The sequence below is a fragment of the Microbacterium indicum DSM 19969 genome (assembly GCF_000422385.1).
Lineage (GTDB): Bacteria > Actinomycetota > Actinomycetes > Actinomycetales > Microbacteriaceae > Microbacterium > Microbacterium indicum.
Window position 1 is genome coordinate 1 of sequence record NZ_AULR01000005.1, and the last position, 56,984, is coordinate 56,984.

A 56,984-nucleotide genomic window follows, 5' to 3' on the forward strand; every position below is an offset into this window, starting at 1 on the left:
CTAGCGAGCTTACGTACCCGGTACTCCGCCGTCTCTGCGACCTCCGTCAAGTCATCGACCGCCAACGGCGCCTCGACGGTACCGAGCGGAGTCGCGAAGGTGCCGAAAACTCGCCAGCGCACATCGACGACGTCGGCAATCGGGCGACTCGCAGGGACCCCATCGCTCGTCGCCTCACGCAATGCGAACCCGCGACGTCGGATGTCGCCGTCCACCTCCCGCAGGAAGTAGACGCCGGTGACGTTCGTGTCGGATCCGAGCGAGACCGTGAGTTCGAGACTCTGTCGAAACACACTCGCCCGTGCCACCCCGGCGTCGAGGTACCGCGTCGTGAAGTCGCGACTCGCCGTGGGATCGAGCACACGCAGCGCGCCGTGGGACGTCGTGATGATGAGACGCTCCGCTGAGGAATCAGTCAGGAGCGACTTTCCATCGACACGGATCGCCCGTACAGGGCGGCTGTCCTCGGGCCCGTCGTAAACAGCGGCGAGCGCCAGGTCACCACTGTAGAACTCGGCGACTGAGAAAGTCGCACTCAAGCCGCCTTCGTCATCGGCAGTGACGGCACTCTCGAGCGTTACCGCTCCGATCGCGCGAATCGCCGCGATCGGCTGGTCGGACGTCGGCCGAATCCTCACGCGCAGTTCACCGCCATCGACGACTCCAGAGAGGAACTGCGGCCGTGAGGGCGTATTCTCGGCGAGCATCCACTCCGGCTCGAGATCGAGCCACGCGCGCACCGTGTCGACCACGTCACGTTTCGCGATGGTAATCCCCCGACGATCATCGCCCGCGCGGTCCTCGACGACGACCGCGCGTTTGGCCTGGATCGGTCGGCGAACCGCTACGTGCCCCTGAGCCGCACCTGCATGGCGCACGACGACAAGGTCGGCACGCACATCATCCTCAGCAAGGACCCGGACGAGCCGGTGGTCGTCGATCATCGCTTGGAGCACTTCGGAGATCGGGCCAGCGTTCTTCACTCCCGTCGCCGAGTCGGAGTGAAGGAGAGCGACCTTCATTCCCGACGCCTCAGCGAGAGCAATCTCGTCGGCGACGCCGTCAATGAACCAATGGCGAGCTGGGGTGCCATGCGCATCGACGATGATGAGGACGTCGACATCGACTGACGCATCTTCCCCGTACAGCAGCTGGCTCGGCGCAGTCAACGCACGTATCACCTGCGGAAAGTCGAATCGGCCCGAAACCTCGCCCGAACGCAAGCGAGTCTGATAGCGGCGGATCGAGCTGCGGTACGCCACGCGCGCCGCACTCGTCCAGAGCGACTTGCCGAAGTCGCCGCCGGACAGGCTGCTCTTGTCAGCCAGCATGAGTTCGAGCGGCGCTTCGGGCCCGACCACGGCAACAGGAGTCCCTGTCGCGATCTCGAGGCGCTGGCGGAACTCGGTGTCGGCGCCCTTTCGCGTCGTGTCGAAGTAGCCGGCGGCCTCTAGGACGGCCTCGCGCCGGAACATTATCGACGGCTCAGAGACGAACAATCTGGCACCGCGCGGGCTGACCAGGGAGAGATCCTCGGTCGTACGCGCGGCTCGAACGACGTTCGCATACCGGCCTGGCGAGGCGAGCAGATCGCGCACCTGAATCTCGAGCCTGCGTGGGTGCGACCAGTCGTCCGAGTCCTGGACCGTGACGAACTCTCCGCGAGCCTGTTTGATTGCCTCGTTGCGTCGCACGTACGTTCCAGCGTTCTCGGCGTTGCGAATGACGCGAATACGCGGGTCGAGCGCTTCGACGCGGTCGAGGATCGGCCCGTACTCCGGGTCCGACGCGTCGTCAGCGACGAGCAACTCCCAGTTGCAGTATGTCTGTCCGATCAACGAGCGGACGGCGGTGAATATCTCAGGCTTGGGCGACCATGAGGTCATGATGATCGTGACAAGCGGCCCCTGTGGTGCCGCACCGGTACCGACCGCAGTCACCTGAGCGAATGGGGTCGCCCCATCGCCATCGAGAGAAACGGTCTCGAGGCCGAAACGCCGATACGCCTGATTAAGCGTACCCAGCACGGCATCGAAGCTGCCGCCGAAGCGGGGGTGCTCGAGATCGATCGCGAACGCGTGACGGATCCAGGTGTCCTTCGTGAGCCTCGGAAACAGAGCACGTGCCTCGTCCCCGAGATCTGCGTTAAGCAGATTCTCGATGAGCGACTCAAGGTCGCCGTCGGAGAATTTCGCGCCGGCGATGACGCGCGCGGCGAGGAAACGCAGCAGTCCGCGCTCAGCGTCGGTATCCATCGTGCGAGCGTGGATCAGCTCGACGATGCGCCAGATGTCTCCGATCTTGATGCGATCGAGCGCGGCGTCGAAACCGACGGGGTTCTCGTCGAAGCGAACTGCGACGGAACGAAGGCTCGCCCAGTCGTGCAGACCGCCGCTCGCGCGATCAGCAAGAGCGTCGAGAGCCCACGTCGACATGTTGCGAGCACCAAACCCCTGCAGGTGACGTTCAGAGATCTTCGCCGACCTACGAACCGAAAGGCTCTCGTGACGTTCAGCGTCGGCGGCGATCAGCGTGAGCGACGGCGTATTGAGCGACACCTCCAGGGGGGACTTGGCGCGCGCGTCGAATACCTCGTGCGGCGCCGTGGGTTCAGGCAGCTCAGCGGACCTCAGCTCGTCGCAACGGAAAACCCGACTGACGAGGTCATTCGAGTCCCACAGACGTACAAAGCGGTTCTCTTGCGCGTTCGACACGGGCGCAAGCCTAACCGGTTGCGTGTACCGCGACGAGACGACGACTCCGGGTTTGCGTCACCTTGGATCGTTGTCTGCCGAGTAAGCAGATTGCTCAAACCCTGCCACGCACGTGCCGCGCCCCACGAGGCAGACTGGGGTGGTGATGAAGGCTTCTCCATCGGTTCTGATCCGAGCCATGAGCCGGCGGGTCCGCGCAATTCGGGCACCAAAGATCGACGCCGCCGCACTCCATGCGCATCTGCGCGCCACGGGTGCCTCCGACGGCCTGGACGACCTCGCTCAAGCCGCGTCATACGGTCGGTACGATCTCGACCGACTGCTGGCCGCACTGCGCGGCACGAAGGCGGACCGGGTCGTGAGATCCCTCGTGCCGAATGTTGCGCGCGACCTCGGCATGCTGCTCGCCGATCAGGGGCGTGAGGATGACGGGGCACTGATGCTCGAAGCGCTGATCCGGGTGCTCGGCGTGCGAAGTGTCGGCAAGGAGGGGCGGTTCGTCTCGGTCGAGCTCAAGCTCGACGCGGGCGATGCGACAGGCCTTGAATACCTGCTCGAATCGCGCCTCATCCGCCGCGATGATCCCGCGCAGGGCGACCTCGTCACGGCGAACGCTTTGAATCCCTTCTTCGACGACGCTCGCGACCAGGAGCCCTGGCTCGCCGCGTTGAACGCGATGTTCGCAGTCGACGACGCGGAGGCGATCGCGATCCGAGAGGGCGACGATGCGCCCTTCGACCGGATCCACGCCGAGTCGCCAACTGTCGACGGGCCCCTCGTGACGGTCATCATGCCGACCTTTGAACCCGACGCCCGCATCCGCACTGCGCTCGAATCGCTGATCGCACAGTCGCACCGCAATCTGCAGATCCTCGTCATGGACGACGCTTCGTCACCTGATGCCGCGGCGCGCCTCGACAGCTGGCGCAGCCGCGACGCCCGCATCGAGGTCGTGCACCTGCCCGAGAACAACGGCCCCTACCTCGCACGCAACATCGCGGTGTCAGAGCATGCGCGCGGTGCGTACGTCACGGTCCACGACGACGACGACTGGTCGCACCCGCGCAAGATCGAGCGTCAGGTCGCGCACCTCGAGCAGAACCCCGACGTCGTCGCGAACATGGTCAACGGCGTCCGAGCATCCGATGACCTCGTCTTCGGCCGGGTCAACGGCAACCCCGTGTGGACGCAGCAGGCACTCTCGTCGCTGATGGTGAGGCGCGAGGTGTTCGACACGATCGGCTATTGGGACGTCGTCAATCGTGCCGGCGACTCCGAGTTCAACGACCGGATCCGGTCCTGGACCGACGCACGCATCCCGATCGTCGGCCGCGTGCCGTTGATGCTCTACCGCATGCGATGGGGCTCGCTGAGCGATCGCGAGTTCCGCCGCGGATACATGGCCCCGGTACGCCGCGCCTACTTCACGGCGTATCGGGCATGGCACCAGATCTCCCGAGAGCGCGGCGAAGTGCCCTACATCCCGTTCGACGACCGTGGCGCACGCCCTTTCGAGGCGCCGGCAGATCTGGTCGGGCCCCGGAGTCAGAATCCCTCCTGATCGAGGACCGCCCCGTGCCAGAACGACCCTGGCGTTCGCTCCGAGGCACAGGTCGTCCGTTGCCACGGACCCGCTCCCAGCCCGTTTGCAGGCACAGTTAGGATTGACCTAGCCGTGCATCCACGGCCGGCAATGCGCCGCAGGTCGCCCCCTAACCACGGAGCACTTCTCAATGCAAACGCCCCCACGCGTCTCGATCGTGATCCCCGTTTTCGACGACGAGGAGTGGGTGGCGGCCTCGCTGCGCAGCTGTCGCGCGCAGACCGTGTCCGACATTGAGATCATTTGCGTGGACGACGCATCTACAGACGGCACGTGTGCCGTCATCGAGCAGTTCCAAGCCGAGGACCCGCGAATAAGGCTGATTCGCCAGCCAGTCAATCGGTCGGCGTTCCAAGCACGACGTGAGGGAATCCTCGCAGCCACAGCGCCGTTCGTCATGTTCCTTGATGGCGACGACGAGCTTGCGCCGACTGCTGTCGAAGCAGCGCTCCACGTCGCCGACACGAGCGGCGCCGACGTGGTCGGTTTCGGTGTCGATGTCATTGTCCCCGAGGGAGTGTCCGTCGGGCGGTTCGTGTCAGATATGCAACCCAAGCATGCTGAGCTCAACGGCACGGAGATCGTGCCCACACTGTTCCCCGTTGGGAAGGTCGCGCAGGGGCACCTGTGGCGGTATCTGTGGACGACCGAGTTGCTTCGCCTCGCGTACAACGGCATCGACGAAAACCTCGAGCTCTACCGGGCGAATGACATCCCGATCGCGATGTCGGCGCTCGCTCACGCCACAAAGTACGTTTCCACGGAAGATAAGCTCTACCGCTACTACTGGCGCCGAGGCGTTAGCGGCCAGGTCGTCGAATCAGTCGAAGACTTCGCGTTCTACCTTGGCGCACTTGATTCCATCGATTCCATCTCTGAGTCGATGCTCGGGATCGCAGCGACGCTCGACGATTCTGCTGGACTGCTCGACACCTACCACTCGGCTCGACTCTCAATCATCCAGATGATCCTGCGGTACTGCACGCCCATCATCGATGATGACCTGCGCGCGGAGTGCTTTGCTCGCCTCGAAAGCAAAGCTGGCTACCGCGAGATCCTACTCGCGGTCTCCATGTTCTACCGCACCGCACTCGAGTTCATCGCGCAATTCGCACCACAGGCGCGTGGGCTTTCGAGCGCCACCAAGACAGTTCTGATCACCACAGGAAATCTCGGTAGCGGCGGAGTGCAGGGCGTTGTCGTCTCGCAGGCGAAGTACCTTGCTGAAGCAGGTTTCCGCGTCATCATCGGCCTCCGAACGTTCGACGGCATAGTGCAGGAAGTCCCTGAGGGAGTCGAGCTCGTAGAACTCGCCGGAGACAACACTCGACAGAAGCTGGAGTCGCATTACCAGATCTTCCGCGACTATGAGGTCGATGCACTGATCGATCACTACATTCTTTATCACGACGATTGGCCCTACTTCACGCTTGCCGCCCGTTCGATGGGAATCCCGTCCATCGGGTGGATCCACAACTTCGCATTGCGGCCGGTCTTCGACTTCAACACTCGCACTTCGTTCCTCACCCGTCACCTCGAACTCATGGAGAAGGTGGTCGTCCTCTCGAAGACCGACGTCGCGTTCTGGAAGCTACGCGGTTTGGACAACGTCGTAGCTCTTCCGAACCCCGCGTCGCCGATGATTCTCGACCGCCCCCGTCGATCGGCGCCGCGGGATGCGCCGATCGACGGGGAGCCGATCCGTCTTGTGTGGTGGGGACGCTTGCAGCAGCGCACCAAGCGCGTACTAGAGCTCGTGGACGTCGCGGCTGCGTTGCGTGCGATGGGAGTTGAATTCTCGCTATCGATCATCGGACCGGACTCCGGGGATTTGAAGGCCCACGACATCCAGAGAGCGGCCGTCGCTAAGGGAGTCGAAGACGTTGTCGTCCTGCCCGGCACTCTGCACGGCGATGAATTGCTTGCAGCGATTGACTCTTCGGATGTCTTCGTGAGTACAAGTGCGATTGAAGGCTCTCCACTTGTTCTCATCGAGGCGCAGGCCATGGGGCTCCCTGTAGTGATGTACGAGCTGCCTTGGCTCGCGGCCCTCGAGAGCAACTGCGGCATCGTCTCATCCCCCCAGAATGAAGCTGGCATCCTGGCTCAGGAGATCGCACACCTCGCGAGCGACCCCGCGACTTACGTTGACCGGTCACGAGGCTCCATCGCCGCGACGGATCGGACCCTTAGCCTCGAATTTGGCGGGCTCTACACGCAGCTGCTGACAGGCCAGCTACCTACCACTGTGTCGCCCGAACCAACCATCGATGACGCGAAGCTCCTGCTCGATCTCACCGTGAACTTCCACGAAGCCAATGCTTCGCGCGAGGGCCGCTACGCGGCGCGTCTGCGGGAAGAACGTGACACCGCGAAGCGGCAGGCGAGGAGTCTCCAGCTCGATCTCGACGCCGAGCGCCGCGTCGCGACCGAGCGCGAGCTGCGCATCGCCAGGTTGTCGAAGCGTGTCAAGAAGTCCGCGAACAGCTCCCAACAGAAGGGACCGACGGATACCGCGCGCGAGCGCTCCAATGAGCCATGGGCAGTCCGAATCGTGCGGCCCATCGGACGCGGCACGCTTCGGCTGATTCCAGGTTTGCGCCCCGCAGCACGCAAGTTCAACCGGTGGGTGCGGGGCCTCTAAGCCAGAGCCTCAGCGAACGACCGGCTTTCGGCCTGCAGATCGCCCCAGAGCACCTCGCGTCGCTCGGCGATCTCGGCCGAGAGCCGCTCTTCGTTGTGGATGAAGTAGTTCAACTTGCCGACGAGCGAGTTCGCCATGTCATCAAGGCGATCACGTGACATGTGCTGGCGTCGCGGAACCTTCGCGAGGAAATAACCGTTTCCGAAGTAGTCGCTCGGCATCCCCTGCCGTGCGGTCATCCCGATGAACGCGGCGGGCTGGTCGAACGCCAGGAACGGCAGCCAGCCGTGCAAGCGCTTGCCGAACGCGAAGCGGCTGCCCGTGTAGCGGGCGCCGAAGTCGTCGACCTGCTGCAGCCGTTCGGTGAAGCCCGCGTTGAACTCCTTCGAGTCGGGCTCGGTCATGAGGAAGTCGTGGAACAGTGCCTGGTCCTGCTCGATGAGCGGGAAGAGGTCGAGCGAGTGCCTGTTGGAGTCGCCGTGCGCATTGACCATGCTGCGCACCTCGAGGCCCTCCGACTCGGCGTAGGCCTTGAACCGACGCAGCGGGTGATCGGCGATGTTCTCATCGGTGAAGAGATGCGCGTCGAAGTTCACGACGACGACGTCCTTCTTCTGCTTGGGCGTGCCGAGCAGCCGGTCGGTGAACAGAGATGAGCATGGCAGAAGCTGCGGGTCGGCGGTCGGCTCCACCTCGCGGATCAGCTCGGCCTCCTTGCCCGCCCGCACGACGATGCGGTCGGCCTTCTGCAGGATCTTGCGCACGATCGGCAGCTCGGCGTCGTGCGGCTCCTGGAGGATCCCCGACGACCAGATGAACATCTTCGACTTCTCGAACCTGTCCCACTGCGCCTCGAGCTTCTTCTGCACGTGGCGCGCGCTGTTCGTGCGCACGAGGATGCCGCCGGGCCCGATGATCACGTTGTCGGGCGCCGAGCGCGCGAACCGGACGTACTTCGCCTCACCGACCGTGCGGAAGTCGAGGTCGATGAGCCCCTCGAACAGCTTCTTGGTCGTCTGGTAGATCAGCGCGTCGCCCGCGTTCCCGCGCACGCCGAGCGTGATCCACATCGCCTTCTTCGGCACTCAGGCGTCCCCCTCCATCGCCGCGACGCGCTCATCGAGCATCGCGCGGTAGCGCTCGGCGAAGTGCTCGAGCGCGAAGTTCTCGTCGTAGGCGCGGCGGTTCTGGGCGCCCCACTCGCCGCGGTCGCGGCGGCGGATCCGGCCGGCCGCGTCATCGAGGTCGTCGCCCACGAACTCGACGTTGCCGAGCACGTCGAACTCGGGGTTGCCGCCCACGCGCGAGAGCACGAGGCCCTTGCCCGCCCGCATGGCCTCGAGCGTCGCGAGGTCGAAGATCGAGCGGCGGTGCAGCATCACGTAGACGTCGGCGTAGTCGAGCAGCGCGAGCAGCCGGTCATGGGTCATCCGCTCGCCGATCAGCCGGGCGTCGAACGACCAGCCCTTCTGCGCCTCCTGCGCCTCCTTGAAGCGACGCGGGTCGATCGCCGAACCCACCGCGATCCAGAGCACGCGTCGCCCAGTGTCGCGCACGTACGCGTCGAGGAGCGCGGGCACGCGGTCGAGGCCCTTATCGCCGTTCCAGTCGCCGACGCTCATGAACACATCGAGGTTGGCGCCCTTGTCGGGCAGGTCGAGCTTCTTCGTGAGCTGCTCGAGCAGCTCGGCCCGTCCCTCTCCCCCGGCGTGGTCGACCGCCGAGAGGGTGTTGTACAGAGGCACGTCGCCGAACGCGATCTTCTCGGCGAGCCCCGGCGCCGCCGAGTCGACGAACGCCTGACGCGCGCCGTCGCTCGGGAAGTACATGCGCTCGGCCCCGGCGCAGATCGTCTCCTCGAGCCGCGTCACGGCAGCGATCTCGTGCTCCGTCGGGGTGCGCCCGATCGAGCGCATCTCCTGCAGCGTCGAACCCTGCTGGTGGTACACGATCACGTACGGCACGCCCAGCTGCTGCGCGCCCAGGGCGCTGCCGAGATCGTGGCAGACCACGAGGATCCGCTTGCCCGCGTCGATCGCCGCCGTCACCTCGGGGTGCGTGCGCACGTACTCGGCGCCGAGCACGAGGTCGACGGGCTTGCCGCTCAGCCCCGCGGTCAGGTGCGGGAGGCTGCGCTTGAGCTCGCCCTTGTCGCCCGTGTCGAAGATGTACGACATCGTGTGCCCCGCGTGCTCGTCGCCGAGCGCGAGGCGCTGCGTCGCGAGGACGCCCGCAGGCCCGCCCGTGCGGCCGCGCGCGGGGTCGTAGTCGCGATACGCGCAGTTGATGATGACGAGCTCGTCGTCGGCCGTCGGGTCGGCGACGCCGAGGAGGCCGCGCAGGAAGGATCCCTCGCCGTCGACGTCGTGGCGCCGGCCCATGTCGCCGAGCTGGTCGAAGTAGTGCCCGCCGTCGCCGCCGTCGATCGTCGAGAAGCCGTACACGTCGACGCCGTCGAGGGATCCGCGCGCCTCGTGCAGCATCCACAGCACCTGCGCGCCGCTCGTCGGCAGCTGGACGCCCGACGCGTCGCGCAGCGACCGCTTGGCCGCCGTGCCGATGAAGCCCAGCTTCTCGGGAGCGACGAGGGCGTCGCGGTAGAGGATCTCGGCATGCGACTGCAGCTCGAGGAAGTTGCGGGCGAAGTCCATCTCCCAGAGCACGAGCGCGTAGGGCTCGATGAACGGCCTGTCGCGCACGTCCTGGTGAGCGCCCCGCACCCACACGTCGGTGCGCTCGCCGTAGTCGGCCGCGTGATCGGCGGGGAAGTTGTTGAACCGGATCACGACGTCGTGCCCGTCGACCTCTGCGCCGCGGCCCGTGCCGACGTTGCCCGGTCCGTTGCCGACGACCGCGACCGACTTGCCGCGGACGAGCTCGGCGAACGCCTCCTGCTCCGCGGTGAGCGCCTGCCAGATCGTCGCGGCACGGTCGATCTTCGCCGAGCGGATGCCGATCTCGCGCGCGAACGCCGCGACCGGCAGGACGACGTCGAGGCCGCCGGTGCCGAACTTCTCGACGTAACGGCGCAGCGCGCGCTCGGCCCTGTCGCGGTCGCCCGCCTCGAGGTGCACGGCCGCGAACAGGATCCACATGCGCGGCTCGACGATGTACGGCGCGACCGAGTTGTCGCCCAGTGCCTCGGCCTGCGCGAGGAGGTGCGGCGTCGCGCCGAAGTCGCGGAACTCGACGCGCAGCATGTCGAAGTCCTGCTCGCGCATGCCGCCCATGCGCGGCGGGGCGTCGGTCTCGACGCGCGGCTTGACCGACGCGACGACGCGCTTGACAGCCGCACGACCGGCCTCGGTCTTCTTGACCTGCCGGAGCGCCGCGCGCACCACCGGGTTCTTCTTCAACGACGACAGGTCCATGCGATCCCAGGTCTCACGAAAGCGCCGCACACGGCGCGGGGTCTGTGCGAGTTTATCCGAGGGGCGCGCCGGAGCCCCGGATAGCGTGGATCCCATGACAGGCCCCGAGACCGTCGCCATCATCCCCGCCCGCGGCGGATCGAAGGGCGTGCCCCGCAAGAACGTGCTGCCCGTCGCCGGGATCCCCCTCGTGGCCCGGGCTGTCCGAGCGGCCCTCGCGGCAGGGATCCGCCACGTGTACGTGTCGACCGACGACCCCGAGATCGCCGCCGTCGCGCGGGCCGCGGGCGGCGATGTCGTCGATCGCCCCGCCGACATCGCGGGCGACACCGCGACGTCGGAGGCCGCGATCCTGCACGCGATGGACGCGATCGCCGCCACGGGCGTCAAGATCGGATCCGTCGCCTTCCTGCAGGCGACGTCGCCCTTCATTCCCTCCGCGGCGCTCGCTGAGGCCGTCCGCATGGTCGCGTCGGGCGAGTACGACAGCGCGTTCTCGGCGTACGAGACCTACGGGTTCCTGTGGGGGCGCGACGGGGGATCCGCCGTCGCCATCAACCACGACGCCTCGTTCCGCCCGCGCCGCCAGGACCGCGAACCGCACTTCATGGAGACGGGCGCCTTCTACGTGCTCGACGCCGCCGGGTTCCGCGAGGCGAAGTTCCGCTTCTTCGGGCGCACGGGCATCGTCGAGGTGCCCGAGAACTCCGCCGTCGAGATCGACAACCTCTTCGAGTTCGAGATGGCGGGCGCGCTCGCGCCGCTCGTCGAGGGATCCGCCGAGATCCTGCCCGTCGACGCCGTCGTCACCGACTTCGACGGCGTGCACACCGACGACGCCGCGGTCGTCGACGGCACGGGCCTCGAGAGCGTCCGCGTCTCGCGCGGCGACGGGATGGGCGTCTCGCTGCTGCGCAAGGCGGGCGTGCCGTTGCTCATCCTCTCGACCGAGACCAACGTCGTCGTGCGCGCGCGCGCCGACAAGCTGCAGGTGCCCGTGATCCACGGGGTCGGCGACAAGGCCGCGGTGCTGACGCGGTGGGCCGAAGAGAACGGCGTCGACCTCGCGAAGACCGCCTACGTCGGCAACGACGTCAACGACCTGCCCGCGATGCTGCTCGTCGGCTGGCCCATCGCCGTCGCCGACGCGCGGCCCGAGGTCAAGCGCGCCGCGCGCGTGATCCTGCGGTCGGCCGGCGGGCACGGCGCCGTGCGCGAGGTTGCCGACCGGGTGCTCGCGGGGCGGTAGGCGAACCGGGCGCCGGGTCCGGGTGAGCGGATGGTCGCGGATCGGGCGTTCGGACGACCATCTGCGCACCCGGACGCTGCGCGCGGCCTACTGAGCGGGCTCGGACGGCGAGGGGTCGGCCGGTTCCGTCGGATCCGTGGTCTCCGTCGGCTCCGTGGTCGGCTCGGTGGTGGTGATCTCGCTGACCGTCGGCTCGGGCGTCGGCGTCTGAGTCTCCGTCGGGGTCTCCGTCTCGACCGGGGTCTCCTCGGTCGGGGTCTCCTCGACGGGAGGCTCCTCGACCGGAGGCACGTACGGCTCCTCCACGACGGGCGGCACGTACGGCTGCGGCTCCTCGATCGGGGCCGGCGTCTCGGTCGGGGTGGGGGTCGGCGTCGGGGTCTCGGTCGGCGTCGGCGTGGAGGTCGGGGTCTTCGTCGGAGTCGGGGTGGGCGTCTGCGTCGCCCGCACGACGGTGGGGCTCGGAGAGGGCGCGGCCTCGTTGCCCTCGCCGCCCGTGATCCCGAGCGCGATGTTCACGACGGCGATCGTCGCGGCGCCCGCGAACACCACGCCGGCGGCGATGACGCGCGTCGCAGCGCCCGCACGGCGGGGGCGTCGTCTCACGCTCCCGATCTCCTCGGTGTCGTCATCCACAGTCGTCAGACCTCCGCGTTTAGGATAGGTGCGAGTTCGCGCGGGTGCCCCCGGCGCGCGCAGACTCCCACCGCACGATACCGGCGCCCGCCTGACGTTCCCGGGGCGCCAGACGAGAGGCAGAGAATTGTCGACCGAACAGGTTGTCATCGGAGACCACACGATCGGCGACGGAAACCCCGTCTACGTCATCGGCGAGATCGGTCTGAACCACAACGGCGATGTCGAGAACGCCAAGAAGCTCATCGACGTCGCGGCCGAGGCCGGCGCGCAGGCCGTGAAGTTCCAGAAGCGCACGCCCGACATCGCGACGCCCGAGCACATGAAGAACACCCCGCGCGAGACGCCGTGGGGCACCATGACCTACCTCGAGTACCGCCACCGCGTCGAGTTCGGCGTCGAGGAGTACACCGAGATCGCCGCCTACTCGGCGTCAAAGGGCCTCGACTGGTTCGCGTCGCCGTGGGACGAGCCGTCGGTCGACTTCCTCGAGGACATGGGCGTCAAGGCGCACAAGGTCGCCTCGGCCTCCGTCACCGACCTCGGCATGCTGCGCAAGCTCGCCGCGACGGGCAAGACCGTGATCCTCTCGACGGGCATGTCGACGATCGAGCAGATCGACACCGCCGTCGAGACGCTCGGCACGAGCAACCTGCACATGATGCACGCGACGAGCACGTACCCCCTCCCGGCCGAGGAGGCGAACCTGCGCATGATCCAGACGCTCAAGGATCGCTACCAGGTGCCCGTCGGCTACTCGGGCCACGAGCCGGGCCTGCAGATCTCGATCGCCGCCGTCGCTCTCGGCGCCGTCTCGGTCGAGCGCCACATCACGCTCGACCGCACGATGTGGGGATCCGACCACGCCGCGTCGCTCGAGCCGCGCGGCTTCACGAGCCTCATCCGCGACATCCGCATCATCGAGAAGGCGCTCGGCGACGGCGTCAAGCGCGTCATGCCGGGCGAGCTCGCGCCGCTCAGCAAGCTGCGCCGCGTCGACGGTTGACCGACACGTCCTCCGATCTCGGGGAGCAGGCACTTCTCTGGTGCCTGCTCCCCGAGTTCGATGTGCAGCTCGCGCGGCCCCGCGCGCCGCGCCGGCTCGCCGCGCGCGTCGGATCGCGCGTGGTCCCGGGATCCCTGCGCCCCTTCCCCGCCACGCGCTTCGAGAAGTGGGGCGGCGGGCTCGTCGCGACGCGCTCCCCCAACGAGGAGCGCGCCCTCGCGCCGATCCTCGGCCGGGATCCGCTCGCGCAGCCGCTGACGACGACGTCGCGGCCCGGATCCGCCTCCCGCGCCGCCGCGCCGGTGCGCCGCCGGATCGACGCGTTCCTCGCCGCGCGGGGCCGCCCCGAGCTGCGCGCCTCGTGGCACCATGCCGCGAACATGACGGCCGCCGAGATCGCCTGCCTCGCCCGGACGGATCTCTCGAGCCACGACTTCGTGCTGATCTCGCGGCAGACGCACCCCCTCATGCGGGCGCTGATCCTCGCCGCCGAGCGCGACGGCGTGCCCACGGTGTACGTGCCGCACTCGCCGCTCACGCGCTTCCAGGCCGATCTTCCCGTCACGCACGCACTCATGCGCGGCGCCGCCGAGCGCGACTGGATCGCCGCCCAGGCAGGCGCCGACGCCGAGCGGATCGCCGTCGTCGGCAACCCCGCGACCGCGATCACATCCCTGCCCGCGCCCACGCTCGCCGAGCCCTGCGTCCTCGCGGTGTCTCCCGACGCCGAGCCGACCCTCCGCGGCCACATCGCGCTCGCCGCCGACGCGGGGCTGACCGACGTCGTCGTCGCGCCGCACCCGCGCAGCGACCTCGCCGTGCTCTCGCGCCTCGTCCCGGCGTCGTGGACGATCGACGGCGCGGGCCGCACGATCTCGCTGCTCGAGCGCGGACCGCGCTTCGTGCTGCAGGCGTCGAGCGGCGTCGCGTGGGAGTCGGCGAGCCTCGGGATCCCCACGGGCGATCTGCGCCTCGCCGGCCGCGCGCCCGACTACCCGTTCCTCGACAGCGTGATCCCGGCGCTCGGATCCCCGGACGACGTGGCCGCGTTCGCCGCGTCGGCCGCGACGACCGACCGCGACGCCCTGCGCGCGCACGCCGCCGCGTGGTGCGCGAGCGACGGATCCGACGCCGTCGCGGCCGCGCGGTCGGCGCTTGCCGGACTGCCGGCGGCGCGCGGGCGGATCACCGACCTCTGGGCGCCGGGCGGGTCCTTCCGCGCGGGGTCGGCGCTCGCGGGGCTGTGATCAGTCGGCCGTGACGAACTCGCGGATCCGCCCGATGAAGACCTGCGTGTCGAACTCGGCGGCGCGGGCGCGGCACGCCTCGGGGTCGGCCTGCGCGGCGAGCTCGACGGCCTCGCGGAGGTGCCGCGCCGACGCCCAGTCGCGGACGTGGGCGCCCGTGACGCCGTCGACGACCGACTCGGCCACGCCGCCCAGCGCGTTGGCGACGACCGGGGTGCCCGAGGCCATCGCCTCGACCGGGACGATCCCGAAGTCCTCGACCGCCGGGAACGCGAAGACCGTCGCGCGGCGGTAGAGGGCGCGCAGCACGGGCCGGGGCGGGTGCACCATGAAGGTCACGCGGCCCGGGTGCATGCGCTCGGCGAGCTCGCGCAGGCGGGCCTCGTCGGGGCCGCGGCCCGCGATGATCACGGGGAGGCCCGTCGCGGCGCCCGCCGCGATCACGTCCTCGAGCCTCTTGTACGGCACCCAGCGCGACACCGTGAAGATGAACTCGCTCGGCAGCGCGTCGACGACGGCCCGGTGCGAGGATCCGAGCTCGGGCTCCTCGGCGAAGCCTGCCGTGTCGACGGGAGGGTGGATCACCTGGGCCTCGCGATCCCAGTAGCGCGCGACCCGCTCGGCGACGAACGCGCTGTTCGCCGCGATCGCCCGCGCCTCCTGCGCACGGCGGCGGTCGACCGGCTTCGCGAACTGAGCGGCCATGCGCACGGGCAGGCTCGCGCCGCGGCGGTCGAGCTCGGGCGTCCAGATGTAGCGGGCCGGCGTGTGCGCGTAGACGAACTTCGGGATGTCGCGGCCCGCGCCGCGGAAGCGCGCGTGGTGCGCGAAGAGGTGGCTCGAGACGAGCATCCAGTCGGCGTCGATCTCGGGCAGCCGGCGCCACACGGGAACCATGAACGGCAGCGCGAGCGCCTTGCTGCGGCGCAGCGGCGTGCGGGCGAGGGCCGACTCGCGGACGCCCTCGAAGCGCCCCTCCGAGTCGTTCCAGAGGCACAGCGCGTCGGCGTTCGGGAACGCGTCGCGCATCGCCCCGAACACGTTCTCGGCACCGCCCGAGCGTTCGAGCCATTCGTGCACGATCACGCCGCTCAAGCAGTACTCCTCAGATCACTGCCCACCAGCCTAGGCGCTCACTCCTCGGGGGTCTCGCTGGCGCTGGGCGTCGCGCTCGCGGTCGGGGTCGGCGACGGGGTCGCGTCGTCGTCGGACGCGACGTCGGCGATGAACACGGGGTCGGCGCCCACCGTGATCGTGACCTGGCCGTCCTCGGGCTCGACCGTCGACGTGGAACCCCACATCGTCGTGACCGTCACGGGGCTGTCGGTCGCGATCGTCGTCTCGCGGTCGCCGTCGATCGACCACGCCGCGCGCACGAGGTCGCCGTCCTCGCCGTACTGGGATCCGTACACGCCGTCAGCCGCGTCGGCGAGGCCCGCGACGTCGGTCCTGCCACCGAGCTGCGCGATCATGAGCGCCTGCGTGAACGCCGCTGGCTTGGGCTTGAGGGCCGCGACGCCGTCCTGCTTCTGCTGGAAGATGCCGAAGTTGTCCTCGTGGCCGTTGGCGTCGGTGCCGTCGTTGATGAGGTCGTACGTGAAGTAGTGCTGCGCGCCGGCCGCGATCGCGGAGAGCTGGCCGCGCGCGATCCGGCTCGCCTGCTCGGCCTCGGTGACCGCCTGGCCCATCTCGTTGCCCGTCGTCCAGCCCCACTCGCTGATCCACACGGGCTTCGTCTGCCCCGCGAGATCCTGCATGCTCTGCGTCGTCTTCGCGATTGCCGAGCCGACCGACTCGGGCTGGTCGTAGATGTACTTGTTGTACGGGTGGAAGCTCACGGCGTCGCCCGAGTCGAGGGCGCCCGTCGAGTACATGCTGTTGAGCCAGGCCTCATCGTAGTTGGCCGTGGATCCGATGACGACGGGGATGTCGTCGACGCCCTTGATCGCCTGGTAAGCCTGCTGCGCGAGCGGCAGGTAGCAGTCGGCCGAGGTGCAGCCCTTGTTGCGGTCGGCGAGGTTGAACTCGTTGTAGATCTCGATCGCCATCGGGTGGTACTGCTGCGCGATCGCCGCGGTGTAGGCCGCGTAGGCAGCCCGGCCCGCGTCGTCCTGCGGGGCCGCCATCGCGTTGCCGTAGAGCGAGTTGCCGTAGGTCGCGATCGCGAACAGGCCGATCCCCGACGCGTTCCACTCGTTGACGTTGTCGGTGATCGCCTGCGGGAAGGTGTACTGCCCGCGGGTCGTCTCGACGCGCTCCCAGGTCATGTCGTCGCGCGCCGAGCCGAGGCCGATGCTGCGCATCGTGTCGGCGACCTGCACGTAGTAGTCGCGGTAGACGTGGGTCGAGGCGCCGAGGCGCGGGTCGGCCGCGAGGTGCGCGTCCTCGTAGTCGACGAGGCCGATCGGGGTCGACACCGAGGATCCGTCGGACGCCGTGACCGCGAACGTGTAGTAGCCCTGGCCGACGTCGGTGAGGGGGATGGATCCGATCCCGTTCTGCACCTGCGCCGTGCCGCTCGCGACCTCGTCGCCTCCCGTCGTCGAGACGGTCCAGTTCGCGTCGCCGTCGGGGAGCGAGACCGCCATCGCGGCGCTCTTCTGGCGCATGATGAGGGCGTTGTTCGCGATGCCCCAGTCGGCGCTGACCGTCTCGAAGCCGCCGTTGCCGACGACGTCGTCGCCGCCGCCCTCGGGGGTGAGCGCGACGTCGTCGACGCCCAGCGTCGTGACCTCGCCGTTGAGCACGACCTCGATGGCGATGTCGCCCGCGTCGCCCGGGGCCGTGTAGGTGCCCGTGACCTCGGTCCAGCCCGCGTCGATCTCGGGGATGTCGATCGTCTGCCCGCCCACGCGGAAGAAGGCGTGGACGTCGGCCGGGAGCTCGGATCCCTGGCGCACCTGAGCCGTGAAGTCGTACGTCGTGCCCGGCTCGACCGTGACGGTGCGGCTGAGGGCCGTGACGTCGTCGAGGGCGACGGGCGAGTCGATGTAGGCCGAGATCTGGCCGTTCGCCGCGTCGCCCGCCTGCGGCAGGACGTCGGCCACGTCGGCCTGCCCCGCGGCGCTCCACCCGTCGAACGTGCCCTGCAGCGGCGCCGAGGCCGGGAGCGCGACGGGCTCGGGCGTGGGGGTCGGGGTGGGCGTGGGCGTCGGGGTGGGGGTCGGCGTCGGGGTGGGGGTCGCGCTCGAGGCGACCGGCTCGGGGTCGCGGTTCAGGAGGAGCGCGGCGGTGGCGATCCCACCGCCCACGACGACCACGGCGGCGGCCGTGCAGATGCCGATGATCAGGTTGCGCTTGCGTCGTTCCATGGCCATGCGAGGGGACCCTTCCGGTCGCGGACCCGCCCATCCTCACACAGACCGCCGACAAGCGAACGACGCGGGAGGGGTATACCCCCGGTGGCGCGGGCAGTCGCCGGGCCCGGTCTCGGGCGCCCGCCCGGCAGGACTACGGCGGAAATCAACCGACCGGGCCGGACACGCCGAGATCCGGACCCCCGCCGACAGATCTGCCGTACTCGTGCGGTGGGGCCGCCGGGGAAGCCGCCGCAGGCCGCCTCCCGCCGCCGAGGCCGCCGCCGCCGACCGCCGGGCCCGGTCTCGGGCGCCCGCCCGGCAGGACTACGGCGGAAATCAACCGACCGGGCCGGACACGCCGGGATCCGGGCCCCCGCCGACAGATCTGCCGCACTCGTGCGGTGGGTATCGTCGGCACCATGCGCATCACGGTGTTCACGGGCTCATCCTCCGGCCGCGTTCCGGCCTATATCGAGGCGGCGCGGGCCGTCGGAACGGCGATCGCTGAGTCGGGCAGCGGGCTCGTCTACGGCGGAGGCAACGTCGGCCTCATGGGCGCCGTGGCCTCCTCCGCGCGCGACGCCGGCGGAGAGGTCATCGGCGTCATGCCACAGGCGCTCGTCGACAAGGAGATCGCACACGACGACCTGACCCGCTTCGAGGTCGTCGCCGACATGCACGAGCGCAAGCAGCGCATGGCCGAGCTCGGCGACGCGTTCGTCGCGCTCCCGGGCGGCATCGGGACGCTCGAGGAGTTCTTCGAGGTCTGGACCTGGCTGCAGCTCGGCATGCACCAGAAGCCCATCGCGGTCTACGACGTGCGCGGCTTCTGGTCGCCGCTGCGCGACCTCGTCGCCCGCCTCGTCGACGAGGGCTTCGTCGCCGACGAGTTCCGCCGCTCGCTCATCGTGGCGACGGATCCGCAGGAGCTGCTCGCGAAGATCCGCGACTGGACTCCCCCGACCCCCAAGTGGGTCGAGGCGCCCGCGACCGCGTGACCGCGCTGTAGCCAGATGACGACGACGCAGATCCGGGACGACGCCGTCCTGTTCCTCGACGGCGACGCCGTGCTCGCGCGCTACGAGATCCGACCGCGCACGGCCCCGCTCGAATCGCCGCGCCCCTACGTCCACCCGCTGCGCACGCGCGCGGGCCGCGAGGTGACGCTCTTCCGGCCCGACGACCACGTCTGGCACCAGGGCCTCTCGCTCGCGCTGCCCAACGCCGGCCCGCACAACTTCTGGGGCGGGCCGACCTTCACGCGCGAGGCGGGGCGCTACGTGCAGCTGCCCAACAACGGCGCGCAGGTGCACGCCGAGGAGCGCGACGCCGGGCCGGGCGCCTACGCCCACCGCCTCGCGTGGATCGCCGCGGACGGATCCGCGGTCTTCTCCGAGGAGCGCCGGCTGCGGGCCGCCGTGCTCGCCGACGACGCCTGGGCTCTGCGATGGGAGACGTCGCTGCGCAACGTCTCGGGCGGGACGCTCGCGATGGGATCCCCGACGACCCAGGGCCGCGAGAACGCGGGCTACGGCGGGCTGTTCTGGCGCGGGCCGCGGTCGTTCGAGGGCGGCAGGGCCGTGACGCCGGGCGGCCTCGTCGACGCCGACGCGCAGCGCGGAGGCACGGCGCCGTGGATGGGGCTCGTCGGCGACGGCGCGACGGTCGTGATGGCGGGTCTCGACCGGGATCCGCAGTGGTTCGTGCGCTCGGAGGAGTACGCCGGCCTCTGCCCCGCGCCGTTCTTCGACGAGGAGCTCGCCCTCGCCGACGGCGCGATCCTCGAGCTGCGCTGCGACCTCGTGATCGCCGACGGCGCCCTGGATCCGGCCCGCGCCGCGCACCTCGTCGAGGCGGCCCGCTTCGTCTGACGGACCACCCGCATACGCTTCCCCCATGCGATGGCAGAACGATGTGTCGGTGGGCGCGTGGCTGCGCGAGCGGCTGCCCGGATCGCTCGACGTGGTCCCGGGCGGGTTCGAGGCGTACGCGCGGATCCTCCATCCCGCGACACGCGAGCGGCCCGTCGGCGCGGCCTGGCCCAATGACGGCGACGAGGCGGGGTGGGCGGCGCTCGAGGGCGCCGAGATCGACGCCGAACACACGACCTGGGCGACGGCCGCCGATGCCTTCGGGCGCACGATGCACCCCCTCGCGCAGTGGCACCTGCTCGTCGGGGCGCCGTCCCCGTACGGCGACGGCGCGACGCCGCGCGACGCGGCGGGGTGGCGATACCTCGACCCCGAGACGGGATCCCTCCACCCGGGCCAGCTGGCGCACGTCGCCGGGGTCCTCGCGCGCCACACGACGTCGGGCCAGGGGCACGCCGGCGTCTGGGTCGGGTGGGGCGACCTGCTCGGCCGCCGCGACGCCGGCGGGCAGGCCGCCCGCTACGTCGGCGACCAGCACACCGCGATGCTCGAGGCCTCGCGGCGCAGCATCTTCCCGCGGATCTTCCGGCGCGGCGCCTGGGTCCCGGGGCTCCTGCCCAACGAGGTCTCCGCGGGCCCCTTCCTCCAGCTCCCCGGCCGCGAGCACATCCTCTTCCGCTGCGACCTCGGTGAGTGGGCGGATCCGAGCTGGCCGTCCCGCGTCCCCTGGGCTGGCGAGCACCCCGAGTGGGCGCACGGCCCGAGCCTCATCTGGCCCGACGACCGGGCGTGGGCGGTCGTCAGCGAGATCGACTTCGACTCGACGATCGTCTGCGGATCCGCGGACCTCATCCGGGAGCTCGTCGCGGATCCCGGGATCGAGGCCCTCGAGATCCCCGGCGACGCCGAGCTGAGCTGGGAGGGCGACCGCATCAACCGCCCCGCCGAATAGACTGTGCAGGTCCCCTCCTTGCGACCAACGGAGCAACCCGCGTGACCACCGAACACGTCGTCGACACCGTCGAGAACGCCGCCGCCACTCCCGACAAGGAGCAGCCCTACGCCGCTCTCGGTCTGAAGGACGACGAATACCAGCAGGTGCGCGAGATCCTCGGCCGCCGCCCCACGTCGGGCGAGCTCGCGATGTACTCCGTGATGTGGTCGGAGCACTGCTCCTACAAGTCGTCGAAGCTGTACCTCCGCAAGTTCGGCGAGAAGGTCACCGACGAGATGCGCGAGCGCCTCATGGTCGGCATGGGGCAGAACGCCGGCGTGGTCGACGTGGGAGAGGGCTGGGCCGTGACCTTCAAGGTCGAGAGCCACAACCACCCGTCGTACATCGAGCCCTTCCAGGGCGCAGCGACGGGCGTCGGCGGCATCGTCCGCGACATCATCTCGATGGGCGCGCGGCCCGTCGCCGTCATGGACCAGCTGCGCTTCGGAGCCATCGACGACCCCGACACCGCGCGGGTCGTCCACGGAGTCACGGCCGGCATCTCGTCGTACGGCAACAGCCTCGGCCTGCCCAACATCGGCGGCGAGACCGTGTTCGACAAGGTCTACCAGGGCAACCCGCTCGTCAACGCGCTCGCCGTCGGCGTCATGCGCCACGAGGACATCCGCCTCGCCAACGCGACGGGCCCCGGCAACAAGGTCGTGCTCTTCGGCGCCCGCACGGGCGGCGACGGCATCGGCGGCGCGTCGATCCTCGCGTCCGACTCGTTCAGCGACGGCGGCCCCACGAAGCGCCCCGCCGTCCAGGTCGGCGACCCCTTCGCCGAGAAGGTGCTCATCGAGTGCTGCCTCGAGCTGTTCCAGGGCGAGCTCGTCGAGGCGATCCAGGATCTCGGCGCCGCCGGCATCTCCTGCGCGACGAGCGAGCTCGCGGCGAACGGCGGATCCGGCATGGTCGTCGACCTCGACCAGGTGCTGCTGCGCGATCCCTCGCTGACCGCCGAGGAGATCCTCATGAGCGAGTCGCAGGAGCGCATGATGGCGATCGTCGCGCCCGAGAAGCTCGACGCGTTCATGGCCGTCGTCGACAAGTGGGAGGTCGAGACCAGCGTGCTCGGCGAGGTGACGGGCGACGGACGCCTCGTCATCAACCACCGCGGCCAGAAGATCGTCGACGTGGATCCCGCGACCGTCGCCGTCGACGGCCCCGTCTACGACCGCCCCGTCGCGTACCCCACGTGGATCGACGCGCTGCAGGACGACTCGGCCGGCGCGCTCCCCCGCTCCAACGAGCCCGAGGTGCTCCGCGAGCAGTTCGCGCAGCTCGTCAAGAGCCCGAACCTCGCCGACACGAGCTGGATCACGAACCAGTACGACTACTACGTGCTCGGCAACACGGCCCTCTCCTTTCCCGACGACGCGGGCATGATCCGCGTCGACGAGGAGTCGGGCCTCGGCTTCGCGATCGCGACCGACGCGAACGGCCGCTTCTGCCAGCTCGACCCGTACCAGGGCGCGCAGATCGCGCTCGCCGAGGCGTACCGCAACGTCGCCGTCACGGGCGCCGTCCCGACGGCCGTCACCGACTGCCTGAACTTCGGATCCCCCGAGAACCCCGAGGTCATGTGGCAGTTCTCGCAGACCGTCGACGGGCTCTCCGACGCCTGCCAGACGCTCGGCGTGCCCGTCACGGGCGGCAACGTGTCGTTCTACAACCAGACCGGCACGACGCCGATCCACCCGACCCCCGTCGTGGGCGTCATGGGCATCGTCGACGACGTGTCGCGCCGGATCCCCAGCGGCTGGCAGGACGCCGGCGAGAACATCTACCTGCTGGGCGTCACGGCCAACGAGCTGAGCGGATCCGCCTGGGCCGACGTCATCCACGGCCACCTCGGCGGCAAGCCGCCGGTCGTCGACCTCGAGGCCCACAAGCGCCTCGCGGGGCTGCTGCAGGCGGCGAACGACGAGTGGCTCATCTCGAGCGCGCACGACCTCAGCGAGGGCGGCCTCGCGCTCGCGCTGGCCGAGGGCGTCACGCGCTTCGGCGTCGGCGCCCGCGTGTGGATCAGCGAGATCATGGAGCGCGACGGCGTCGACGCCGCCAACGCGCTGTTCGCCGAGTCGACGGGGCGCGTCATCGTGACGGTGCCGCGCGAGGAGGACGTGAAGTTCCACGGGCTGTGCGCCGGGCGCGACTACCCCGTCATGCGCATCGGCGTGACCGACACCGTCGCCGATCTCGAGGTGCAGGACGTGTTCACGTTCTCGGCCGCCGAGCTGCGCGAGATGAGCGCGTCGACGCTGCCGGGGTACTTCGGCGAGACGGTCTCCGAGCCCGTCTGATCATGCAGCACGAGCAGATGGATGTGCCGCCCGAGCTCGAGGGCGACGACGACATGGAGCAGTCGCGCCTCGTCCGCCGCAACCGGCGGATCCGCGGCGTCGCCTGGACCGTCATCGTCGCCCTGATCCTCACGGGCGGCGGGTCGACCGTCCTGCTGACGCTGTTCGGGTGAGGCCGCGCGGCGGCGGTACCCCCGCGCACCACCCGCGTGTGCAGGACTACGGCGATTTCGCACCGTCGGCATCGCTGCCCGGCGTGTCGAGGCCCCCGGCGCGACATCTGCCGTAGTCGTGCGCGGCGGGGTCGGGTGCCGGCGCCCCCGGCCTTGGCGTACCGCCGCGATCGTCCTCGGGAGCCCGTCGCCCACGTCCCACGCGCAGGACTACGGCAGAACCGTCCGGGGAGGGGCGGATCCGGGGTTTTCCCACGATCACGCGTTAAATCTGCCGTAGTCCTGCGCGTCGCTCGCGCCGTATCCTGATGCACATGAACTTCTGGTCGTTCGCCGCGAGCTACTGGTGGCTCGTCTTCCCGCTCGGCGGCGCCATCGCGGCCGTCGCCGGCAACGCGAGCGGCTGGTTCCGCAAGCAGCAGGAGCTCGACCACAAGCGGCGGCTCGAGGTGATCGAGGCCAAGGCGAGGGCGAAGGGCGTCACGGGCCCCGGCGAGGCCCCCGCGATCGAGGAGGGCGACTTCCGTTCTCGCGTCAGCAGGATCATGGCGACGCACGACGATCTGACCCGTCGCTGGCTCGAATACGAGCTCGACGTGGCGCGCGTCATCGCGTTCCCGACGATGAGCGACGGCCGGGATCCCCGCACGGCCGCATTCCTGCGAGCGAAGAAGGCCGCCGACGCGCTGCGCCCGGCCTCCGCCGAGGCGCGGATCTCGTCCGAGGAGTATGCCGAGTACCGCGACGCCGTGCACGACTGCGAGGTCGCTTTCGATGTCGCCGAGCAGGAGGCGCGGCGCGTGCGCGATACGGGGTTCACCGAGGCCGAACGGCAGCGCCTCGGCCGCGCGCAGCAGCTGCTGAACGTCGCCGTCGACCAGTCCGCGACGGCCGCCGAGCGGCAGACCGCCTACCGCCGCGTGCGCGAGGAGCTCGACGGCCTGATCGTGCTCTCCGACGTCTCCGAGGCGGAGTTGCGGCGCCGCGTCGCCGGATCCCTCGAGGCCTGACGCCCGCTCCCTCGCGCGCAGAACTACGGCAGATCGTGCGGCCCGAGCCGGGGATCCGGCGTGTCCCGGCCGATGCGGCGAGATCTGCCGTAGTCGTGCCCGCTGACAGAATGGTCGGGTGAGCATCGCCGACTTCTGGGCCGCCGCGCGCGACGCGGATCCGTCCCTCCCCGTGGACCTGCCCGCCGCCGACCGCGTGTGGGGCTTCGGCGCGACGCCGGAGCATGCCGACGAGCTCCTGCAACTCGTCCTCGACGGTGTGAAGACCGGGACCGCAGGTTACCTCTGGGAGTACCAGGCCGAGGGCGAGGATCTGCCGGTCGCAGGGGGTTTCGACGTCATACTCGACGGGGCGGGCGCTCCGCGCGCCGTCATCCAGACCCTCGCCGTCGAGATCGTGCCGTTCGACGAGGTGTCGGCCGAGCATGCGTTCGCCGAGGGCGAGGGCGACCGCTCGCTCGCGTACTGGCGCCGCGTGCACCGCGACTTCTTCGAGGATCACGTCGACGTCGGCCGGCCGTTCGCCGACGACGCGCCCCTCGTGCTCGAGCGGTTCCGGTTGCGGTACGCGGCATGAGCACGGCGGTTCCGGCGCCCGGGCGCCGTATCCGGGTTCCTCAGGGACCGGGGGCCGAATCTCGCCGTAGTCGTGCAGGCGGCGGCCCGTAGCCTGGGTCCGTGGACCATACCCCCGAAGCCGCAGACATGCTGGCGGCCCGTGATTCCCGCACCAAGAACGCCCGCGAGCGCGCCACCCCGATCGCCTCGCTCTCGGACGCCTTCGACCGGTACCAGACCCCCGTCGAGAATCGGGATCTGATCCGCCGGATCCTCGACAGCTCCGGCGTCGTCCGCCTCGTCGGCTTCGGCGACTACTTCAAAGCCGAGCAGGGCAGCGGCCCCGCTCTCGAGGTGCACGCCGGCTACACGACCGGTTTCCGCTCGGAGAGCGACGCCGTCCGCCGCGCGGGCGATGCCGACCGCTGGCCGAGCCGCCGCTTCCACGGCGCGTGGGGCGTCTCGCACCCCGTGATCCCCGTGGCGGCGGAGCCCGCCAAGCCCAAGCGGGCGGCGAAGCCGCGCGCGAGTGCGCCGCGCACGAGCTCGCCCCGCGCCGCCGCGGCCCCGGCGAAGCCCGAGCGGCAGGAGAAGATCTGCCCGACGTGCTTCATGGTCATGCCGGCGACGGGGATCTGCGACACCTGCGGAGCATGAGTACGGCAGAACGGCGGCGCGTCCGGGGCGAGACCCGGCGCGTCGCCGTTCTGCTTCCTGTTCTGCCGTAGTCCTGCGGGCGGGGTCGGATCGCGGCAACGACGACGGCCGCGGCGGCCGCGGCCTCACCCACCGGATTCGTCCGACCGCGGCACCGGGCCGCCGCGCGCACAAGTACGGCGGAAAACCGCGGCGGGGAGCCGACACGCCGACCGGGAGGCGGGACCGGCCAGATCTGCCGTAGTCCTGCGGGGCAGCAGGGTAGTGCGGGACTGCGCGGCCGGCAACGCCCCGGCCGCGCCGACGGGGGCGGGGGTCAACCGGCGGGAGTTCGAGGCGCCGCGCACACAAGGTACGGCGGAAAGCCGCGGCGGGGGCCCGACACGCCGACCGGCGGCCGGGAAGCGGACCCCGCAGGGCGCCGGAGCGGGGCGGGTCAGGCCTCGGCCGCGCCCGCCGCCACGTGATGGCGGATGACCTCGGCGACGACGAAGTTGAACCACTTCTCGGCGAACTCGGGGTCGAGATCGGCGTCGCGCGCGAGCTCGTGGAGGCGCGCGATCTGCCGCTCCTCGCGGGCCGGGTCGCTCGCCGGCATCTCGTGCGCGGCCTTCAGGTAGCCGACCTGCGTCGTGGCGCGGAACCGCTCGGCGAGCAGATACACGAGGGCGGCGTCGATGTTGTCGATGCTGCCGCGCAGTCGCAGCAGGGTGGCCATCGGGTCGTCGTGCGCATCGCTCATGCCACGAGGGTACCCGGCGGTTCGCATGTCGGAGGTCGGCGGATAGCGTGGACGCATGACCGATCCGCAGACCGCCCCGACCGACGCCGAGATGGGCGCGGCCCGCGACATCCTCGGCCGCGTCGAGGCCTCGTACTCGGCGAAGATGGTCGGCCAGGCCGAGCTCCGCACGAGCCTCCTCGTCGCGCTCATCGCGGGCGGCCACATCCTGCTCGAGAGCGTGCCGGGCCTCGCGAAGACCACGGCGGCGTCGACGCTGGCCGACACGGTCCAGGCGTCGTTCCGGCGGATCCAGTGCACGCCCGATCTCATGCCGAGCGACATCACGGGAACCCAGGTGTGGGATCCCGCGGCGACCGCGTTCCGCACCGTCCTCGGCCCCGTGCACGCCAACATCGTGCTGCTCGACGAGATCAACCGTTCGAGCGCCAAGACCCAGTCGGCGATGCTCGAGGCGATGCAGGAGCGCCAGACGACGATCGGCGGCGAGGCGCACCCGCTCCCCCGCCCGTTCCTCGTGATCGCGACGCAGAACCCCATCGAGCAGGAGGGCACCTACGAGCTGCCCGAGGCGCAGCTCGACCGCTTCCTCCTCAAGGAGATCGTCACCTACCCCACGCCGCAGGACGAGTTCGAGGTCCTCGCCCGCCTCGACTCGGGGGCGCTGGATCCCGAGAGCCACGTCGCGCAGGCGGCGTCGCTCGCCGACATCGAGACTCTGCAGGGCATCGCGCGCCGCGTGCACGTCAGCGAGGCGATCCGCAACTACATCGTGGGGCTCGCCTACGTCACGCGGAACCCCGAGCCGTACATCGGCGAGGAGCGCGCCCGGTACATCCGCTACGGCGCGAGCCCTCGCGCGTCGATCGCCTTCCTCCAGGCGTCTCGCGCCCTCGCTCTGCTGCAGGGCCGCAGCCACGTGCTCCCCGAGGACATCCACGCCCTGCGCCACCTCGTGCTCCGCCACCGCGTCCTCACGACCTTCGAGGCCGAGGCCGACGGCGTGCGGCCCGAAGACCTCGTCGACGCGATCTTCGCCGCGGTGCCGACCCCCTGATCCGCATGACAGCCCTCCTCACGCGGGTGAAGAGCCGCCTCTTCATCCACTCGCGCGTCGCCTCGTCGCACGTCCTCGACGGGGCGTACGCGTCGCTGCAGCGCGGGCGCAGCCTCGACTTCGAGGACCTGCGCGCGTACGAGACGGGCGACGACGTGCGCGATATCGACTGGCGGGCGACGGCCCGGCACGCCGAGCTGCTCGTCAAGCGGTCGCGGGCGACGCGCATGCACACCGTGCTGTTCGCGGTCGACGCGGGGCGGGGCATGGCGGCGCTCGCGCCCGACGAGCTGCCCAAGATGCGGCTCGCGATCCTCGCGGTGGGCGCGCTGGGGCTCCTCGCCGTGCGCCACGGCGACGACGTGTCGGTGGTCTCGGGCGACGCGTCGCGCGTCACCCGCACACCGCCGCGCCGGTCGGAGGGCGGTCTCGAGCACGCTCTGCGGGCGCTGCGCGACGCCCCCGCCGACGCGCCCTCCTCGCGCGAGCGCGTGCTCGATCACATCGCCCGCACCGTCCGGCGGCGCGCGATCCTCGTGGTCGTGACGGGAGAGGATCCGCTGACGGCCGAGCACGAGCGGCAGATCCGGCGCCTGCAGGCGCAGCACGACGTGCTCTGGGTCACGATCCGCGACGCCGATCCGGTTCTCGCGCGCCGATCCCCCGGCTCCCGTTCGCGGCGCGACGCCGAGAGCGGGTGGCAGGTGCCGGCGTTCCTCCAAGGCGACGCCGAGGTGATCCGCGAGGTCACCGAGGCCCGTGCCGCCGAGGACGCGCACCGGCGCGACGTGCTCGGCCGGCTCGGTGTGAGCCGCGTCGAGATCGACGACGCCGAGACGGCGGTGCCGCGGATCCTCGCGATGCTGGACGAGAGGTCTGCCCGTGTTCGCGGCTAGCGCGGCGCCGGGCGAGCTGGTGCCGCCACAGCAGTACTCGGGCTGGTGGCTCGTCGTGGCGCTGGCGATCCTCGTGGCCATAGCCGCCGGGGCATGGATCGTGTGGGCGCTCACACGGCCCGCGCGCGAGCGGCCCGAGGAGGTCGAGCCGCCCCTGTCGCTCGACGACCTCCGCGCCCGCTACCTCGGGCTGATCGACGACGTCGAGGCGGCGTATGCCGACGGGAGCATGCGCGCCCGCGCGGCGAACGCCGAGCTCAGCCGCCTGACCCGCGCGTTCGTCAACGAGTACACGGGCCTCGAGACGCCCGTCATGTCGCTCGACGAGCTCGTCGCCCGCGGGGTGCACCCCTCGCTCGTCGACGCGCTGCGCCGCCACTACTACCCGAGCCTCTTCCGGCGCGGGGTCGTCGTCGACCCCGTCGCTGGCGCCGCGGCGGCGCGACGGGTGGTGACGGCATGGCACTGAGCCAGTGGTGGATCCTCGTCGCGGTCGTCGTCGCGGCGGCGCTCGCCGTCGCGGCCGGCCTCGTCTGGGGCCGTCGCACGCACGGCTCGCCGAGCGGGGCGTCGGTCGCCCGCGCCGAGCGGCTGCGCGCGCTGCCGTCGGTGAGGCGGGCGGCGCGGCGCCGGGCTGCGGCCCTCGCCGGCGTCCTCGTCCTCGGCGGGGCGGCCGTCGTCGTGGCGGGCGTCGTCGCCGCGCGCCCGATGTCGTCGCAGACGGTGCTGCCCGAAGAGCACAGCCGCGACGTCATGCTCTGCCTCGACGTGTCGGGGTCGATGAGCGACGTCGACGTCGAGATCCTCGACACCTTCGCCGACCTGACCGAGCGCTTCGCGGGCGAGCGCATCGGCCTCACGGTGTTCAACTCGTCGGCCGTGCAGTCGTTCCCCCTGACCGACGACTACGAGTTCGCCCGGCGCAACCTCGCGAGCATGCGCGACAGCATCGCGTCGAACGACTACCAGTCGGTCCCCGAGCACTGGACGGGCACTCTCGACGGCCCCGGCTCCTCGCTCATCGGCGACGGGCTCGCGTCGTGCGCCCTCCGCTTCGACCACGACGACGAGGAGCGCTCGCGATCCGTGATCCTCGCGACCGACAACGAGGTCGTCGGCGAGCAGGTCGTCACCCTCCAGCAGGCCGCGGCCCTCGCCGGCGAGCGGGGGATCCGCGTCTTCGCCCTCAACCCGATCGCCGACGACCAGTCGCCGCTCAGCGTCGACCTCGACGAGGCGGCCGCCTCGACGGGCGGGCGGGCGTACGCGCTGCGCGGCGCGACGACGGTCGCCGACATCGTGGCCGATGTCCAGAAGCAGGAGGCCCGGGCCCTGCAGGGCGAGGCCGAGACGGTGTGGTCCGACGACCCGACGATCTGGGCCGTCGTCCTGCTCGTCGCGGCGCTCGGGACCGTCGTCGTGGTCTGGAGGGCTCGCGCATGACCGTCCAGCCCGTGATCCCCCTGGCCCTCCTCGCCGTGATCGTGCTGCCCGTCCTCGGCCTCGCGGTGTTCGAGCTCGCCCGCGGGCCGCGACGCCTCGCGTGGGCCCTGCGCGTCGTGCTCGTCCTCGCGGTCGGCCTCGTCGCCCTGCGGCCCGGCGTCCCCGACGGGGCGGCCCGCACCGTCGCGACCGACGTCGACGTGTACGTCGTCGTCGACGCCACGACCTCCATCACGGCCGAGGACTGGGGCGATGGTCAGACCCGGCTCGACGGCGTGCGCGACGACGTCGCCGACCTCGTCGCCGCATACCCCGGCGCCCGGTACGCCCTCATCGCGTTCGACAACGACGCGACGCAGCGCCTGCCGCTCACGACCGACCAGGACGCGCTTCTCGCGTCGATCGACGTCATGCGGCCGCCCGCCACGGCGTACTCCCGCGGATCCTCGATCGGCGTCGCGGCCGACCTGCTCGAGCAGACGCTCGCGGCCGCGGCGTCCGACGACTCGGGGCGGTCGCGCATGGTCTTCTACCTCGGCGACGGCGAGCAGACCACGGGATCCGAGCCCGAGTCGTTCGCGGCGTCGGCTCCCTACGTCGACGGCGGCGCCGTGTTCGGATACGGCACGACGCAGGGCGGCCCCATGCGCGAGGTCGGCGTCACCGACGAGGCCGACGCCCCGTACATCCAGTACCAGGGATCCGACGCGCTCTCGGTCATCGACGAGCAGGCCCTCGGCGACGTCGCCGATCAGCTCGGCGTCGGGTACCAGCACCGCACGGCCGACGCCGCGGCCGACTTCCCCGAGGCCCCGTCGGTGACGACGACGTTCGGCGACGATGAGACGGGCACCCGCACCGAGCTCACCTGGGTCGCCGCGCTCCTCGTCGCGGCCCTCCTGGCGGCGGAGCTCGCGCGAGGGGCCGCGGCGATCCGGGCGACCCGCGTGATCGCGGGCGCACGGCGGGGCCGCGCGACCGCGATCGGACCGGCGCCGGGCGCGGGGCCGCAGGATCCGTCCGCATCCCTCGGAGATGATCGCCCGTGACCCCGCGCAACCGAGCCCGCGTCTGGATCGGGGTCGCCTCGGCGCCCGTGGTCCTCCTCGCCCTCGCGCTCGTCGTGAAGCTCATCGCGATGTACGCGTTCGCGTATCAGGCGGCCGACGCATATGCCCGCGACGACATGCCCGCCGCGGTCCAGGCGGCCGAGCGGCAGTCGTTCCTCAACTGGTTCGAGCCGTGGAAGGCGCCGTACAACGCGGGCGTCGGCCTCGCCGCGAGCGACGACCTCACGGGCGCGCAGGCCGAGTTCGAGCAGGCGCTGCCCCTCGCGAGCGGCATGGACCAGTGCCCCGTGCGGCTGAATCTCTCGCTCGTCCTCGAGTGGCAGGGCGACGAGCAGGCGGGCGCCGCGGCACGCGACCTCTACGACCAGGCGCTCGTCGCCCTCGCGGGCGCGCCCGCGGGCTGCGCCGAGGATCCGCGCTACGAGCAGCTCTGGCAGGACGCCGAGCAGCGCCTCAAGCAGAAGCAGGAGGAGGCCGCCGCGCAGGCCGAGCAGCAGCAGGACGATCCCCAGGCGGAGGGCAGCGACGGCGACGCCCCGTCGCAGGGCCAGCTCGACGATCTCGAGGACCAGCTGCGCGAGGGCCAGGCCGAGCGCGACGGCATGGGCCAGGACGACGGATCCTCGACGGGCGACGGATCGGGGGTCGAGAAGCCATGGTGATCCAGAGGCGCCAGAGCCCGCCCGCATCGCACGCGGGCGCCCCACCCGTGCCGCCGCCCGGCGGCTACCGCGGCGAGCGGCGCTACAGCGACGACCCGGCGTTCCCGCTCTTCGCCCGCTCGGTTCCCGCCGAGCGCAAGGGCGCGAGCGCGCTCGGCGTCGTCGCGCTCATCGCGGCGGTCCTGTTCGCCGTGGTCCTCGCCGCGATGGTCTTCGCGGGCGCGTCGCACCTCGTCCTCGGCGCGACGACGGTCGTCGTGCAGCTGCTCCTCGCGGCGCTCGTGACGGCGGCGCTCGTGTCGCCGCGGGCGCGGATCCTCGGGGCCGTCGCGCTGACGATCGGCCTCGTCGCGAACGTCGGCACCGCGACGGCCGCGGGCGCCGTCGTCTCGGCGCAGACGGGCGACTACTCGGGCGGCATGACGAGCGAGCAGCGCGCCGAGCTCCAATACCCCGGGATCAAGGGCATCGACCCGCAGGCCGTCCTCGCGTCGCCGTCGCTCGAGCAGAGACAGGCCGGCATGGACGCGATCTCCGATCGGATCCGCGACCGCCTGAGCGCCGAATACGGCTTCACGTGGGTGCAGGTCGCCGACGCTACGTCGCGCCCCGAGCGCAACGGATACGGCGGGGAGTCGCTCCTCCAGCGCTACACCGCGCCCGTGTGGCGCACCGAGCAGGCGGTCCACGACAGCGACGAGAAGCGCGCGGTCCTCCAGACGATCGACGACGTCCTGCGGGCCGACGGCACGTGGTGGGATCTGCAGGGCCTCAGCGTTCCCGCGGCGACGATCGGCGACGATGCGCTCACGGCCCTCTACGGGTCGGCGGATCCCGAGACGCAGGCCCTCTGGGAGTACGCGACCTCGCAGATGCAGACCGTCGCGGCCGATCCCGCGACCGCCCCCGCGACCCCGCTGCTCTACGCGACCATCATGGATCTCGACAACGACCCGACGGGCGACTTCCGCGCCTCGCAGCAGTCGACGACGCCCGACGGCGCGCCCCTCGAGGGACTCGACCTGACCCTCATCGCGCCGCAGCAGCTGTCGCAGGACGACCGCGCCGAGTTCGAGCGGCTCCTCACCGAGCTGCCGATCGCGTAGGCGCCGCGCCCCACGGCGCCCTCGAGCCGCGCCGCGCCCCGATACGGTGGCGGCATGATCCGCACCTGGTCGATCCTGCGCCTCGCCGTCGCGGCGCTCCTCGCCACCGCCGTCGCGACCCAGTTCGCCCAGACGCGCGCCGACGCCCTGGCGTCGGGCTGGCATCTGCCGACGATCGTCGCGAACTTCTTCAGCTTCTTCACGAACGAGTCGAACCTGCTCGCCGCCGTCGCCCTCGCCGCCGCCGGCGTCTGGGGCCTCCGGCGGGGGCGCACCGAACCGGCGTGGATCGCGGTCCTGCTGGCCCTCGCCGCGACGTCCATGATCATCACGGGCGTCGTCTACAACCTGCTGCTGCGCGACATCCCCGTCTCGATCCGGTGGGTCAACGAGGTCGTCCACGTGGTCGGTCCGGCGTTCATGCTCGTCGATCTCTTCGCGGCGCCCCGCAGGCGCCCGCTGCCCTGGGGATCCATCTGGATCGTCGTCGCGTATCCGATCGCCTGGGCGACCTACACGCTGGTGCGGGCCGACCGGGTCGCGAACCAGGTCACGGGCGACCCGTGGTGGTATCCGTACCCGTTCCTCGACCCGCACCTGCAGGGCGGGTACACGGGCGTCGCCGCCTACGTCGCCGCCATCGCGGCGCTCTTCGCGCTCGTCGCGTGGGGCGTCGTGGCGGCGGGCCGCGCGGTCAGTCGACGAGGTCGTGGCGCACGATGACCTGCTCGCGCCCAGGGCCGACGCCGATGACCGAGATGCGCGTCCCGCTCATCTCCTCGAGCGCCAGGACGTAGTCCTGGGCCGTCTGCGGCAGGTCGGCGAAGTCGCGCACGCCCGTGATGTCCTCGGTCCAGCCGGGGTGCTCCTCGAGGATCGGCTTCGCGTGGTGGAAGTCGCTCTGGTTGATCGGCACCTCGTCGACGCGCTCGCCGTTGACCTCGTAGGCGACGCAGACGGGGATCCGCTCGAGCCCCGTCAGAGTGTCGAGCTTGGTCATGACGAGGTCGGTGACGCCGTTGATGCGCGTCGCGTAGCGCGTGATCGGGGCGTCGTACCAGCCGACGCGGCGGGCGCGCCCCGTCGTCACGCCGTACTCGTGGCCCTGCTCGCGCAGCCAGTCGGCCTCCTCGCCCTCGAGCTCGGTCGGGAACGGCCCCGCGCCGACGCGCGTCGTGTAGGCCTTCACGATGCCGACGATGCGGTCGAGGCGGTTGGGGCCGACGCCCGATCCGCTCGCCGCGCCCGCGGCCGTCGCGGTGGACGAGGTGACGAACGGGTAGGTGCCGTGGTCGATGTCGAGCATCGTCGCCTGGCCGCCCTCGAACACGACGACCTCGCCGCGGTCGAGCGCCTCGTTGAGGACGAGGCTCGTGTCGGCGACCATCGGGCGGATGCGCTCGACGTACGACAGCAGGTCCTCGACGATCTCGTCGACCTCGATCGCGCGGCGGTTGAAGAGCTTCGTCAGGAGGTGGTTCTTCTGGTCGAGAGCCCCCTCGACCTTCTGCCGCAGGATCGACTCGTCGAAGAGATCCTGGATCCGGATCCCCATGCGGTTGATCTTGTCGGCGTACGCCGGGCCGATGCCGCGGCCCGTCGTGCCGATCTGGCGCTTGCCGAGGAAGCGCTCCTGCACCTTGTCGAGGGTGCGGTGATAGTGCGTGATGACGTGCGCGCTCGACGAGATGCGCAGGCGCGACGTGTCGATGCCGCGCGAGTCGAGCGCCTCGAGCTCCTCGAAGAGCACGCCGAGGTCGACGACGACGCCGTTGCCGATCACGGGGTTCACACCGGGCGAGAGGATGCCCGACGGCAGGAGGTGCAGCGCGTACTTCTCGTCTCCGATGACGACGGTGTGGCCGGCGTTGTTTCCGCCGTTGAACTTCACCACCCACTCGGTGCGCTCGCCGAGCAGGTCGGTCGCCTTGCCCTTGCCCTCATCGCCCCACTGGACGCCGACGATCACGATTCCTGGCATGGCATGCCCCCTGAATTATTCGGGTGGTTGACACCCCATCCTATCGGGCGGATTCCGCGACCGATCGGCGCTTCGCTCCGCGCCAGTACGCGCAGAAGTCCATCGCGCCCTTCGACATGCCGCCGTCGAGGAGCATCCGCCTGCCCTCGAGCATGAAGCCGGCCTCGCCGACGAGGTAGGCGTAGGCGCCGTCGTCGACCGTCACGTCGGCGAGCAGCGCGAGGGCTCCGTCGCCCGCGCGCTCGCCCGGCCCGCGCACGTGCCACCTGACCCGCGCGTCGGCCGGCGTGGGCAGCGAGCGCCGGTCGTCGCCGTGCGGGACCTCGAGGACGACGTCGGCGGAGACGCCCTCGCCGAGGGAGCGGAGGATCCCCTCCACCCCAGGAACGCCCGACTCGTCGGCGACGATCACGAGGCGCTCGGCGTCGTCGGGCGCGTGGAAGATGCGCCCCTGGTCGAGCACGCCCACCTGGTCGCCCGCGCGGGCGCGGAGAGCCCACGCGGCGGCCTCGCCCTCGACCTCGCCGGACCGACCCGTGTGGACGACGAAGTCGACGTCGAGGAGCCACCGGGATCCGTCGCGCCTCGCGTCCCGGATCGTGTAGTTCCGCACCGTGGGCCGGTCGTCGTCCGGCATCGCGAGGAGCGTCGCGTACCAGCCCGTGAGCCCCGACTCCGGGAGCACGAGCTCCTCACCCTCCCTCGGCAGGAAGAGCCGGAACCACTGGTCGTGACCCATCGCGTCGAACTCGCCGGCGAAGCGCTCGTCGTCGGTCGCGAGAGTCACGCGTTGGAAGCCGGCGCTGATCCGTTCGGCCGCGACCACCGTCAGCCGCGTGACGTGCGCGTTCGCCGGCTTCACGGCGCGGCCGGATGCGAGTTCTTCTGCCATGTGATCTCCGTCGTGCGCGCCGACCGTCCGTGCGGCGCGGCCTCGTCAGCTGAGCGCGTCCTCGAGGAGCGGCACGACCTGCTCGACGGCGTACTGCGTCGACAGCGGGCTGCCGAGCGAGTACGCCGACGAGATGTCGCCGTCGAGCACGACCGAGTGCCCCTCCGCGACCGCGGGGATCGCCTGCCACTGTGGGTCGTCGGTGATCTCGGTCGTCTCGATCCAGATGGGGAAGGCGACGATCAGGTCGGCGTCGAAGACGTCGAGCTGCTCGGACGAGACGTCGACGCTGAATCCGGACGACCCCGCGGGGAGCGCCGCGATCTCCGGCGACTGCACGAAGCCGAGGCGCTTCAGGAACTCCACGCGCTCGGCGCCGTCGACGTATGCGCCCCAGCCGCTCGAGCTGCGGGTCGCGGCGACCGACGTCAGCCCGTCCCACTCGGGGTGGGCGTCGCGCGCCGACGCGAAGGCGTCGTCGATGTCGGCCGACAGCTTGTCCGCCTGATCGGTCTGGCCGAGCGCCTCGGCGATCATCCGGAGCTGGTCGTCCTGGGACGTGAGGTAGGAGTCCCCGCCCTCGGGAACGCCCACCGTCGTCGCGATCGACGACAGGCGGTCGTAGCGGTCCTGGTCGCCCGAGCTCTTCACGTCGAGGATGAGGTCGGGCTCGAGCGCCGCGATCTGCTCGTAGTCGGGCTCGAGCGTGTCGATGATGACGGGAGACTCGTCGTAGAGCCCGTCGGCCCACGGTCCCACGCCGTCGCCGCCGAACCCGAGCCAGTCGCTCGCCCCGACGGGCTGGCCGCCGAGCGCGAGCACCGTCTCGGCGTCGCCCCAGCCGAGCGCGACGATCCGCTCGGGCGAGTCCGGCACCTCGATGTCGCCGAACTTCGTCTCGACGACGGCCCCCTCCCCGCCCGACGCGTCGGGGGTCTCCGCCGCCGTGCCGCCGTCGGACGCCGCGCATCCGGCGAGCGCGAGCGAGAGGGCGGCCGAGACGGCCAAGAGCGAGGTCAGACGGCGCATGACGATCCTTCGTGACGGGCGGAAGTGCGTTCGGGCACGTTAGCTTAGCCTAAGCTCATTCCTTGTGACCCCTGAGACGGAGACGCGGAGCCGCCCCCTCGTGGCACGGCTCGCGGTCGTCGCCCTCGGTCTGGTCGCGCTCGCCGCCACGGCGAGCGCCTCGATCGCCTTCGGCTCCCGCCCCGTCGACCTCGCCACGGTGTGGACGATCCTCACGGGCGGCGACGCGGATCCGGCCGACGCCGCCGCGGTCGTCGGCCTGCGGCTCCCCCGCACCGTCGTGGCGATCCTCGCGGGCCTCGGCCTGGGCGTCGCCGGCGCGATCGTGCAGGCGATCACCCGGAACCCGCTCGCCGACCCGGGGATCCTCGGCGTGACCCAGGGATCGGCGTTCTTCGTCGCGATCGCCATCGCCGTGTGGGGCGTCACGGCGCCCGCCGGTTACGTGTGGTTCGCTCTTGCCGGGGCCTTCGTCGCCACCGCGGCCGTGTGGCTCATCGGGGCGACGCGGCGCGCGGACCCGGCCCAGCTCGTCCTCTCGGGGGTCGCGATCGGCGCCGTCCTCGCCGGGATCATCGCCGGGCTGCGCCTCATCGATCCCGAGACCTTCTCCTCGCTGCAGGTATGGGAGTCGGGGCGCCTCGAGGACCGCGGGTGGGGCGTCGTCGCGCCGCTGTGGCCGTTCCTCGCCGCCGGCGTCGTCCTGGCGCTCGGCCTCTCCCCCGCGCTCAACGCGCTCTCCCTCGGCGACGACCTCGCGACGGCGCTCGGCGCCCGCGTCGTGCGCACCCGCGTCCTCGCGATCGCGGCGGTCGCGCTTCTCGCCGGATCCGCGACGGCCATGGCAGGGCCGATCGGCTTCGTCGGCCTCATGATCCCGCACGTGGCACGGTGGCTCGTCGGCCAGGATCAGCGCTGGATCATCGCCGTGACGGCGATCCTCGCCCCGGTGCTGCTGCTCGTCGCCGACGTCGTCGCCCGCGTCGTCCTCTGGCCGGGCGAGGTCGCGGTCGGCATCGTGACGGCGTTCCTCGGGGCACCCGTGCTCATCGCGATCGTGCGCCGGAGGCGGGTGACGGGGCTGTGAACCGGGCGCGCATCGTCCTCGCCTCCCTCGTCGTCGCGCTCGTCGCGCTCGCCGTCTTCGCCCTCGCGGCGGGGTCGTACGCGCTGACCCCCGCCGAGGTCCTCGGCGCGATGTTCGACCCCGACGCCGGCTTCGCGCGGACGGTCGTGCTGGAGTGGCGCCTCCCCCGGGTCGCGGCCGCGCTCGTCTTCGGCGCAGCCCTGGGCGTGTCCGGCGCCCTGTTCCAGACGCTGTCGCGCAACCCCCTCGGATCCCCCGACGTCATCGGGTTCTCGACCGGCGCCTACACCGGCGCGATCCTCGCGATCGCGTTCGCGGGCCAGACGGCGATCTCCGGGGCCGCGGGCGCCATCGCGGGCGGCCTCGTGACGGCCTTCGTCGTGTACGCCCTCGCCTATCGCGGAGGGCTCGCGGGGTTCCGGCTGATCGTCGTCGGGATCGGGGTCACGGCAATGCTGCACGCCTTCAACACCTGGCTGCTCCTGCGACTGCAGACCGAGGTCGCGATGACGGCGGCGATCTGGGGCGCCGGGTCGCTGAGCCTCGTCTCCGCGCAGACGCTGCTGCCCGTCGCGATCGTCGTGGCCGTCGCCCTCGCGGCGACCGCGGCGCTGCACCCCGCCCTGCGGCAGCTCGAGCTCGGCGACGACCAGGCGCGGGCGCACGGCGTGCCGCTCGAGCCGGCCCGGCTCGCGATCCTCGTCGTGGGCATCGCCCTCACCGCGTCCGTGACCGCCGTGACGGGACCGATCGCCTTCGTCGCCCTCACGGCCCCGCAGATCGCGCACCGGCTCACGCGATCCGCCGGCCTCCCCCTCGTCGCGAGCGCCCTCACGGGGGCGGCGCTCCTGCTCGCCGCCGATCAGATCGCCCAGCACGTCGTCCCGACCGGCGTCCCCGTCGGCGTCGTCACGATCGTCATCGGCGGCGCGTATCTCCTTCTCCTCCTCGCCAGGCAGACGCGAAGGCGCCGGCCGTGAGCGCACGCACGACAGAGAGGCACGACCCGATGGCCAGACTCCAGGCGGATCACGTGACGCTCGGCTACGACAGGCGCACCGTCGCGACGAACCTGTCGCTGGCAATCCCCGACGGCGAGTTCACCGTCATCGTCGGCCCGAACGGCTGCGGGAAGTCGACGCTCCTGCGCTCCTTCGCGCGGCTCCTGAAGCCCGAGGCCGGCCGGATCGTGCTCGACGGGAAGGCGATCTCCTCGGTCCCCGCGAAGGAGGCCGCGCGCCGCGTCGGGCTGCTTCCGCAGTCGTCGACGGCGCCGGATGGGATCACGGTCTCCGACCTCGTCGGCCGCGGCCGCTACCCGCACCAGACGCTGTTCCGCCAGGGGTCGGCCGGCGACCGCGCGGCCGTGGACCGGGCGATGGAGCGCACGGGCGTCTCCGAGTTCGCGGGCGTGCGGGTCGACGAGCTCTCGGGCGGCCAGCGGCAGAGGGTCTGGGTCGCGATGGCGCTCGCGCAGGAGACGCCGATCCTGCTACTCGACGAGCCGACCACCTTCCTCGACATCGCCCACCAGATCGAGCTCCTCGACCTGTTCGCGCGGCTCCACGAGGAGGGCTCGACCGTCGTGGCCGTCCTGCACGACCTCAACCACGCTGCGCGCTACGCGACGCACCTCGTCGCGATGAAGGACGGCGTCGTCGCGGCGTCGGGCTCCCCGCGCGACATCGTGACGCCGCGCCTCGTCGAGGAGGTCTTCGGGCTGCCCGCCGTCGTCATCGACGACCCCGAGACGGGGACGCCGCTCGTGATCCCGCGCGCGACCCGGTGATCAGCGCCGCAGGATCCGCCGCGCCAGCCAGTTGCCGAGCCCCTGCACGACCTGGGTGATCACGATGATGATCACGAGCGCCGACCACGTCACGACGGCGTCGAAGTTGCGCAGGCCGTACGAGACGGCGTAGTAGCCGAGGCCCTGGCCGCCCGCGAGGCCCGCGACCGCCGACATGTCGATCAGCGCGACGATCGCGAAGGTGTAGCCGAGCACGAGCGGCCCCGCCCCCTCGGGCAGGATCACCGTGAGGATGATGCGCCACGGGCCCGCGCCCGCCGCCCGCGCCGCCTCGATGACACCCGGGTCGACGGTGACGAGGTTCTGCTCGACGATGCGCGCGATCGCGAAGGTCGCCGCGATCGAGAGCGAGAAGATGATCGCCTCGTTGCCGATGCCCTTGCCGATCACGAGGCGCGTGAAGGGCTGCATCGCGACGAGGAAGATGATGAACGGGATCGGCCGGATCGTGTTCACGAGGGCGTTGAGCACGGCCGAGACGACGCGCTGCTCCATGATCCCGCCGCGCCGCGTGACCGTGATGGTCGTGCCGATCACGAGGCCCGCGATCCCGCCGAACAGGAGCGCCGCGACGACGATCCACAGCGTGATCCCCGTCTGCTCCAGGAGCTTCGGGGCGAGGTCGCCCAGCTGCTCGATCAGGTCGCTCACAGCGCCACCTCCGTCACCGTGACGCCGTCGCCGACCTCGGCGAGCGCCGCGCGGACGGCCCCCTCGTCGCCGCGCACCGCGATCGTCAGCAGGCCGTAGACCCGGCCCTGGATGTCGTCGACGCCGCCGTGGACGAGGTTGAAGTCGACGCCGGCCCGGGCCAGCGCGCCGAAGACCCGCGCCTCCGAGGCGCCGGCGTCGGTGAACGAGATCGTGAGGAGGCGGCCCTCGTGCTTCTCGCGCAGCGCGGCGAGCGCGTCGCCGTCGGGCAGGGCGCGCACGACCGTGCGGACGAAGCGCCGCGCCGTCTCGGTCTGCGGCGCCGTGAAGACGTCGTACGTGGATCCCTGCTCGACGACCCTGCCGCGCTCCATGACCGCGACCTTGTTCGCGATCCGGGCGATGACGTCCATCTCGTGGGTGATCACGACGATCGTGACGCCGAGCTCGCGGTTCACGCGGGCGAGGAGGTCGAGGACCTCGTCTGTCGTCTCGGGGTCGAGGGCGCTCGTCGCCTCGTCGGCGAGGAGGATCGCCGGCTCGGCGGCGAGCGCGCGCGCGATGCCGACGCGCTGCTGCTGACCGCCCGAGAGCTGCTCGGGGTAGGCGTCGGCCTTGTCGGAGAGCCCGACGAAGTCGAGCAGCTCCGCGACCCGGGCGGCGCGCTTCCCGCGCGGGGTGCCCGCCACCTCGAGCGGGTACGCCACGTTCCCCTTGATGCTCCGCGAGCGCAGCAGGTTGAAGCGCTGGAAGATCATGCCGATCCCCTGGCGCACCTCGCGGAGCCTCCTCTCGGGCAGCCGCGCGACGTCGACGCCGTCGATCTCGATGGATCCGGAGGTCACGGGCTCGAGCCCGTTGATGAGGCGGACGAGCGTCGACTTGCCCGCGCCCGAGTATCCGATGACGCCGAACACGTCTCCGCGCTCGATCTCGAGGCTGACGCCCTCGACCGCGGTGACCGGGTCGCCGCCCCGTCGCTGAGGCGGATACGTCTTGACGACGTCGGAGATGCGGATGTGCGGCATGGGTCCTCGGGTCTGCGGAATGGACGAAGGCGCGTGCGGAGAACCATCCTCGCGCACGCGCCCCATCTCACGTCACTGTGCGGCGGCGAACGCTTCCTGGGTGTCGGCGAGCGACGCCTGCAGGTCGGCGGCCGGCGTCGTGCTCAGCACCGCGGTGCCGCCCGAGGTCTCGAGCACGCCCGCCTGGACGTCCTCGTTCGTCTGGTAGATCTCGACGAGCTTGTTCAGCACCTCATCGTCGACGTCCTCCGAGCGGACCGCGAAGACGTTCACGTAGGGAAGCGCCGACTCGTCGTCCGCGCTGTCCTCCGCGATGGCGCTCTCGGGGTCGATGCCGGCCTTCGTGACGTAGTCATTGTTGGCGATCGCCGCGGCGACGTCGGGGAGCGACGTGAGCGTGAGGTCGGCGGCGACCGTCTCGACCTCGACGCGCGACTCGTCCTCGATGATGTCCTCGGGCGTCGAGTACGGGCTGCCGCCGTCCTCGAGCGTGATGAGGCCCGCCTCCTGCAGCACGAGCAGGCCGCGCGCGAGGTTCGTGGCGTCGTCCGGCACGAGCACCGTCTCGCCGTCGGGGATCTCGTCGGGCGAGTCGTACTTGTCGGAGTAGAGGCCGAGCGGGTAGATCGCGGTCGCGCCGATGGGCTGCAGGTCCTCGCCGCTCTCCTCGTTGTACTGCGCGAGGAAGAGGATGTGCTGGAACTGGTTGATGTCGAGGTCACCCTCGGTCAGCGCCGGGTTCGGCTGCGAGTACTCGGTGAAGTCGACGACGTCGACCGAGATGCCCTCGGCGTCGGCGGCCTCCTGGAAGGTCTCCCAGTACGGGTCGCTGGCGCCCACGACGCCGAGCTGCACGGGGTTCTCCGCGCTTCCGAGTGCTGCGTCGTCGGCGGCGCCGCCGGAGGCGCAGCCCGCGAGGGCGAAGAGGCCGATCGCTGCGATCGGCGCGAGGGCGTAGGTGCGGAAGGACATCGTGGTGCTCCTGGGTTCGGGGAGCATCACCGTAGGCAGGCCGCGCCCGCGAAATCGAACCGGAATGACACGCGGCGACACACGCGCCGCCGCCCGGTCAGGAGTCGACCGGCTCCAGCCCCACGAACTTCATCCTGTCCTCGCCGTAGAAGCAGCTCTGCAGCGCGAGCGCGCCCTGCAGGCCGACGAGGTCGTCGGTGCTCGACCAGATCTTCGAGGTGTAGCGGATGTCGACGACCTGGTACTCGCCGTCGAAGCCGCCGCCGACCACGTTGATCTTCTGGCCGTCCTCCCATCCGAGGAGCACGTCGCCCTGGCAGTTGTTGTGCGCGGCGGCCGTCGTGGGGACGCCCTCGCGCTCGTACGACGTCATGACCGTGAACGTGCCGTCGCAGTAGTCGAGCTGCGACTTGCCGCCGACGACGCCGATCGTCACGGTGGGCAGCTCGCCGGTCACCTGCTCCTGCACCTGCGTGACCGTCTTGTCGACCTCGGTCTTCACGGATCCGTACACGCGCTCGGTCTCGTCGGGGGCGAAGATCACGCCCGCGAGAACCACGGCGCCGGCGAGGACGAGGACGCCGCCGAGGGCGGTGATGATCCATCCGCCCCGACGCTTCCTGCCCGTCGCCTGCCGTGCCACGCTTCGGATGATAACGCGGGCAGATGACGCGCGAGTATCCCCCGTAGAATCGGACGCATGTCGAATGTCCTCGAAAACCTGCCCGTCGGCGAGCGCGTCGGCATCGCCTTCTCGGGAGGTCTCGACACCTCCTGCGCCGTCGCCTGGATGCGCGACGCGGGCGCCGTTCCCTTCACCTACACGGGCGACCTCGGGCAGTACGACGAGGACGACATCGCGTCGATCCCCGAGCGCGCGCTGCAGTACGGCGCCGAGAAGTCGCGCCTCGTCGACTGCAAGCCGATGATGGTCGAGGAGGGCCTCGCCGCCCTCGCGACCGGCGCCTTCCACATCCGCTCGGGCGGGCGCACCTACTTCAACACGACGCCGATCGGCCGCGCCGTCACGGGCACGCTGCTCGTCCGCGCGATGCGCGAGGACGGCGTCGACATCTGGGGCGACGGGTCGACCTACAAGGGCAACGACATCGAGCGCTTCTACCGCTACGGCCTGCTCGCCAACCCGCGCCTGCGCGTCTACAAGCCGTGGCTCGACGCGCGCTTCGTGTCGGAGCTCGGCGGCCGCCAGGAGATGAGCGAGTGGCTCGTCGCGCACGGCTACCCGTACCGCGACTCGGCCGAGAAGGCCTACTCGACCGACGCGAACATCTGGGGCGCGACGCACGAGGCGAAGACGCTCGAGGATCTGAACGTCTCTCTCGAGACCGTCGACCCGATCATGGGCGAGCGCTTCTGGGATCCCTCCGTCGCGATCGAGACCGAGGACGTCACGGTCGCGTTCAGCGAGGGCCGCCCCGTCGCGATCAACGGCCAGGAGTTCTCCGACGCCGTCGCCCTCGTCATGAAGGCGAACGAGATCGGCGGCCGCCACGGCCTCGGCATGAGCGACCAGATCGAGAACCGGATCATCGAGGCGAAGAGCCGCGGAATCTACGAGGCGCCGGGCATGGCGCTGCTGTTCATCGCGTACGAGCGCCTCGTCAACGCGATCGTCAACGAGGACACCCTCGCGACCTACCACGAGCAGGGCCGCCGCCTCGGCCGCCTCATGTACGAGGGCCGCTGGCTCGAGCCGCAGTCGCTCATGCTGCGGGAGTCGATCCAGAAGTGGATCGGATCCACGATCACGGGCACCGTCACGATCCGCCTGCGCCGCGGCGAGGACTACACGGTCCTCGACACCGACGGGCCCGGCCTGTCGTACGCGGGCGAGAAGCTGTCGATGGAGCGCGTCGGCGACGCCGCGTTCGGCCCGGTCGACCGCATCGGCCAGCTGACGATGCGCAACCTCGACATCTCCGACTCGCGCGCCCGCCTCGAGGGCTACGTCGCGCGCGGCATGATCGGCGGCACGACCGGCGAGCTCATCGGCCAGCTCGAGCAGGGCGAGGCGGCGCAGATCACCGCCGAGACCGGCAAGGAGACCGCCGACATCGACAAGGCGGGCGAGGGCGCCGCATTCGACACCGGCACCGACTGAGGCTCGGCCTTCCCGAAAGGCCGCGCGGAGGATCCCCTTCGCGCGGCCTTTCGGCGTTCCGGCGGGTGCCTGGGCGGGATCCACCCGCGCGAGGGGCGAATGGCCGCGCGGAGGCCGATCCTCACGCGGTTCCACCCACCGATCAGAATCAGCTACCATTGGTAAGTTGAAACGTTCCAATGAAGGAAGTGGGATCCGATGACGCACCCCGAGATCACCGAGCTGCGCGCTGGGCGGCGCGGCGCGCCCGCGTTCCAGCCGACCGCGGCCCCCGACCTGTCGTGGCGCATCGCCGCGAGCGACGGATGGCTGCAGGAGTCGGCCGTGCTCGAGCTCCGCCGGGCGGACGGATCCGTCGAACGTCACGAGCACGCCGACGACGAGAGCGTCGCCGTCGCCTGGCCGTTCGCGCCCCTCGCCGCCTACGACACCGTCGAGGTGCGGGTCTCCGTGACGGGCGCCGACGGATCCGAGAGCTCTCCGAGCTCCTGGACCCGCGTCGCGACCGGCCCCCTCACGCCCGCCGACTGGCGCGCCGACTTCATCGCGAGCGCCGACGACCTCTCGGGCGCTCCCTCCGCCGACGTGACGATCAAGACGGCCGACGCGGACGCCGTGCGCGCCGACCTCACGGCGGACGACGCCGACCGCCGCGTCACGCGCTTCCACCGCGACGTCGAGATCGGCCCGGGGCTCACCCGCGCGCTCCTCTCCTACACGGCGCACGGCATCGTCGACGTCCGGATCGACGGCGCGACGGTGTCGGACGACCTCCTCGCGCCCGGGTGGACCGCATACGCCGATCGCCTCCTCTTCCGCACGGTCGACGTCACGGACGCGCTCCCGGCGGGCCCGCACGCGCTCGGGGCCGAGGTGGGCCCCGGCTGGTACGCCGAGCACTTCGGCTTCGACGGCGACTTCCGCCGCACGTGGCACGGCCGGCGCGCCCTCAGCGCCCAGCTGCGCCTCGAGTACGCCGACGGCCGCACCGAGATCGTGACGACGGATCCGTCCTGGCTCGCGACGGTCGAAGGGCCGACGACCTTCGCGAGCGTCTACCAGGGAGAGCGCTGCGACGCCCGCCTCGCCTCCGACGGGCTGCCCGGCGCGAAGCCCGCCGAGGTCGAGCCCGCCGACCCCGCTCGGCTCGCCCCCGCGGCGCTGCCTCCCGTCCGCGTCACCGAGACGCGCGATGTCGCGGCGGTCGTCACGGACCCCGAGGGCCGCACGATCCTCGACTTCGGGCAGAACCTCGTCGGCCGCCTGCGCATCACCGTGACGGGCGACGCCGGCACGGTCGTGACGCTGCGCCACGCCGAGGTGCTCGAGGACGGATCCCTCGGCACCCGCGCGCTGCGGTTCGCCGCCGCGACCGACACGTTCACGCTCGCGGGAGGCGGATCCGAGGAGTGGGCCCCGCGCTTCACGTTCCACGGCTTCCGCTATGCCCGGATCGACGGCGTGGATCCGTCGCAGGTGACGGCGGTCGCCGAGGTGATCCACACGGATCTGCCCCGCACGGGCCATCTCACGACGAACGTCCCCGCGCTCGATCGCCTGCACGAGAACGTCGTGTGGGGAACGCGCGGCAACTTCGTCAGCCTTCCCACCGACTGCCCGCAGCGCGACGAGCGCCTCGGGTGGACGGGCGACATCCAGGTCTTCGCGCCGACCGCGTCGTTCCTGTTCGACGTCGACGCGTTCCTCGCCTCGTGGATCCAGGACTTCGCCGTCGACCAGAAGCGGCTCGGCGGGGTCGGCCCCCTCTACTCGCCCCTCATCGACCAGGACCTCTTCCCGCCGACCCCGATGGCGGCGTGGAGCGACGCCGCTACCGTCGTCCCGACCGTGCTGTGGGATCGCTTCCGCGACCGCCGCGCGCTCGAGGCCCAGTACGAGAGCATGACGACCTGGGTCGACGTCGTCGAGCGCCACGCGCCGGACGGGCACTGGGACTCGGGGATGCAGCTCGCCGACTGGCTCGACCCCACGGCGCCGCCCGAGAACCCCGCGCAGGCGCAGACGGATCCGCACCTCGTCGCCCAGGCGTACTACGCGCGCTCGGCGCGACTCGTCTCCGAGGCCGCCGACCTCCTGGGGCGCCGCGGCGACGCGACGCGCTACGCGGCCCTCGCCGAGAAGGCCACCGCCGCCTTCCGTCGCGAGTACGTGCGAGCCGACGGGCGGATGTCGTCCGACGCGCAGACCGCGTACGCCCTCGCGATCGTGTTCGAGCTGCTGCCCGACGCGCTCATCCAGCCCGCGGGCGACCGCCTCGCCGAGATCGTCGCCGAGCGCGGTCACCGCATCGGCACGGGCTTCGCCGGGACGCCGATCGTGAGCGACGCGCTCACGCGGACGGGCCACCGGCTCACCGCGCAGCGCATGCTGCAGACCGACGAGCTGCCGAGCTGGCTGTACCCCGTCTCGCAGGGCGCCACCACGATCTGGGAGCGGTGGGACTCGATGCTGCCCGACGGATCCATCAACCCCGGGGAGATGACGAGCTTCAACCACTACGCCCTCGGCGCGGTGGCCGACTGGATGCACCGCGACGTGGGCGGCATCGCGCCGCTCGAGCCCGGATACCGGCGCGTCCTCGTGCGGCCCCGCGCGGGCCTCACCGACCGCGCCGCCGCGAGGTTCGACTCGCTGTACGGCGAGATCCGCGTCGAGTGGCGCGCGACGGATCCGTCGGCGGGCGAGGCGAGCCCCCTCGCCGCGACCGTCTCGATCCCCGCGAACGTGACCGCCGTCGTCGACCTCCCGGGATCCGATCCCGTCGTGGTCGGATCCGGCGTCCACACCTTCTGATTCCCCCATCGCCCGAGTTCAGAGGAGAACCCTGTGGCACAGAAACAACCCAACCCCTGGTACGTCGCGATCCTGTCGGGCATGGTGTCGTACCTCGACGCCGGCGCGATCGTCACGACCGGAACCGCGCTCGTGATCTTCCGGCAGTCGTTCGGGATCGACGATCTGCAGTACGGCCTGCTGTCGGCGCTCCTGACCGTCTCGATCGGCGTCGGCGCCCTCATCGGCGGGCCCGCGGGCGACCGCCTCGGCCGCAAGCCCGTGTTCATGACGACGCTCGCGCTGTACGTCGTCGGCGCGATCCTCATGATCTCGGCGCCCGGCGTCGAGATGCTCTACCCCGGCATCCTGCTGCTCGGATTCGCGTCCGGCGCAGATCTGCCCGTCTCCATGGCGATGATCGCCGAGGCCGCGACCGACAGGAACCGCGGCAAGATGGTCACGTTCACGCACATCCTCTGGATGGGCGCCGTCATCGTCGTCGGGTTCCTCGGCACCGCCGTCGGCAACATGGGCCTGCCCGGCGCGCGGATCATGTACGCCCACCTCGGCGTCATCGCGCTCGTCGTGCTGATCCTGCGCATCGGCCTGCCCGAGTCGCAGGCCTGGGTCAACAGCCGGAACATCGTGCTCCCGGGCACGACCGCGCGGAAGCAGTCGGCCTTCCGGCTGCTGCTCACGCCGCGATACCTCACGGCGATGATCGCGACCGGCCTGTTCTATGCCCTCGCGAACATCGCCGCGAACACGAACGGCCAGTTCGGCGCGCTACTGTACGTCGAGGTCGCCGGCGCGACGGTGTCGACGGCGTCGCTCGTGTCGACGCTCGTGACGTTCGTCAGCGTCGCGGCCCTGTTCCTCATGATGCGCGTCGTGGACGGCCGCCGGCGCATGGTCTGGTTCGCCGCGATGTCGGTTCTCGCGCTCGTCGCGTTCCTCGTGCCGCCGACGTTCGGGATCACGGTCGCGACGCTCGTCGTGTTCGGCGTGCTCTACTCGATCTCGGGGGCCGTCGCCGGCGAGCCGATGTTCAAGGTGTGGGCGCAGGAGCTCTTCCCGACGCAGATCCGCGCGACGTCGCAGGCGATCATGATCGCCTTCACGCGCTTCGTCGCCGCCGGGGTGGGCGTCTTCACACCGTCGCTCATCACGCTCGGCCCGAACATCGTGTTCTACTTCATGGCCGCGACGAGCGTCGTCGCCTGCGCGATCGGGATCTTCTGGATCGCCCGCATGCCCAAGGCCACCGACGACGACCAGGCCCTCCTCGAGGCCGAGGCGTCGCGCGGCTGACGCCCTCGGACCCGGAAGGCCGCGCGGGGATCCCCTCCGCGCGGCCTTTCGGCGCTCCTGCGGCCTCATCAGCCCGATCCACCCGCGCGGAGGGCGAACGGCCGCGGGAGCGTGATGCTTGGTGCGGAGTATTAGCTGGGACGCAACCCGGCTGACCGGCGGGTGAGCCCTTCGCCGTTGGGCGCACCACGAGAATGGCCGCGCGGGGATCCCGCTTGCGCGGCCGATCGACGCATCTGCGGCCTCATCAGCCCTATCCACCCACGCGATGGGCGAACGACCGCGGGAGCGTGAGGCTTGGCGCGGAGTATTAGCTGGGACGCAACCCGGCTGACCGGCGGGTGACCTCATCGCTGTTGCCTGCACCACGCGAATGGCCGCGCGAGGATCCCGCTCACGCGGCTAATCGACGCATCTGCGGCCTCATCAGCCCGATACGCCCGCGCCAAGGGCAAACGGCCGCGGGAGGGCGAGTCCTCGCGCGGGGTACTTGCTAGGACGGAACCCGGCTGGCCGCGAGTAGGCCCCCCGCCAGCGGCCACACCACGCGAATGACCGCGCGGGGATCCCGCTTGCGCGGCCGATCGACCTTCCTGCCGCCGAATCACCCAGATCCGCCCGCGCGGAGGGCGAACCGCCGCGCGAAGGATCCCACTCACGCGGCCGTTCGACCTTCCTGCGGCCGAATCACCCGGATCCGGCCGCGCGTGGGGCGAACGGCCGCGCGAGGGGCGGCGCCGGCGCGGGGATCCGTCAGCCCAGGACGTCTCGCAGGAACGCCACCTGCTTCGACTTGTGGTGTGCGGCGCCGCCCTCGTGACCGTTGTAGGGATACACCTCGACCGACGCATCGCCGCCCCACGCGTTGGCCGCTGCGAAGACCGTCGACGGGGGGACGACCGCGTCGCGCAGGCCCGCCGAGAACAGGGCCGGCGCCGTCGCGCGCTTCGCGAGGTGCGCGCCGTCGATGTAGGACAGCGTGCGGAACGCCGCCTCGACGTGGTCATGATGCACCGCGAGATAGCGCGCGATCTCCTGGTACGGATCCTTGTCGGCGACGTCGACTCCGCGCCGGATGTCGCTGAGGAACGGGACCTCGGGGATCGCCGCCGCGACTCCCCCGCCGAGCGACGCCGCGGCGATCGCGAGGCCCCCGCCTTGGCTGCCTCCCGCGACGACGACCTTCGACGCGTCGACGCCCTCGAGATGCGGGACGACGTCGAGCAGCCGCACGGCGTCGGTGTAGAGCCGCCGGTAGTAGTACGTGTCGAAGTCGAGGATCCCGCGCGTCATGAACCCAGGGTGCGCGGGGCCGGCCGCGTCCGCGCCGCCCGAGCGATCGGGGGTGTGGCCGCCTGACCCCCACCCGGATCCCTGCCCGCGTGTGTCCATGAAGAGCGTCGCGTAGCCGGCGCTGGGCCAGAGGAGCCGCTCGAGCGGGAGACCGCGCCCGCCGCCGTAGCCGTTGTACTCGACGACGATCGGCAGATCCCCCTTCGCGCCCGCCGGCCGCAGGTACCAGGCGCGGATCGGGTCGCCGCCGAATCCGGCGTAGGTGATGTCTTCGACGTCGACGAGCGGGAGCCTCGCGTCGACCCGCTCACGGCGCAGGTCGAGGTCGTGCGACCGGGCCTCGGCGAGGGTCGCGTCCCAGCGCGCGTCGAGGTCGGCGGGCTCCGCGTCGGCGGTCGTGTGCTGGCGCAGCCGGTCGAGCGGCAGGTCGGTGAACGGCATGGTGTCCTCATCTCCGTGCGGGCCCGGCGTCGACGCGCGGGGCACTGCCCCGATCGTAGTGATCCGCGGGGCGGCGGCCGCGCGCCGCCCGTCAGATTCCGTCACGGATGCCGTGCCGGCTGACAGACGACATCGCTTACGCTTCGGCGATGGGCAAGAAGAAAAAGAAGAAGGGCCCCAAGAAGTCCTGCTGCCGGTCGAAGCCGCGCTGCTCGCGCTGCCCCATCCGGATGCTCGCCGAGGGCCGCCTCGACCCCGCCGAGGCGCGCGAGCTCTTCGCCAAGGATCGCAACCGCAAGCAGGCGAAGAAGGAGCACCTCAAGGTTCCGTCCTGACCCTCTTCCGGACGGCCGCGGCGCGTGTCAGGATCGTCGCGGATCCGGGCACCGGGCCCGGCGGACGAAGGGATCGGATCATGGGTTTCAAGCTGGCGCCGTACCTGAGCTTCTCGGGGCAGGCCGAGGACGCGCTCGAGTTCTATCGCGATGTCTTCGGCGGCACGCTCCAGATCACGCGGTACCGCGAGATGCCGATGGAGGACCTCGCGGGCGACCCCGAGTGGGTCATGCACGGCCAGCTCACGCTCGAGAACGGCGTCACGATCATGGCGTCCGACGCGCCGGGTGTGGCGAGCGGATCCCAGATCAGCATGATGATCTACGGCGACGACCGCGACGAGCTCGCCGGCTTCTTCGAGGCTATGCACAACGGCGGATCCGTGACGACGCCGTTCGAGCCGTCGCCGTGGGGCAGCTGGTACGGCGCCGTCGTCGACGCGTTCGGGATCGCCTGGGGCTTCGAGGGCGGGCAGCCGGCGGCCGAGAGCGCGTGACGCGGGGCGGCCCCGCTCGCTAGCTGAAGTCGGCCGCGACGCCGCGGCGGTGGTATTCGAAGATGATGCTCGTCCGGGTCGAGGCGACGAACGGCTGCGTCGAGAGGTTGTCGACGACGAACTGCCTGACGTCGCTCGACCCGGCGACCGCGATGTGCACCATGAAGTCGTCGGTGCCGCCGAGGAAGAACAGCTGCACGACCTGGGGCAGCCGGCGCACCTCCTCGGCGAACGTGACGATGCCGTCGTGGCGGGTTCCGCCGCGCAGCGTCACCCCGATGATCGCCTGCAGGCCACGGCCGATGCGGGCGTGGTCGACGGCGGCGTGGAAGCCGCGGATCACGCCCCGCTCGACGAGCGAGCGCGTGCGCGCGTGGGCCGTCGACGGGGCGACGCCGATGCGCGCCGCGAGGTCGGCGTTCGTCATCCGGGCGTCCTCGCTCAGCGCCTAGACGATCGCCCGGTCGACGTCATCGAGCTCGACGACCGGCAGATTCTTCGCCCGCTCGTCGGATCCGGTGGTCTCCATGGCGATGATCGTACGAGAAACCTCGCTCCTGCCGAAGGATCTGCAGGCGTAACCCGCTCGAAACGGATCTTCTGCGAATCTCATCGCGGGCCTGCTGGACCGGCCGCACAGATTCGCATCGCAGAGGATCCGCCATGAAGATCGCCGTTCCCACCGAGATCAAGAACAACGAGAACCGCGTCGCCCTGACGCCGGCCGGCGCCGACGCCCTCGTGCACGGGGGCCACGAGGTGTTCGTCGAGGCGGGGGCGGGCCTCGGATCCCGCATCGCCGACGCCGACTACGCGGCCGCGGGCGCGACGATCGTGCCGACGGCGGCCGACGCGTGGGGCGAGGCCGAGCTGCTCGTGAAGGTCAAGGAGCCGATCGCCGCGGAGTACGGATTCCTGCGGGACGACCTCACCCTGTTCGCCTATCTGCATCTCGCGGCCGACCGGCCGCTGACGCAGGCGCTCGCGGGCGCCGGCACGACCGCCGTCGCGTACGAGACGGTGCAGCTGCCCGATCGCTCGCTGCCGCTGCTGCAGCCGATGAGCGAGGTCGCCGGGCGGCTGTCGATCCCCGTCGGCGCGTACCACCTCTCGCGGGCGTTCGGCGGGCGCGGGACGCTTCTCGGCGGGGTCGCGGGCGCGCCTCGGGCGAGCGTCGTCGTGATCGGCGGGGGCGTCGCGGGCGAGCACGCCGCGGCGAACGCCCTGGGGCTCGGCGCGCAGGTCACGGTCCTCGACGTGTCGCTGCCGCGGCTGCGCGAGCTCGAGGCGCGGTACGGCGGGGCGCTGCAGACCCGGCACTCGACGCGGTACGCGATCGCCGAGGCCCTCTCGTCCGCCGACCTCGTGATCGGATCCGTCCTGATCCCCGGCGCCGCGGCCCCCAAGCTCGTGACCGACGAGATGGTCGCCGGGATGAGGCCCGGATCCGTGCTCGTCGACATCGCGATCGACCAGGGCGGCTGCTTCGAGGGATCGCACGCGACGACGCACGACGATCCGACCTTCGCGGTGCACGACAGCCTGTTCTACTGCGTCGCGAACATGCCGGGTGCCGTGCCTGCGACGTCGACCGTCGCGCTGACAAACGCGACGCTGCCGTATGTCCTGCACATCGCGTCCGCGGGATGGGACGCCGCGGCGGCCTCCGATCCGGCCCTCGCCGCGGGGCTCAACGTCCGCGGCGGCGAGATCGTCAACGGCGGGGTCGCGGCGGCGTTCGCGGCCGGATGATCCCGGGGCACGACGACGGCGGAAAGCCGCCCGGACCCTCCGACACGCCGATCCCGGGGCCGGGCGGGCCGGTTCTGCCGTAGTCCTGTCGGGGAGGGCGGGGGCGGCAGGGGCGGGCCCCGGGATCCCGGGCCCGCGGGGCCCGGACGGCGACCCGGGCAGGCCCGCCGGCACAAGTACGGCGGAAAGCCGCCCGGCCCCTCCGACACGCCGACCCCCGGGGCCCGGCCGGCCAGATCTGCCGTAGTCCTGCCGGGGAGGGCGGGGCGGCGAGTGGCTCGGCCGAGGACCGGGACCGGACGTGCCGGCGGCGGGCTACCGCTTCGAACGGGGGCCGAAGCCCCGCGTCTTCGACATGCGGTAATCGATGCGGTCGTCGACGTAGGCGCCGAGCTCCTCCGACTCGCCGATGTTGTCGCGGATCTCGCCCGTCACGTGCTCGGTGACGCGGTCGAGGCGCTCCTGGCTCCGCGCGTGCTGCGACAGCCGGTACTCGTACGACAGGCCGCGGAACAGCGCGACGCACATGAGGATCAGCACGATCGAGAACGGCAGCGCCGTGATGAGCGACCCCGTCTGCAGCGTCGTGAGGCCGCCGGCGAGCAGCAGCGCGATCGCGAGCGCGCCCTCGAGGAACGACCACAGCACACGCGACCAGGTCGGCGGGTTGGGGTGCCCGCCCGAGGCGAGCATGTCGACGACGAGGGATCCCGAGTCGGACGAGGTGATGAAGAACAACGCCACGATGATGATCGCGAGGACCGAGAGGATCTGCCCGAGCGGCAGGCCCTCGAGCACCTGGAACAGGGATCCCTCGGCCGAGACCGTGCCGTCGGCGCCGACGAGGTCGCCCTCGCCGAAGAACTGCCGGAACAGCGCGCTGCCTCCCATGATCGAGAACCACAGCATGCCGACGAGCGTCGGAACGATCAGAACGCCCGCGACGAACTGCCTGACCGTGCGGCCGCGCGAGATGCGCGCGATGAACACGCCGACGAAGGGGGCCCAGGCGATCCACCAGCCCCAGTAGAAGATCGTCCAGTCGCCGAGGAACTCCTGGCCGGCCTCGCCCGTGTACGCCTGCACGTCGAAGGTCAGGTTCAGCACGTTCGCGAGGTACACGCCGAGCGACTGCACGAAGTTGCGCAACAGGAACACCGTCGGGCCGAGCACGAGCATCGACACGATGAGCAGACCCGCGAGCGAGAGGTTGATGTTCGACAGCCACTTGATCCCGGCGCCGACGCCCGAGACGACCGAGAGGGTCGCGAGCAGCGTGATCACGACGATCAGGACCACGAGCATCGTGCGCGAGACCTCGTCGACGATGCCGATCGCCTCGATGCCCGCCGAGATCTGGTTGACGCCGAGGCCCAGCGAGGTCGCGACGCCGAACACTGTTCCGAAGATCGCGAGGATGTCGATGACGTCGCCCGTCCACCCCTTGACGGCGCTGCCGAAGAGCGGCTCGAGCGCCCAGCGGATCGACACGGGCCGGCCCCTGCGGTGGATCGCGAAGGCGATGCCGAGGCCGATCGTCGCGTAGATCGCCCACGGGTGCAGACCCCAGTGCACGAAGGTCTGCGCCATCGCGAGGGCCGGGACGTCCTGCACGGGCTCCCCAGCCCAGGTCGGGTTGGGCTGCACCGTCGCGTAGGTGAGCGGCTCTCCCACGCCGTAGAACACGAGCCCGATGCCCATGCCGGCCGAGAACAGCATCGCGAACCACGAGAAGATGCCGAACTCGGGCTCGTCGTCGTCGCGTCCGAGCTTGACGCTGCCGAGGGGCGAGATCGCGATGAAGAGCGTGAACGCGACGAAGGCGCCGATGATCAGCATGTAGAACCAGCCGAGGTCGCGCACGATCCATCCCTGGACGGCGGAGAACACGTCGGCGGTCCCATCCGGGAACACGATCGCGACGACCGTGACGAGCAGGATCACGCTGATCGCGGGCCAGAACACCCGGGGAGCGACCTTGCCGCGCCCGATCCTCACGCCCTGGCGGCGCAGCTTCGCGACGATCTCATCGTCGCTGTCCTCGTCGGCGATCTGCAGCCGCGCCGGCATCACCCCGATCGCCGGGTTGTGGAGGACCGACTCGCCGCTCAGCGGGTCGGTGTGCGTCACGGGCTCCTCGGGAGCCTCGGGCTCCGACTGGATCCCCTCGCCCGGGGCCGCGTCGTTCTCGTTCGTCGTCATGCGCTGTCCTTCGTTCTGGGTGCCGGCGTTGCGTTGCGTATCGGAGAGCTGGGGACGATTCTACGGATCCCGCCGGGGCATACCCCAGGGGGTATACGCTCGAGGGCATGGCTACGACCGAGATCACCGTCGACAACCTGAGCAGCACGATCGAGCAGGACGGGATCGTGCTCCTCGACTTCTGGGCCGACTGGTGCGGCCCGTGCAAGATGTTCTCGCCGATCTACGACGCCGCCAGCGAGAAGCACGACGACATCACCTTCGGCAAGATCGACACCGAGGCGCAGCGCGAGCTCGCGTCGGGCTTCGGCATCACCTCGATCCCGACGCTCATGGCCTTCCGCGACGGCATCGGCGTCTTCGCCCAGCCGGGCGCGCTCCCCGGCGAGGCGCTCGAGCAGGTCATCACGGCCGTGCGCGAGCTCGACATGGACGACGTGCGCCGCCAGGTCGAGGAGCAGAAGGCCGCCGCCGAGAAGTGAGCGAGCCCGACCCCCGGGTCGTCAACCGCCTGCGGCGGGCGCGCGGCCAGCTCGACGCTGTGATCGCCGCGGCCGAGAGCGGCGCGCCCTGCCGCGACGTCGTGACGCAGCTCGCCGCCGTCACCCACGCCCTGCAGCGGGCCGGATTCGTCGTCGTCTCGCAGTCGATGAAGGACTGCATGGCCGATCCCGACGCCCCCGGGAACCCGACGGAGGCCGAGCTGGAGAAGCTCTTCCTGACGCTGGCGTAACACCGCCGTTCCAGAGGACATCTTCCTGCCGGTCGGACATCCAAATGGATGTCCGACCGGCAGGAAGATGTCCTTCAGCGGTCGTCGCGGTCGTCGTCGGCGAGCTCGTCGATCAGCAGGTTCTCGCGGTCGATCGTGCCGTTGCGGTGCGCCTGCCTGCCGACCATGTGGGCTGAGAGCGGCGCCGTCGCCATCTGGATCAGCACGATCGGGATGAGGAAGGCGAGCCCCGTCCACGTGCGCAGGGCGAGCTCGACCCCGATCGCGATGACCAGCAGGCCGAGGATCTGCGGCTTGGTCGCCGCGTGCAGGCGCGAGGGGACGTCGCGGAACCGCAGCAGGCCGATCGCCGCCGTGAGGCAGAGGATCGCCCCCAGCAGGACGAGCACGAGGGCCGCGATCTCGAAGCCGTCCATCATCGACCCTCCCCCGGCCCGCGGTGCTTCTTCGCGACGAAGCGCGCGACGGCGAGCGTCCCGAGGACGCCCGTCGCGGCGATCATGAGCATGACGGGCAGCGTGTCGGTGTGGCGGTTGATCACGGCCTCGGCGCCCATGATGCAGAGCACCTCGCTCAGCAGCACGTCGCTCGCGACGGCGCGGTCGAGGATCGACGGGCCCTTGACCATGCGGATGATCGTCACGACCGCGGCCGCCGCGAAGACGGCGCCGATCGCGACGATGAGGATCTGTTCGATCGTCACGACGCCCCTCCTTCGCGGTCCATCACGGGCAGGCATCCGCGGCGCAGGTCGGCGAGCTGCGCCCGCGACCCGACGGCGCGCACGATGCGGCGCTCCCAGACGGCGACGCTCTCGCGCAGGCGCTCGACGTCGTCCATCGTCTCGGCGCCGATCGCGTGCAGGTAGAGGATCCGGTTCTCGCGGTCGGCCTCGATCACGGTGGATCCGGGCATGAGCGACATCGCGACGGCCGTGTGCGACATGATCAGGTCGTCGTCGACGCGCAGCGGGACGCGCACGATCGCGACCTTCCGCGCGCCCGGCGTCACGGCGTACCAGGCGACCTGCAGCGATCCGAGCACGAGGTGCGCGAGGAACTGGCAGAGGAAGACGAGGCCCCACCAGAGGTTCACGCGGCCCGACAGCTCGGCCGGCGGCAGGCGGAAGACCGCCATGACGAAGGCCGCGATCCCCACGCCCGTGAGGAACGCGAGCCACGTGAACTGTCCCCACAGCAGCATCCAGAGGACGACGAGCCACACGAAGAACGGCAGCTGGATCCACGCCTGGCGCTTCCACGAGATCGGGCTCATGTCGCCTGCTCCACACCCTCGAGCTGCACGAGCGATATCGGCTCGAGCAGCGACTGGCCGATGCGGTCGCAGATCTCGTAGAGCGGGCCCGCGAAGACCGTGAGCGCGACCGAGACGACGACCATCGCGACCGTCGTGCCCGTCATGATCCGGGGGATCACGCGGGTGCGGCCCTGCTCGCCCGCCGCGGGGGCCTGCTCGAGGTAGGCGAGGCGCGACTCGGTCTCGGACGAGTCCTCCTTCTCGCGCCAGAACGACAGGTTCCACGCGCGCATGAGCGCGTAGAGCGTGAGGAGCGACGTCACGATGCCCGCGACGATCGAGATCCACGCGATGGGCGTTCCGACGCTCGCGCCCGCCTCGAAGAGGGCGAACTTGCCGATGAAGCCCGAGAACGGCGGCAGGCCGCCGAGGTTGAGCGCCGGGATCAGGTACAGCGCCGCGATGAGCGGCGCCGCCTTCA

53 protein-coding genes (1 of these 53 running past the window's edge) are annotated in these 56,984 nt (G+C 71.0%); 32 read left to right on the forward strand and 21 right to left on the reverse strand.

Annotation, left to right across the window (positions count from 1 at the left end):
• On the reverse strand, positions 1–2,714 hold a 2,714-nt coding region (locus H576_RS16120; protein ID WP_156888170.1), incomplete at its 3' end, for a glycosyltransferase family A protein.
• 112 nt (positions 2,715–2,826) lie between these two features.
• On the opposite strand from H576_RS16120, the gene H576_RS16125 reads away from it, so the two are divergent.
• Positions 2,827–4,275: a glycosyltransferase family 2 protein gene (locus H576_RS16125; protein ID WP_156888171.1), complete on the forward strand. Its 1,449-nt coding sequence runs from the start codon at positions 2,827–2,829 to the stop codon at positions 4,273–4,275.
• Between the two features lie 172 nt (positions 4,276–4,447).
• On the forward strand, positions 4,448–6,961 hold the full coding sequence (locus H576_RS16130; RefSeq protein ID WP_051172372.1) for a glycosyltransferase: 2,514 nt from the start codon (positions 4,448–4,450) through the stop codon (positions 6,959–6,961).
• Here the strand turns inward: H576_RS16130 and H576_RS0107195 are convergent.
• Positions 6,958–8,046, reverse strand: coding sequence for a polysaccharide pyruvyl transferase family protein (locus H576_RS0107195; RefSeq protein ID WP_029150372.1), 1,089 nt, complete (start codon positions 8,044–8,046; stop codon positions 6,958–6,960). The two genes, H576_RS16130 and H576_RS0107195, sit on opposite strands and share 4 nt — an antisense overlap.
• Positions 8,047–10,332, reverse strand: a complete 2,286-nt coding sequence (locus H576_RS0107200; protein ID WP_029150373.1) for a glycosyltransferase family 29 protein — start codon at positions 10,330–10,332, stop codon at positions 8,047–8,049. It lies immediately after the preceding gene.
• A 94-nt stretch (positions 10,333–10,426) separates the two neighbouring features.
• Here H576_RS0107200 and H576_RS0107205 point away from each other — a divergent pair, with 94 nt between their 5' ends.
• Positions 10,427–11,581, forward strand: coding sequence for an acylneuraminate cytidylyltransferase (locus tag H576_RS0107205; RefSeq protein ID WP_029150374.1), 1,155 nt, complete (start codon positions 10,427–10,429; stop codon positions 11,579–11,581).
• Between the two features lie 87 nt (positions 11,582–11,668).
• On the opposite strand, the gene H576_RS16670 is transcribed toward H576_RS0107205, so the two are convergent.
• On the reverse strand, positions 11,669–12,187 hold the full coding sequence (locus H576_RS16670; RefSeq protein ID WP_156888173.1) for a hypothetical protein: 519 nt from the start codon (positions 12,185–12,187) through the stop codon (positions 11,669–11,671).
• Between the two features lie 157 nt (positions 12,188–12,344).
• On the opposite strand from H576_RS16670, the gene H576_RS0107215 reads away from it, so the two are divergent.
• The gene (locus H576_RS0107215) at positions 12,345–13,223 is read left to right on the forward strand and encodes an N-acetylneuraminate synthase family protein (RefSeq protein ID WP_029150376.1); all 879 of its coding nucleotides are present in this window, start codon (positions 12,345–12,347) and stop codon (positions 13,221–13,223) included.
• Positions 13,220–14,470 (forward strand): hypothetical protein, encoded by a 1,251-nt coding sequence (locus H576_RS0107220; RefSeq protein WP_029150377.1) that lies wholly within the window; start codon positions 13,220–13,222, stop codon positions 14,468–14,470. The genes H576_RS0107215 and H576_RS0107220 overlap by 4 nt, the downstream gene beginning before the upstream one ends.
• Here H576_RS0107220 and H576_RS0107225 read toward each other — a convergent pair whose 3' ends face one another.
• Together H576_RS0107225 and H576_RS16675 are read right to left on the reverse strand one after the other, a co-directional pair.
• Positions 14,471–15,556 carry a glycosyltransferase gene (locus H576_RS0107225; protein ID WP_245559141.1) on the reverse strand — a complete coding sequence of 362 codons (1,086 nt, stop codon included), beginning with the start codon at positions 15,554–15,556 and terminating at the stop codon, positions 14,471–14,473. It lies immediately after the preceding gene.
• Positions 15,557–15,603: 47 nt separating this feature from the next.
• Positions 15,604–17,787, reverse strand: coding sequence for a cellulase family glycosylhydrolase (locus tag H576_RS16675; protein ID WP_051172373.1), 2,184 nt, complete (start codon positions 17,785–17,787; stop codon positions 15,604–15,606).
• A 401-nt stretch (positions 17,788–18,188) separates the two neighbouring features.
• On the opposite strand from H576_RS16675, the gene H576_RS0107235 reads away from it, so the two are divergent.
• From H576_RS0107235 to H576_RS16135, 8 genes are all read left to right on the forward strand, one after another.
• Positions 18,189–18,767: an LOG family protein gene (locus H576_RS0107235; protein ID WP_029150380.1), complete on the forward strand. Its 579-nt coding sequence runs from the start codon at positions 18,189–18,191 to the stop codon at positions 18,765–18,767.
• A 15-nt stretch (positions 18,768–18,782) separates the two neighbouring features.
• Positions 18,783–19,640, forward strand: a complete 858-nt coding sequence (locus tag H576_RS0107240) for a DUF6807 domain-containing protein (protein WP_029150381.1) — start codon at positions 18,783–18,785, stop codon at positions 19,638–19,640.
• Positions 19,641–19,665: 25 nt separating this feature from the next.
• A complete protein-coding gene (locus H576_RS0107245) occupies positions 19,666–20,592 on the forward strand; it encodes a hypothetical protein (protein ID WP_029150382.1) in 927 nt (308 codons plus the stop codon).
• Positions 20,593–20,633: 41 nt separating this feature from the next.
• Positions 20,634–22,940, forward strand: a complete 2,307-nt coding sequence (purL, locus tag H576_RS14790; protein WP_036319886.1) for a phosphoribosylformylglycinamidine synthase subunit PurL — start codon at positions 20,634–20,636, stop codon at positions 22,938–22,940.
• Between the two features lie 2 nt (positions 22,941–22,942).
• On the forward strand, positions 22,943–23,113 hold the full coding sequence (locus H576_RS16680) for a hypothetical protein (RefSeq protein WP_156888174.1): 171 nt from the start codon (positions 22,943–22,945) through the stop codon (positions 23,111–23,113).
• Between the two features lie 314 nt (positions 23,114–23,427).
• A complete protein-coding gene (locus H576_RS14795) occupies positions 23,428–24,123 on the forward strand; it encodes a hypothetical protein (RefSeq protein WP_036319888.1) in 696 nt (231 codons plus the stop codon).
• Between the two features lie 118 nt (positions 24,124–24,241).
• Positions 24,242–24,700: an ASCH domain-containing protein gene (locus H576_RS0107265; RefSeq protein ID WP_029150383.1), complete on the forward strand. Its 459-nt coding sequence runs from the start codon at positions 24,242–24,244 to the stop codon at positions 24,698–24,700.
• Between the two features lie 101 nt (positions 24,701–24,801).
• Positions 24,802–25,338, forward strand: a complete 537-nt coding sequence (locus H576_RS16135; RefSeq protein WP_156888175.1) for a hypothetical protein — start codon at positions 24,802–24,804, stop codon at positions 25,336–25,338.
• Between the two features lie 436 nt (positions 25,339–25,774).
• Here the strand turns inward: H576_RS16135 and H576_RS0107275 are convergent, their stop codons facing one another.
• A complete protein-coding gene (locus tag H576_RS0107275) occupies positions 25,775–26,080 on the reverse strand; it encodes a chorismate mutase (protein ID WP_029150384.1) in 306 nt (101 codons plus the stop codon).
• A 55-nt stretch (positions 26,081–26,135) separates the two neighbouring features.
• Between H576_RS0107275 and H576_RS0107280 the strand changes: the two genes are divergently transcribed.
• From H576_RS0107280 to H576_RS14815, 8 genes are read left to right on the forward strand one after another with little or no spacing between them, the layout of a single operon-like run.
• Positions 26,136–27,137 carry an AAA family ATPase gene (locus H576_RS0107280; RefSeq protein WP_029150385.1) on the forward strand — a complete coding sequence of 334 codons (1,002 nt, stop codon included), beginning with the start codon at positions 26,136–26,138 and terminating at the stop codon, positions 27,135–27,137.
• A gap of 5 nt (positions 27,138–27,142) precedes the next feature.
• A complete protein-coding gene (locus H576_RS0107285) occupies positions 27,143–28,033 on the forward strand; it encodes a DUF58 domain-containing protein (protein ID WP_029150386.1) in 891 nt (296 codons plus the stop codon).
• The gene (locus tag H576_RS0107290) at positions 28,020–28,502 is read left to right on the forward strand and encodes a hypothetical protein (protein WP_036319890.1); all 483 of its coding nucleotides are present in this window, start codon (positions 28,020–28,022) and stop codon (positions 28,500–28,502) included. Before H576_RS0107285 ends, H576_RS0107290 begins: the two co-directional genes overlap by 14 nt.
• Positions 28,493–29,476, forward strand: coding sequence for a VWA domain-containing protein (locus H576_RS0107295; protein ID WP_029150388.1), 984 nt, complete (start codon positions 28,493–28,495; stop codon positions 29,474–29,476). The genes H576_RS0107290 and H576_RS0107295 overlap by 10 nt, the downstream gene beginning before the upstream one ends.
• Positions 29,473–30,525, forward strand: coding sequence for a VWA domain-containing protein (locus H576_RS14805; RefSeq protein WP_084502552.1), 1,053 nt, complete (start codon positions 29,473–29,475; stop codon positions 30,523–30,525). The genes H576_RS0107295 and H576_RS14805 overlap by 4 nt, the downstream gene beginning before the upstream one ends.
• The gene (locus tag H576_RS14810; protein WP_051172380.1) at positions 30,522–31,208 is read left to right on the forward strand and encodes a hypothetical protein; all 687 of its coding nucleotides are present in this window, start codon (positions 30,522–30,524) and stop codon (positions 31,206–31,208) included. Before H576_RS14805 ends, H576_RS14810 begins: the two co-directional genes overlap by 4 nt.
• A complete protein-coding gene (locus tag H576_RS0107310) occupies positions 31,205–32,314 on the forward strand; it encodes a hypothetical protein (protein ID WP_156888176.1) in 1,110 nt (369 codons plus the stop codon). The genes H576_RS14810 and H576_RS0107310 overlap by 4 nt, the downstream gene beginning before the upstream one ends.
• 54 nt (positions 32,315–32,368) lie before the next feature.
• Positions 32,369–33,037 (forward strand): Pr6Pr family membrane protein, encoded by a 669-nt coding sequence (locus tag H576_RS14815; RefSeq protein WP_036319893.1) that lies wholly within the window; start codon positions 32,369–32,371, stop codon positions 33,035–33,037.
• On the opposite strand, the gene H576_RS0107320 is transcribed toward H576_RS14815, so the two are convergent.
• The 3 genes from H576_RS0107320 to H576_RS0107330 are packed head-to-tail and all read right to left on the reverse strand — an operon-like array spanning position 33,009 to position 36,216.
• Positions 33,009–34,295: an adenylosuccinate synthase gene (locus H576_RS0107320; RefSeq protein WP_029150390.1), complete on the reverse strand. Its 1,287-nt coding sequence runs from the start codon at positions 34,293–34,295 to the stop codon at positions 33,009–33,011. The genes H576_RS14815 and H576_RS0107320 overlap by 29 nt on opposite strands.
• A 40-nt stretch (positions 34,296–34,335) precedes the next feature.
• A complete protein-coding gene (locus tag H576_RS0107325; protein ID WP_036319896.1) occupies positions 34,336–35,187 on the reverse strand; it encodes a siderophore-interacting protein in 852 nt (283 codons plus the stop codon).
• Positions 35,188–35,232: 45 nt separating this feature from the next.
• A complete protein-coding gene (locus H576_RS0107330) occupies positions 35,233–36,216 on the reverse strand; it encodes an iron-siderophore ABC transporter substrate-binding protein (protein ID WP_029150392.1) in 984 nt (327 codons plus the stop codon).
• Positions 36,217–36,280: 64 nt separating this feature from the next.
• On the opposite strand from H576_RS0107330, the gene H576_RS0107335 reads away from it, so the two are divergent.
• From H576_RS0107335 to H576_RS0107345, 3 genes are read left to right on the forward strand one after another with little or no spacing between them, the layout of a single operon-like run.
• Positions 36,281–37,303 (forward strand): FecCD family ABC transporter permease, encoded by a 1,023-nt coding sequence (locus tag H576_RS0107335; protein ID WP_245559136.1) that lies wholly within the window; start codon positions 36,281–36,283, stop codon positions 37,301–37,303.
• On the forward strand, positions 37,300–38,283 hold the full coding sequence (locus H576_RS0107340) for a FecCD family ABC transporter permease (RefSeq protein ID WP_036319899.1): 984 nt from the start codon (positions 37,300–37,302) through the stop codon (positions 38,281–38,283). Before H576_RS0107335 ends, H576_RS0107340 begins: the two co-directional genes overlap by 4 nt.
• Positions 38,284–38,312: 29 nt before the next feature.
• Complete coding sequence (locus tag H576_RS0107345) at positions 38,313–39,092, forward strand: ABC transporter ATP-binding protein (RefSeq protein WP_029150395.1); 780 nt, start codon at positions 38,313–38,315, stop codon at positions 39,090–39,092.
• Here H576_RS0107345 and H576_RS0107350 read toward each other — a convergent pair whose 3' ends face one another.
• The 4 genes from H576_RS0107350 to H576_RS0107365 form a co-directional block, all read right to left on the reverse strand.
• Positions 39,093–39,764 carry a methionine ABC transporter permease gene (locus tag H576_RS0107350; protein ID WP_029150396.1) on the reverse strand — a complete coding sequence of 224 codons (672 nt, stop codon included), beginning with the start codon at positions 39,762–39,764 and terminating at the stop codon, positions 39,093–39,095. It lies immediately after the preceding gene.
• Positions 39,761–40,792 (reverse strand): methionine ABC transporter ATP-binding protein, encoded by a 1,032-nt coding sequence (locus H576_RS0107355; RefSeq protein WP_029150397.1) that lies wholly within the window; start codon positions 40,790–40,792, stop codon positions 39,761–39,763. Before H576_RS0107355 ends, H576_RS0107350 begins: the two co-directional genes overlap by 4 nt.
• Positions 40,793–40,864: 72 nt before the next feature.
• Positions 40,865–41,764: a MetQ/NlpA family ABC transporter substrate-binding protein gene (locus H576_RS0107360; protein WP_029150398.1), complete on the reverse strand. Its 900-nt coding sequence runs from the start codon at positions 41,762–41,764 to the stop codon at positions 40,865–40,867.
• A gap of 97 nt (positions 41,765–41,861) precedes the next feature.
• On the reverse strand, positions 41,862–42,407 hold the full coding sequence (locus tag H576_RS0107365; protein ID WP_029150399.1) for a hypothetical protein: 546 nt from the start codon (positions 42,405–42,407) through the stop codon (positions 41,862–41,864).
• Positions 42,408–42,464: 57 nt separating this feature from the next.
• Here H576_RS0107365 and argG point away from each other — a divergent pair, with 57 nt between their 5' ends.
• The 3 genes from argG (at position 42,465) to H576_RS0107380 (ending at position 47,993) form a co-directional block, all read left to right on the forward strand.
• Positions 42,465–43,886: an argininosuccinate synthase gene (gene argG, locus H576_RS0107370; protein ID WP_029150400.1), complete on the forward strand. Its 1,422-nt coding sequence runs from the start codon at positions 42,465–42,467 to the stop codon at positions 43,884–43,886.
• 198 nt (positions 43,887–44,084) lie between these two features.
• On the forward strand, positions 44,085–46,700 hold the full coding sequence (locus H576_RS0107375; protein ID WP_029150401.1) for an alpha-L-rhamnosidase: 2,616 nt from the start codon (positions 44,085–44,087) through the stop codon (positions 46,698–46,700).
• Between the two features lie 33 nt (positions 46,701–46,733).
• The gene (locus tag H576_RS0107380) at positions 46,734–47,993 is read left to right on the forward strand and encodes an MFS transporter (RefSeq protein WP_029150402.1); all 1,260 of its coding nucleotides are present in this window, start codon (positions 46,734–46,736) and stop codon (positions 47,991–47,993) included.
• 753 nt (positions 47,994–48,746) lie between these two features.
• Here H576_RS0107380 and H576_RS0107385 read toward each other — a convergent pair.
• Positions 48,747–49,727, reverse strand: a complete 981-nt coding sequence (locus H576_RS0107385) for an acetylxylan esterase (RefSeq protein WP_029150403.1) — start codon at positions 49,725–49,727, stop codon at positions 48,747–48,749.
• A 149-nt stretch (positions 49,728–49,876) separates the two neighbouring features.
• Here H576_RS0107385 and H576_RS16350 point away from each other — a divergent pair, with 149 nt between their 5' ends.
• Together H576_RS16350 and H576_RS0107400 are read left to right on the forward strand one after the other, a co-directional pair.
• Entirely contained in the window at positions 49,877–50,062 is a 186-nt protein-coding gene (locus H576_RS16350; protein ID WP_084502556.1) for a hypothetical protein, read from the forward strand.
• A gap of 80 nt (positions 50,063–50,142) precedes the next feature.
• Entirely contained in the window at positions 50,143–50,559 is a 417-nt protein-coding gene (locus H576_RS0107400; protein ID WP_029150404.1) for a VOC family protein, read from the forward strand.
• Positions 50,560–50,578: 19 nt separating this feature from the next.
• Here H576_RS0107400 and H576_RS14820 read toward each other — a convergent pair whose 3' ends face one another.
• Positions 50,579–51,004: an Lrp/AsnC family transcriptional regulator gene (locus H576_RS14820; RefSeq protein ID WP_245559142.1), complete on the reverse strand. Its 426-nt coding sequence runs from the start codon at positions 51,002–51,004 to the stop codon at positions 50,579–50,581.
• A gap of 218 nt (positions 51,005–51,222) precedes the next feature.
• Between H576_RS14820 and ald the strand changes: the two genes are divergently transcribed.
• Positions 51,223–52,311: an alanine dehydrogenase gene (gene ald, locus H576_RS0107410; RefSeq protein WP_029150405.1), complete on the forward strand. Its 1,089-nt coding sequence runs from the start codon at positions 51,223–51,225 to the stop codon at positions 52,309–52,311.
• Between the two features lie 315 nt (positions 52,312–52,626).
• Here ald and H576_RS0107415 read toward each other — a convergent pair whose 3' ends face one another.
• Positions 52,627–54,513 (reverse strand): BCCT family transporter, encoded by a 1,887-nt coding sequence (locus H576_RS0107415; protein WP_084502558.1) that lies wholly within the window; start codon positions 54,511–54,513, stop codon positions 52,627–52,629.
• Between the two features lie 107 nt (positions 54,514–54,620).
• Here H576_RS0107415 and trxA point away from each other — a divergent pair, with 107 nt between their 5' ends.
• Both trxA and H576_RS16690 read left to right on the forward strand, forming a co-directional pair.
• Positions 54,621–54,995, forward strand: a complete 375-nt coding sequence (gene trxA, locus H576_RS16685; protein ID WP_029150407.1) for a thioredoxin — start codon at positions 54,621–54,623, stop codon at positions 54,993–54,995.
• Positions 54,992–55,246, forward strand: coding sequence for a metal-sensitive transcriptional regulator (locus H576_RS16690; RefSeq protein ID WP_029150408.1), 255 nt, complete (start codon positions 54,992–54,994; stop codon positions 55,244–55,246). The genes trxA and H576_RS16690 overlap by 4 nt, the downstream gene beginning before the upstream one ends.
• A gap of 74 nt (positions 55,247–55,320) precedes the next feature.
• Here H576_RS16690 and mnhG read toward each other — a convergent pair whose 3' ends face one another.
• The 4 genes in view from mnhG to H576_RS0107445 are tightly spaced (at most 2 nt apart) and all read right to left on the reverse strand, a layout consistent with a single transcriptional unit that may run on beyond the window.
• The gene (gene mnhG, locus H576_RS0107430; protein ID WP_029150409.1) at positions 55,321–55,665 is read right to left on the reverse strand and encodes a monovalent cation/H(+) antiporter subunit G; all 345 of its coding nucleotides are present in this window, start codon (positions 55,663–55,665) and stop codon (positions 55,321–55,323) included.
• Entirely contained in the window at positions 55,662–55,943 is a 282-nt protein-coding gene (locus H576_RS0107435; protein WP_036319973.1) for an MrpF/PhaF family protein, read from the reverse strand. Before H576_RS0107435 ends, mnhG begins: the two co-directional genes overlap by 4 nt.
• Positions 55,944–55,945: 2 nt before the next feature.
• Positions 55,946–56,521: a Na+/H+ antiporter subunit E gene (locus tag H576_RS0107440; RefSeq protein ID WP_029150411.1), complete on the reverse strand. Its 576-nt coding sequence runs from the start codon at positions 56,519–56,521 to the stop codon at positions 55,946–55,948.
• Positions 56,518–56,984, reverse strand: partial view of a Na+/H+ antiporter subunit D gene (locus H576_RS0107445; RefSeq protein WP_029150412.1) — the 3' end only. Its footprint extends 1,090 nt past the window's final position; 467 of the gene's 1,557 nt are visible here — the last part of the coding sequence; the start codon falls outside the window, past its right edge; it ends in the stop codon at positions 56,518–56,520. Before H576_RS0107445 ends, H576_RS0107440 begins: the two co-directional genes overlap by 4 nt.

What these genes read in the sequence shown, in the direction of transcription:
- H576_RS16130 (WP_051172372.1), top strand. Translation starts at nt 4,448, where the DNA reads ATGCAAACGCCCCCACGCGTCTCGATCGTGATCCCCGTTTTCGACGAC.
- H576_RS0107200 (WP_029150373.1), bottom strand. Translation starts at nt 10,332, where the DNA reads ATGGACCTGTCGTCGTTGAAGAAGAACCCGGTGGTGCGCGCGGCGCTC.
- H576_RS0107205 (WP_029150374.1), top strand. Translation starts at nt 10,427, where the DNA reads ATGACAGGCCCCGAGACCGTCGCCATCATCCCCGCCCGCGGCGGATCG.
- H576_RS16675 (WP_051172373.1), bottom strand. Translation starts at nt 17,787, where the DNA reads ATGGCCATGGAACGACGCAAGCGCAACCTGATCATCGGCATCTGCACG.
- H576_RS0107235 (WP_029150380.1), top strand. Translation starts at nt 18,189, where the DNA reads ATGCGCATCACGGTGTTCACGGGCTCATCCTCCGGCCGCGTTCCGGCC.
- H576_RS0107240 (WP_029150381.1), top strand. Translation starts at nt 18,783, where the DNA reads ATGACGACGACGCAGATCCGGGACGACGCCGTCCTGTTCCTCGACGGC.
- H576_RS0107245 (WP_029150382.1), top strand. Translation starts at nt 19,666, where the DNA reads ATGCGATGGCAGAACGATGTGTCGGTGGGCGCGTGGCTGCGCGAGCGG.
- H576_RS16680 (WP_156888174.1), top strand. Translation starts at nt 22,943, where the DNA reads ATGCAGCACGAGCAGATGGATGTGCCGCCCGAGCTCGAGGGCGACGAC.
- H576_RS14795 (WP_036319888.1), top strand. Translation starts at nt 23,428, where the DNA reads ATGAACTTCTGGTCGTTCGCCGCGAGCTACTGGTGGCTCGTCTTCCCG.
- H576_RS0107275 (WP_029150384.1), bottom strand. Translation starts at nt 26,080, where the DNA reads ATGAGCGATGCGCACGACGACCCGATGGCCACCCTGCTGCGACTGCGC.
- H576_RS0107280 (WP_029150385.1), top strand. Translation starts at nt 26,136, where the DNA reads ATGACCGATCCGCAGACCGCCCCGACCGACGCCGAGATGGGCGCGGCC.
- H576_RS0107285 (WP_029150386.1), top strand. Translation starts at nt 27,143, where the DNA reads ATGACAGCCCTCCTCACGCGGGTGAAGAGCCGCCTCTTCATCCACTCG.
- H576_RS0107295 (WP_029150388.1), top strand. Translation starts at nt 28,493, where the DNA reads ATGGCACTGAGCCAGTGGTGGATCCTCGTCGCGGTCGTCGTCGCGGCG.
- H576_RS14805 (WP_084502552.1), top strand. Translation starts at nt 29,473, where the DNA reads ATGACCGTCCAGCCCGTGATCCCCCTGGCCCTCCTCGCCGTGATCGTG.
- H576_RS14815 (WP_036319893.1), top strand. Translation starts at nt 32,369, where the DNA reads ATGATCCGCACCTGGTCGATCCTGCGCCTCGCCGTCGCGGCGCTCCTC.
- H576_RS0107320 (WP_029150390.1), bottom strand. Translation starts at nt 34,295, where the DNA reads ATGCCAGGAATCGTGATCGTCGGCGTCCAGTGGGGCGATGAGGGCAAG.
- H576_RS0107325 (WP_036319896.1), bottom strand. Translation starts at nt 35,187, where the DNA reads ATGGCAGAAGAACTCGCATCCGGCCGCGCCGTGAAGCCGGCGAACGCG.
- H576_RS0107330 (WP_029150392.1), bottom strand. Translation starts at nt 36,216, where the DNA reads ATGCGCCGTCTGACCTCGCTCTTGGCCGTCTCGGCCGCCCTCTCGCTC.
- H576_RS0107345 (WP_029150395.1), top strand. Translation starts at nt 38,313, where the DNA reads ATGGCCAGACTCCAGGCGGATCACGTGACGCTCGGCTACGACAGGCGC.
- H576_RS0107355 (WP_029150397.1), bottom strand. Translation starts at nt 40,792, where the DNA reads ATGCCGCACATCCGCATCTCCGACGTCGTCAAGACGTATCCGCCTCAG.
- H576_RS0107360 (WP_029150398.1), bottom strand. Translation starts at nt 41,764, where the DNA reads ATGTCCTTCCGCACCTACGCCCTCGCGCCGATCGCAGCGATCGGCCTC.
- argG (WP_029150400.1), top strand. Translation starts at nt 42,465, where the DNA reads ATGTCGAATGTCCTCGAAAACCTGCCCGTCGGCGAGCGCGTCGGCATC.
- H576_RS0107375 (WP_029150401.1), top strand. Translation starts at nt 44,085, where the DNA reads ATGACGCACCCCGAGATCACCGAGCTGCGCGCTGGGCGGCGCGGCGCG.
- H576_RS0107385 (WP_029150403.1), bottom strand. Translation starts at nt 49,727, where the DNA reads ATGCCGTTCACCGACCTGCCGCTCGACCGGCTGCGCCAGCACACGACC.
- H576_RS16350 (WP_084502556.1), top strand. Translation starts at nt 49,877, where the DNA reads ATGGGCAAGAAGAAAAAGAAGAAGGGCCCCAAGAAGTCCTGCTGCCGG.
- H576_RS0107400 (WP_029150404.1), top strand. Translation starts at nt 50,143, where the DNA reads ATGGGTTTCAAGCTGGCGCCGTACCTGAGCTTCTCGGGGCAGGCCGAG.
- ald (WP_029150405.1), top strand. Translation starts at nt 51,223, where the DNA reads ATGAAGATCGCCGTTCCCACCGAGATCAAGAACAACGAGAACCGCGTC.
- H576_RS0107415 (WP_084502558.1), bottom strand. Translation starts at nt 54,513, where the DNA reads ATGACGACGAACGAGAACGACGCGGCCCCGGGCGAGGGGATCCAGTCG.
- trxA (WP_029150407.1), top strand. Translation starts at nt 54,621, where the DNA reads ATGGCTACGACCGAGATCACCGTCGACAACCTGAGCAGCACGATCGAG.
- mnhG (WP_029150409.1), bottom strand. Translation starts at nt 55,665, where the DNA reads ATGATGGACGGCTTCGAGATCGCGGCCCTCGTGCTCGTCCTGCTGGGG.
- H576_RS0107440 (WP_029150411.1), bottom strand. Translation starts at nt 56,521, where the DNA reads ATGAGCCCGATCTCGTGGAAGCGCCAGGCGTGGATCCAGCTGCCGTTC.